Raw genomic sequence first — 57,671 nt, 5'->3', positions numbered from 1 at the left:
TACACTTACGATAACAGGGGAAACATTGTCAGTGGTTTTATCCACTTACAGAGCTTAACGTATAACGCTGAAAACCGTTTGGAAAAAGTAGAGATAGATGCCAACCGAACGGCTTATTACCAGTATGATAATGCAGGGCAAAGAGTAAAAAAAACCATTGTTGATACCAACAGTAATATCACCGAAGTAAGAAAATATATCGGTGAATGGGAGGTGTACAGCAAGTCTGTAAGCAGTACTTTAACGCTTGAAAGAGAAACCTTACACATCAGTGATGATACAGGCAGAATAGCGTTAATAGACACACGTACTACCGGAACAGGTGCAGAGCCTGCGCAGTTATTGCGTTACCAATACTCTAATCATTTAGGCACAGCTACTTTAGAGTTAGACGGTGCAGGAGCGATCATAAGCTACGAGGAGTATTTTTCTTACGGTAGTACTTCATTTCAAAGTGGACGTTCTTTAGCCGAAGTATCGCTAAAGAAGTTCAGATATTGTAATTCAGAAAGGGACGAGGAATCCGGCTTATACAGTATGGGCAGGCGTTACTATATCCCCTGGCTCGCAAGGTGGAGCGCAGTTGATATGCTGCAAGGTGACATGCCCACATGGTCGCCTTACAATTATGGGTTCTGTAATCCTGTAAAATGGACGGATAAAAGTGGGATGCAGCCGGAGGAAAAAGATCCACCAAAATCTCTTATAGAGGGAGAAGCAGTAGCATACACAACTGTTATAAACACTTACGACCATAACAACATACTTATTGAAATACAGAGTGAAACAAAATTCGTTCCTATAGAGGAGTTACCTCCTGACTCTATTCGGGGAGAATACATAAGGAATATTTATCTCCCTGACCCGAACAAAACCACTATAAAAGATGGTAACCTAAAAGTATCAAACATTGGATACCAAACCAATGAATTTATTCCATATAACTTTTCTTCGGATGAAAAATTAATGGAATATCCGTCCTCACAAGGAGAAAGTTTCTTAGAAAGTGCATGGAACAGCACTCTTGCCAGGGCAATGGTTCCAGATAAGATTTCTTTTTCAATTGGAGCAGATTTTGCATACGGTGGAGGAGGAGGAGTACATCCAACAAATATTACGATTCTTACACGAGGTAAGGATCCCGGAGTGTATATAACACCTTCCTACAATTTTACGGCAGGTATTACAGCTAAGGCTGAAGGTAGCATAAACTTCAGTACCGGATACTATACAGGTAATCCCAGAGATATACAGGCCAGTATGCTGTTAGGCGTAAATCATGCTGTTAATATAAGTGTAAAAGCGTTGGCAGGAATTTCTTTTGGTGTATCATATTCAAACACTGACGATGATTATAAGTTTATCAATAAGAATGTAGGTATTGGAGTTGGGGTGGGATTCTCATTAGAATATCAACGCCAAATTACACCAACTTATGGGCCGTTTTTGCAATGGAAAAATAAATAAATAGATAGATTATGCCTTATGAATTTAAACCACCTTTAGCAATAAAAATCTTATTGGGTTTACTAGTAGTGATATTGTTTTTTGGCACTCACATAGTTCTTTCGATTAGGGGAAGTAAGAACAAGAAATCTTTTTATGAACAATCATTTGCAAGCCTGATTATAAAATCAAACATTTATCAGGGAAGGTCAGTTGAATTCCATCTTGAGAATGGTTTGAAGGTTTACTTTCTTCCTCCTGTAGGTGATAAGATAATGATAGGAGACTCTATAAGGAAAGATGTAAATACTTACATTTATGACGTGTATAGGAAAGATGCAAATGGAGAATATAAGTTTTGGGCTACATATAACAAAGACAGAATATACTAGGTGGTAATGTCTCCAAATTGTTGTTTTAAAAAAGGTATGGTAAAAGCAAAGAATTTAAGAGGACAGCTATACCAGCATAAGGACGGCAGCAGCATGCAGCAAACCAATGAGTATGACTTTAAAGGCAATCCGCTTGAAACGCAGCAACAATTACTGGATGATGCTACCCTTACCGATGCCGACTGGAGCGGTACACCACCGGCATTAAGTACGGAAGTGTTTACAAGTTCTTTGACTTACGATGCGCTGAACAGACCAATAACCACCACCGATGCAGGCGGTAATGTGCAGGCTTATACCTACGATAAAGGCGGCTTATTAAAAAGTGTTGAGCTGAACAGTACTATTTATGTACAGGACATACATTACGATGCCAAAGGGCAACGACAAGCAATATGGTACGGCAACGGTACGAAAACAAGCTATACGTATGACCCTGATACTTTCAGGTTAAGAAGATTATTAACCGTTAATGTCGATAGCCTCAGCCCGCATTACAACGAGGTTTTACAGGATTTACATTACTGGTACGACCCGGTGGGTAACATCACCCGGATACAGGACGATGCACAGCAAACCCTATTCTTTAATAACAGTGTGGTAGCGCCCACACAGAAATTTACGTACGATGCCTTGTACAGATTAATAGAAGCCCGAGGCAGAGAATTAATTGGTACAGCTACCTTTGGCGCATCAGACAACTGGAACGACAGTGCGTGGCAAACGTCTCACAAAGGCAATGGTAATGCCGTACAGAACTATACACAGCACTATACGTATGACGAGGTCGGTAATATTTTAGAGTTACAGCACGTTGCCACAGCAGGAAGCTATACCAGAACCTACGATGTTGATACAGTAAGTAACCGTTTACTAAGTACAACAGTTGGTGTAAACACTTACAGTTATACGCATGACACCAGAGGTAACATGCTCTCCATGCCGCACCTGCAAAACATGGCATGGAATGCCAGCAACGAACTACACTCCATAACACAAGGCACGACAGTAGCGAATTACCAATACAGCGGTGGACAACGTGTAAGGAAATGGGTAGATAAAGGCAGCAATATTGAAGAAGAACGCATTTACCTGGGCGGCTATGAAATATACAGGAAGTATATAAGCGGTGTGCTTGATATTGAACGCACTACCGTACACGTAAGTGACGATACCGGACGTATAGCCATGCTGGAAGAACGTACACAAGGTACAGACCCAAGCCCGGCTTCTTTGGAAAGGTATAACTATTCTAATCACTTGCAATCTGCCACCTTAGAATTAGATGGTGATGCGGAGATTATTAGTTACGAGGAGTACCACCCTTATGGTACAACGAGCTACCAAGCCTCTAATGCATCAATCAATGCGGTAGCGAAGCGTTACAGATATACAGGCAAGGAAAGGGACGAAGAAAGCGGTTTGTATTATCATGGAGCAAGGTATTACATACCGTGGCTCGCGAGGTGGACGGCTTGCGACCCATTGGAAAGCAAATATGCGGGTTTAAGTCCTTACAATTATTGTGTAAATAATCCAGTCAAATATATTGATGATGACGGGAGGGAAATTGTAATTGCTAGATTGGGAGAATCAGCCAATGTTTCTTTACAACAACTTGTAGATTTAATGAACACGGCAATTGGCGGTGTAAAAGTATTTGGTGTAAACAACATTATGGGTAATAATGAAACAATTAAAGTAGGTGAATATGCAAATCTTAATTTAAATACTCAACAGAAAGCATTTGTAGATTTAATTAATGAAATGTCAAAATCAAGTAGGAAATACTATTTGAATCTAGATAATCATTACGGTGATACAAAAAATATTAGTGAGCCAGCAGATGTATATAACCAAACATTTTATGTACAATCAATGAATGAGATAAAAAATAATGGCAAATATAATCTGCTGTATGTTTTATTTCATGAATTTGGAGAACAAAAGCAATTTCAAGAGCTAATGTTAAAAGAGCTACATACTAATTACCCTAAAGAAAAAAGTAGGCGTGAAAACAAGCAACAGCTTATGCTTGATGATTGGTACAACGTTAGTCATGAAAATACGTTAAATAAAGCATTAGAAATTTTTGGCTATAGGTATTATACTCAGTCAAGTACGGAACACAGTGATTTTGTACAAATTGATTTGTTTAACGGGAAAAGTAAATATTTAACAACTGTAACTCTTTATTCAGAAAACGGAGTTTGGAATAAGGTAGAAGGAGAAGGGAAAGATATGTATGGGAATAAGTTGAGTAACTATGAAAACCTTAATCCAAATTGGAGAAACAATCTTACGGTTGAGCAAAATAATCAATTACGAAAAAATTTTTTTAATGAATTACGTCAGAAATAAAATAATATTTACTCTATGTTTTGTAGTGTATAGCTCAAGTGCTTTTGCACAACAAATGTCGTTAGAACGTTTAAAGGTAAAGTTTTGGGACACAATAACTATATATGCATCATATTTCAATCCTTTAGTACTTAACAATAGTAAAATTCCTTGTGAACAAATTAAAATACAATGTAATGGTTTGGAGGTAATAAAAAATGAGGATTGCTTATTCCATATTAGAGTTATTGACCCTAACTATGAACAAACTTTATATGTAATTAACAAGAAGAATGGTTTATTAATTGACTCTTATTTTGTGAATGTAAGTTATGATATTCCTTTGCCAAACGTCTCATTCAAAAGAATTTCCACAAGTTTTGGCTCTACAAATTATCACTTTGACTCTCTTCACGCATATTCGGCTTTTCCTAATGACGATATTGCTTATAAATACCAAGATATATACAATAACGAATACTACATTAAAGCATTTGTTATTAAGTTTTACTTCAACCGTAGATTAATCAAGTCATTTGTAAATATTGGTAACGTTTTCAAAGAAGAAATCCGAGAATATGGAAAACATTTTGTTATACGTTCTAAAGAATGGAACAAACAAAATAACATCCATAACTATTTTACAATCTGTGATATTATCGCAGAAGATGATTTGGGTAATGTATTTAGGTTGGACGATTTTGTAATAGTAATATAGCTGACAAATACTCCTTAGCATCATCTTCTGTAAAAACTACACTCGATCTGACATGTTACGAATGGGTTTTCTTAGCCATGGTCTCTTGGAATAATCTGATAGTCAGAAGTTATTTATCTGCTGTACAGTCAGTTCTAATCCTAACTAAACCACAAAAATGTCAGATCAAATCTCGACTTTTACAATTTAATCCTTAACGTTACAAGTAAACCCGCCCTTAATCAAAGGCGGGTTTCTTGTGGTTGCACTCCTATTCAATAGAATATCTTACGGTGTATAGATAATCTCAATTATAAACGAACCGCTCACAATAAATGTACTTGGTGGTATAATCTGCGTCTGGGTTTTGTCTTTTGTTTCTATGATCTTGCTGTAACTGCCGGATGGCTCTGCTGGCTTGATAAGCTCTATCGGCAATCTGTGGGTGAAGCAAAACCCGCAACGGTCGCCCAGGTAGCTTTTAGCGGTTTCCGGCATGGCCGTCAGATAGGCTTCCTGTTCGCTGGTCAAGTCAAAATGATCGGCTACATACGCCGCAAAATCACTCTCCACCGCTGCCGCTTCCAGAGCAAGGTTAGGGTCTGTTGAAGCATAGAGACTAGTTAAGAAATCGGCAACACCCTGTGGTGTAAAAGGGTATAAAGACATGGTAAATTCTCAATTTAGGCTATTGTAAATTTATTAAAAAAACCTTAACTTTCCTAACAAACCTATAGCCAACAACCATTTACACACACTTTTAAAATTCAGGTTATGGCACAAAGTGTACAGTATAACAATCTACTTTTCCGATTGATAGGCTCATTAGTAGCAGCAGGATTTATCGTACTTCATGGTACGGGGCTTACGTTATTTCAGGCAATGCGCAAACCTGCATTCTACATTGCCATGATAGCCAGTTTTATTATAGCTCTTTGTCTAAGTTCCACGGTACATCTCATTACCAAGCAACTTGACAAACGGTATAGTTGGTGGTTGAGCTTACCATACAGAGCCTTGCTCCAGTTTCTGTTTGGTCTGTGCCTGCCGGCTATCTTAGCATTTCTGTTAGCGGGATTGTATTTTACCATTATGGGTGCAGACATATTTGAGACCGGATATGTACTGGTAGATTTTCCTGTTATTATTGCCATACTGGCCTTGTTCAATTTTTATTATGTTGTACACAATATGTGGCTAACTGCCCGACAGTATGTACCCCTACGTCTGCAACATCAAATAGCTGATACCCAAGAACCATTGAGTATTTACGAGAATGTACAAGAAACCATAGTAGAGGAACCGATACATGAAAAAAAGTCAGATACTAAAAGTGACCAAGCTGTACTCTTGCTGATCAGCAGCGGAAACAAAAATCTGTTTATGGACGTCAACAATGAGGCCGGTATCATCTACAGGATATCCGGTAACAACTGGATATATACCAATACCGGTAAGACCTACCTTGTCAAACAATCCATTAAAGAAATTCTGACAACCTACTGCAACAGCGATTTCTTTCAGATCAGCAGACAAACTGTCATCCACCGAAATATTATTGAGGGTTACGAACAGGGCACGAAGTCCGGTACACTTTTGATTCTGATAAAACCTGATTTACAGGTAAGATTTATAGACACATCCGTTTTGAATGTCAGTCAGGATAAAGTTGCCGACTTCAAAAAATGGATGGAAAACACACCTAAAACGGACAGATAGCAACTAATTATTATCCGTTTCGTGATTTACGAAAGGGTTTCGTGCCCGAATTTGGGGCATTCATGAATCACGAATGGCTGATTTCATGCGAAATTGGCATTTCATCCACTATTTTATCGGTTTCGTGATTTTTAAAATCATTTCCCTTGGAAACCGCTATCCGGTAAAAGTATTTTTACACAGTTACCAAAAGTCATTTTCTTATGCGTACACGAAATATACTTGTCGAAGTTATTGCTGCTTTATTGATAGCCATGTTTGCGTATGCGAGCTTTATGCAGTTGCTCCACCACCATGTGTTTACAGGGGATATCAACAATCAGGTGTTCCCGAACTCTACGACACCCTATCTGGTATGGCTGATCCCAATGATGGGACTGCTGACGGCAGCATTACTGATATCAAAACGTACAAGAAAAGCCGGGTTCTATATGTCAGCCGGGCTACTGACTATATATACAGGCTATATCATATTGGTGCTTATGAAAGCATTCCGCTACACCCCCTGTTCGTGTGCCGGAGTGGTAGAAGGCTTTACGTGGTGGGAGCACTTCTATTTTAACCTGGCTTTTCTTGTTTTGTCCTTTGCAGGCATAGGACTCCAAAGAAAAATCAGTAATGACAACAAACAACCGGATTGGAACTATGATAATGCAATCCATAAAAATATTACGCGCGTGTAAACGGGGAAGCCGAAAACCGATATAGAGTAGGCAATCTTTAGTTAAACAATAAAAAGAAATGTTATGAAAAAATTTAAAATGCTACTTATTCCAGCAGCCTTAGCAATTGCTATCGGAGGTGCTTTTGCTACGACACTGGACATGGATCCATGTGAAACAGAAGCAAAATATGAAGATCCAGGATTACAGACACCTCTAACCGGTAGCGAGGTAGAGGATTGGAATTGTGTTCAAGCTACTTCTCAACACTGCTTCTATGTGCAGGATCCTAATACTGCTGAATCAATTCCTTGCCGGTCAGGAACAAGATTAGAAATAGACTAACTAATCTTTAAGGATGAATTGGTAGTTGAAATGGTTAGTAAAATACTAACCATTTCATATTATCCAGGTTTACTATTGGTTTAGATATTCCTTAATGAGTGTGACAAGTTCAGAGTAAGGGAGTTGTAATCCATTTGCTTGTAATATTCTACTTTCAGGATCTATAAACAAAAAGCTTGGTGCACCGGTCATTTTATTCGCTATTACAAAAGGATGCTTAGAGCCTAAACCATTGGTGTAAAGATTGACCACATTAGTTCCATCGGAAGTATATTGACCTGATTTTATGCTTCTTTCCCAAACAGCCCTGTCTTTATCAGCAGAAATGGAAAGAAATATTATATCCTTATTACCTTCAAATGCTTTAATGACTTTTGAAAATGTATTGGTATAATATGAGGCACATGCAGAGCAACCTGTGAACCAATAATCAATAAAGACATGCTTACCTTTAAAATCTGATAGGTGAATTTCCTTTCCCTGTTCATTTAATAAAGTAAAATTATATGCTAAGTTCCCCCTATTACTAAATCGCTTCATTTCCCTTAGCAAGTCTCTGTATTTATCTGTTTCAAAGCTACTTATTGCACTGTCCAATTGCTTTTCCACGTCCGATTTCAGATAGTTGTACCTGCCAAGCAAATAATAGGTAATGAGCCTCTCTGAGAGTAATCCAGTATATTTATTACCGACATAATCAAAATAGGATATGTCAGAAATTAACCCCAATGTAAGATCAATTTTATATTTGGTCTCTACTAGTTCTATAAAGCGAGGAGAGTTAATAATTGCAACATCTGAATGCTCATTTATCATTTCCTCAAAGTAGGACTCATAATGAGAATATAGACTTCGAAGAAAACCATCATCAAATACCGAATTTTCTGCTTTTTTGTAGTTATCATTATTGTTAAGATCTTGTATCTGGCTGTTCAATACTCTCAACCGACTTCTAATCATCCGATATTGGTCTTCAAGAAATTTGGAAACAACCGTCACCTGTACAAGCTGAAGTTCAATTGGTTTTAATCTGGTTGAATATTGTTGTATTAGCTTCCTTACATTCCAATACTGCCTTTCTTTATTTATTATTGCAAATACTACTCTTGACTCCTGATTGTTTAATTGTTTGTTTTTAAGCATCTTGAAGTAGTCAGATTGGATATGTTCCAATGTTCGACGCAATTCATTGAACAAATTCAATTTTTCACTTCCTTGACCGGAATAATGAATTAGACCAGCCTCGTTTATATTGATTTGAATGTTATCCCCTGGTAATAAAAAGCAGTTCAAGAAATCCCCCAACGGTTCGTAATTGTTCAGATCATTCGTTTCAGTGGTATATAGACAAAAGAAAACGATCTCCGAGGGAGCTTCTATAATAAACTCAAATAAGTTACCGTTGACAGCGGTCTTAATCTCCTTGGATGGCAGTGAGGAGTAGGCGGATCCCCCAGGACTAAAATCACCTTCCCAATATTGGAGTACAACCGTATCCGTATGATTATGCGTTTCAATTTGTCCGCTAATAGATATAGTATTGCCGTTTGTTATGCCTGATTGACCAAATACCTTTAAACAGATGGATAGCAATAATAGTGTGATGGTGATGGGTTTCATTATAGGTTTTGTTTTGTTTTCATTATAAATCAAAAGGTCGTATTGGAGCGGTCATTCTGAGGAATACCGGACAGTGCTATTTCGTCCGATGGAATTGGAAATATATACAATCTGGAATTTGGTTTCAATTCGTATTGAATTCCGTTCATTTCCCGCTGTAAGGTGATCGCCCTACCTTCTTTATTGAGTCTTCGCAAGTCTGACCAGCGCAGACCCTTTAACGCAAGCTCTTTGCGCCTTTCTTCCAACACCCATGTCAGCACTTCTTCCTTCGAGGTGGAGGACATAGGTGTAAATTCACCTGTTTCATACCTGTTTAAAAGCAACAGATTCAAATCATCTAATGCATCTGTGAGATTGTTCTTCCGGACATTGCATTCCGCTCGGATCAGTAGCATCTCACCTGTCGTTAAACCAGTAAATGGAGTTGTAAGGTCAATATGAATCCTTTTAAACCTTCCGTCAGGAAGAAAATAAATAACATTTCGCAGATCCTTACTATCATAGGAGCTTAGCAGACCTTCACTCACTTTAAAAGACGAAAATCCATAAAAAAAGAATGATGTTAAAAGTTGGCAACGTGAATGAAAGATAACTTCTTGATTTGTGTTTGAGAATGGCCTGTTAGTGGATTTGTCGAGGGTATTGAAGTCGATCAGGTCATCGTGGTACATCAGGCAACTGTCGGCGTACAACTCTGCCGAGGCGTATTCGCGCATACTGAGGTGCACTCTGGCCAGCAAGCCAAGTACGGCCGTTTTGGATGGGCGTGCGATAAAGACTGAAGGAAACTCCTGGTTTATTATCGCAGAGGACTTCTGGAGGTCAGAGATCAGATGCCCATAGCTGTCCGCCACAGAAGCACGCACGGTGACTGAATTAATATCGGCTTGCAGTTTTAATGGTACTCCCATATCTGAATCTGCGCTGGATGCATCGTAAGGTGGACTAAAGAGCTGTAACAGGTTATAGAAGGCCAATGACCGGAAAAACAATGCAGAAGCCTTTACATCACGATACTCATCCCTATTCTTATCCGTAACTTCGATCTCATCCAGCTTTTCTAATACCACATTGGCAATATGCACCTGCTGATATGGGATATTCCAGTCTTGTATACCGGTGCTGCCTTCAAAAATATCCTCCGCCCATATATAGGCATTGCGTTCTTTGGATGAAACAACAGTTTGCCAAAAATCGTACGACAACTGATAGTCGTCACAGGACAGCTCCCCGATATTTGGTGTGACATTCATGACAACGATATTATCAAGCAATGCCCTCAGATCTTCTAATGTATTGGGGATCTCTACAGTGCTTCGCGGTTTGGCATCCAAAAATTCTGACTTATCGCATCCGTGTAACAATACCGCACACAATATGACCAATAAAATTTGATTGTATTTTTTCATCGTAATAGTTCCTTTTTAAATCGTTTACAAATCCACTCTAATGCCCATTGCCACACTTCGTGCAGGAGGTACTATTGATATGTAGTCGGGGTCTATCGACTTGTCATTTGCCCGCCAAATCATGCCAAGGTTATTAGCATACATATACAGGTGTACCCGTCGGATGGGGATGGCAAGTTTACTAAACAGCTTATTGTCAAAGCTGTACCCTAGCTGAATATCCTCCAAGCGGATGTGTGAGGCATCTTCGGTCATAATATCCATAGTGTTATAGAATACATCCCTGTTTGTATTTGAAAGTGGATAGATCATAGAAGGTACAGTAGTATGGTCTTCATCTCCGGACTGCTGCCATCTCAACGCAAAATCGGCATGACCGTTTGGAAAGTTTCCGTTGGCATTATAGACGTTGTGGTATTGGATCGTATTCCTCCTGAATACATAGCCAAATTTGCCACTGACATTAAGAGAGAGGGATACGCCCTTATAGGCAAAGGTGTTCATCAGGCTGCCAAAAGTGACTGGCTTAGTGGATCCCTGATATACCAGATTATCATAGTCGTTTGTACTAAAGAAAGCCACATAGTCTTTGCTGATCTCACCATCCAGGTATCCTCTCGGGTCACCATTTTCCGGATCTAGACCTGCCCACTGAAAGCTATACAGACCAAAAAGAGGATATCCCTCATTGGGCTGAAAAAAACCATCCGTTGCATAGCCTCCAACGGTATTGGGTTTCAGCTTGTATTCAGTCACTTTATCCTTTACAGTACTCAGGAGAATATTGCTCTTCCATTTGAACGCTTTATCAATATTGACCGAATTGAGGACAATATCCCAACCTCTGATATCAATATCAGCCGTATTCAGTGTGAGTGTACTGAACCCGCTTGAGGGTGCAAAAGGGCTTTCTGCGATGAGGTCTGAGCTGTGTTTTCGATAATGGTCTATACTACCCGAAATCCTCGAACCGAACAAGGCAAAATCCAAACCGGCATTGACCTGTCTATTCCTTTCCCATCGGAGCATTTCATTGGGAGGATTTAGCAGGTTGCTGTAAGGCAGATTACCAATCGTTCCGATCAATCTCGTCGAAATGGTCGTTACGGCAGCAACGTTATTGGCTACATTGCCGCTGTAACCGTTGGTCAGCCGTAATCTCAGATAAGGCATCCAGTCTACCGAATAGAAATTTTCCTTGCTGATATGCCAGCTACCGCCGATAGACCACAGGGGTACTCCTTTTTTGTTCGCACCTACACCAAACAGGTTGGATTCATCTTTTCTGACACTCCCGGAGATTGCGTATCTGTCTGCATAGGTATAGGTAGCATTGGCATACATAGACAGAAACCTGTCTATGATTTTATAATAATTATCCGAATTGGTTATTCGTATATTCTGACTTGGATTGTGGTACTGCCGATGCAATGAAACAAAATCCATCACTGCAAGTCGTGTGGTCTCCTTGTTGTATCCATAGCGACGGTTGATATTGATGTCCCTGTTCACATCTCGCAGTTCACTTCCTGCGATTGCCATTATTGCATGCCTGTCACCAAATAACCTGTTAAAGTTTAGCTGCCCCCTGACATTATGAGAGATGTATGCCCTTGACGTTTTATCTAATATGCCGCTTTGTGGTATAGGGTATGGTATAGCCGAAGCCGGATTATAAAACCTGTTGATCATATCTCTGGCAAAATAGGTGTCCACACTATAGTGATCCATGACATCGGATTGGCCTGTACCGTACTGATAGTTGGCCGTCGCATCGAGTCCCTCAGTGATATGCAGCTTTATTCCGGTACTGATCCTGTAGTCTGTGAGATGAGTGGCATTGTCTGCGAGTTGAAGCTCCTCCAATGGCCTGTAGTTCCAATCAAGTAAGCCCTGATCGTTGAGGGATTCTTTATAAGCCTGCCGTAAACCAACCGGGACAACCATTGGATGGCCTGCTTCATCTGCAAGTTTTAAATAAGGATACTGTACCAGACCGAGCAGGCCCTTGTTATTATTGTCTGTACGACTGCGCTGAAAGTAGATGCCTGCGGACAGATCGAGGCGGTTGGGAATGATTTGAAATGTATTCCCCGAGTTTAGAGTGATGCGGTTGTATCCGTTTCGTATCCTGTTGTCCTTATTGTCATCAAGCCCCAATGATAAGTAATACTGTTGTCTTTGGCTGCCTCCGCTAAAACTAAGCGCATGTTGCTGGTTCACTCCGTTTCGGTAAAAGTGTTTGTTCAGCTCATCTCTGGTATCTGTGGCAGAGAGCAGTTGCTTCTGTCGACCGGCCTCTTCTGCTGTCAGAATACCGTCACGCTCTTTTATCAATAACTCTATATAAGGAGAAAGCAATGGTCTTGTGGCCAGGGTTTCTCTTGCCCTGTAAAAATTATTATCAAATAGAAACTGCTCTATCTCCATATATTCCGTAGAACTTAACCTCGATAAATAGTACAGGTCTTCCTTATCACTTATATTGACGTTAGAGTTGAGCGATACTTTGAGCGGTTGATTGTACTGTCCTTTTTTCGTAGTGATGACGATGACACCATTGCCTGCAAATGCACCCCATATCGCTGTGGCCGCAGCATCCTTCAGGACAGTGATGCTTTCCACGTCGTTTGGGTTGATTGTGGACAGATCGCCGTCATACGGAAAATTGTCGATTACGACGAGTGGTGAAGTGTTCGCGTTAATGGTGCTTCTTCCCCGAATGGAAAAATCGGATTCATTGGAATTTAGCGGTTTGTTTTTGTTAAAGATCAAGCCGTTGGTCACGCCGTCCAGCCTGTCTATCAGATTGGTGCTTACCCTTCGGTTGAGCAATTCATTGTCTATATGGACGTATGATCCTGTTGCCTGGGTGATGGGAATCTCCTGATAACCTGTATGCACGACATTGACTGTCGAGATTTGGCTTAGCTCATGTTCTAGGGTCACATTAATGGGACTCTGCACAGCAAGTATCTCAACCTGAGCATACCCCAATAAACGGAATACCAGAATGGCATTATCCGGTACATTGGTCAACTGAAATCTACCCGCAGTATTAGTCTGGGTCTGCTGTGTGTTGTTCCCTTTTATGGATACGGTTACATTAGCGAGTGGATTACCGAGCGTATCGATGACATTACCACTAACACTACGTTGCTGTTGATCTTCTTCGGCTTCTATACTTATGCTTCCTGTCTGACGCTGTGCATTTTTAGGCACGATGACTATAATCTTTCCCTTCACCTCATAAGTAAAGGGCTGATTGCTAAACAGGGATGGCAGTATCTCCGGTATTTCTTTGCCTTTGATATCCAGAGTGACCGGCCTGGCTGTTTTGACAAACTGCTCCCTGATAATAAAAGAGTAATCTGATTTTCTTTCCAGTTCCACCAGCACCGTTTTGAAGGCTTCGTTTTTTGCGCTGATGTCAATCTTTTGCGCTAATACACCTGCCGCAGCCTGGATAGTGAAAATAAAAGTAAGTATGAGCGTCAGTTTCATAGCCAGCAAATAAGTTGCAGGTGGTTTGCCGTCGGTGCGCTTCAGATGTGCAGATTTTACTGCACGCACGTTGGCATGAATAATATAATTCATTATATTTGATTGCTTGGTTTAATAAATTCTGTTACCTAGTCCGTAATGGTACTTATGTCGGGCAACGGCCGTCCCAAGAGCTAGTTGGGACGGCTTCTTTAAATTGCCGGACTAAACACCTGAAACAAAAATTCTAATTTCTTATCTTAATTTTCCTTCCCTCCTTTCTTAGCTTCATACCATAATTAAGTTCCAATGCTTCGAGTATCTCGGATAGTCTGGCATTGCGTTTCAATACGCCAAATACAGGCTCACCCTTTGGCATACCCGCCGTATCAAATTCGATGTCGTACCAGCGTTCTATCTGCCTGATTACGGTTATCAGATCCGCATCGTTCAGTGAAATCTGTCCGTTGCGCCATGCGATATAATCCTGTATATCTACCTGTCGTACATTGATAGTTTTATTGGTAGTCAAAGCCTGTTGTCCGGGTTTCATGACGACCGGGCTATTGTTGCGTTCTGTATTGATACGTATGCTTCCACTGACCAAGGTGGTGGCTGTAGCTGGTTCGTCATGGTATGCATTGACGTTGAACGATGTACCCAATACCTGTACCAGCTGGTCGTTGCTTTCCACGATAAAAGGCTGCTCTGCATTGTGCGCAACTTCAAAGTAGGCTTCGCCGCTCAACTGCACTCTGCGTTCGTCCCCCTTGAAGCTCATTGGATAATCCAGTCTGGATGCGGCATTGAGCCAGACTTTAGAGCCATCAGGTAAAGTCACACGGTATTGCCCGCCATTAGGTGTGGTAAGTGCGGCATATTCCACATTGTCCACACCTGTATCATCCAGCAGCGTACCATCATCATAGGTGAGTTTATCGCCTGTAATAATACCCTCCCTGTCTTCGCTCAAAGCAATAGTACGCCCATCGGCCAGAGTCAGGGTGGCACGGTTAGAGCCGGGTAATACATCGTCGCCATACACAGAGGTCAATGTAACCTGTGGTTTGTCCTTTGTAGTACTATACCAATAGATACCTGCTGATAGAAATACAAGAATAGCCGCTGCAACAGATGCGATGCGTAAATAAACTGATGAACGCCGTATTCTGACTGGTTGCTGGTCTTTAAGGAGCCGGATACGCCCAAACACGCGGTCAAGCGACACTTTGTCTGCCACTGTATCACTGTCCGAACGGTCTTGAAATACTTCTCCAATATAGCTTTCTATCAGGTCTTTGTCCTGTCCGCTTTGGATGTGCCTGATCAGGTTAACAACCTCATCCTCCGAACATTGGTTGTCACGGTATTTTTCCAGAAGCGATATAAGTTGTTCCTTTTTCATCGAGGCTTTTATAGTAGTACACTTTACGGGCTACTGTCATTACCTCCGTATGGAATTATTTTTCAGAAATTACATTTGCAGGTCAAAAGCGCTGCAAATGACGGCAACCATAACCGGGTTGGTCAGTTTGAGTTGTGTTTTTATAGATTTGGTCGCTTTCACGATATGCGCATTTATAGCTGCAACACTGCATCCCAGTTTTTCCGCTGCCTCCTGATAGCTGTGTCCTTCGATCTTGCAGAAGATAAAGACTTCTTTTCTTTTGGGCGGTAAGGCATCTATGGCTTTCCGGATAGCTTCGCTGCTTTCGGCATATTGCATGTCAGCTTCGACAGGGTTGTAACCTTCGGCAGACCGGGCAGCCAGATAAGCCGATACCTGGACTTCCAGTGTAGCCCTGCGCATATAATTATATACCTTATTCTTTGCTATTACGAACAGGTATGATTTAAAAGATCTGTCCGGGTCGATCTCCATACGGCTTTGCCATACTTTGATAAATACGTCCTGTAAAATATCTTCCGAAGTGTCTCTGTCCTTGAGCAGCTTCAATATACTGCCGAATACCGGTGAACTGTATAGGTTATACACCTGCTCAAAGGCACGTTCATCCCCCTCCCGCAGCTTTAGCAGCAGTTCCTTTTCATCAGACGGTATGGGGACATTCCTGCTCATGGCTGTATTATATATTATCGGCTTCTATGTCCAGTGATCCCGATATAGGGGTAGAGGGATCTGTTGGGTCATACAAGCCGTTGGCTTTGACCCTGATGTCCAGCCGCTTGCTGATACCGGGATTGGCAGGGGGCGTATAGTCTACGGGCAGCCTGTTTTTGACCGTGATATAGGCGCAATCCGCCAGAAATGCGGCATACCTGGCAGACATGCCGGATATATAGTTCTGCTGTGTCAGGGTCAGCGTGAAATTATCATCTAGCCAATCGCTGAAATCATCCCTGATCTGCACGGCTTCGGCTTCCAGTTCTATATCGGAGAGGGCGTAAAGCTCTGTGAGCTTCGTATCGATCCCTCCGGGGCTTAGTGGTGGTTTTGTTCCAGACATAACACAAAGGGTTGATTAGTAAAAGCTAAAATAAAGAATAATTTAAAATATATTAGAATAATTTTTTATTTTTCAGGGAGTTTAAGCTATTATGCTGCCGGCTGTGAACCCTGTGACTACATACCGCGACACCCAGTTCAGGGTGATTGGTGCCCTTACGGCAGCCCATTTCATGTCCGTATTTGGCGATGAACAGCCTTTAGGGGAGATACTGCTGTCTTTCAACTACTGGGTAGCGCTGGCCTGCGGAACGCTGATCGCCTTCGGTGTCATGTCGGTCGTGCGCTGTGCCACCCTATGGCTCGACAAGCGGTATGACTGGCTGGCACAGCCGTTACTGCGTGTACTATTGCAAGCCCTGTTCGGCTGGGTCATCCCTTCCTTTACCGCCTTTTTACTGGCAGCCCTTTATTTTGCGGCATTCGGGTTCAACATCCTGAACTCCCTCTATCTGCGCATTGACTTTCCGGTCATTGTATTGCTGATACTGCTGTTCAATGTGTATTACTTCTGCTACTACCTGTTTCAGCGCAAGCACCAGGAACAGGACAAGACCGAAACGGCTGCTGCCGACAAATCCGTGTTCATTGTCCATACTACAGCCCGAAGCATACCTATCCGGGTAGAGGAAATCTGCTATATCTGTATCATAGAGGGCAGTACCTTCCTGCGCACCTTCGGTATGCCCGCCATTCAGGATGCCTATGCAGTACCAGAAACGCTCAAAGACATGGAGGCATTACTGGACAGCCGCTTATTCTTCCGCATCAACCGGCAGATGATCGTCAGCTTCCATGCCGTAGCCGCCTTTCGTCCCGGCAAAGGCCAGAGCCTGGAAATCACCTTGCAGCCGCCCCTCCACGAGGGCAAAGCCAAAGACATGCCTGACCATCTCCAACGTCTGCTAACGGTCAGCGAAGAACGTGTAACGCCATTCAAAAAATGGATGGACAGATAGCCTTTTCCGGCCAAATGCTGCCTTTCAGAGACAAACGGTTTCAATAAATACTTTTCCTGTTCTAATTTCTGATTTGTCGCCGTGCCATGTAGTACGGCCCGTAGCTGTAAAAGGTGTATTTACCCCTTAAATTTCACCTCCGGTTTAAGGGCATTCACCTTCCAATATACGGCATTCAGCCACAAACCACCTATCAGGAGCCACAAACCCCTTGCGGTTAGGCTATACTTGCATCAGCCGGACAACCACCATGAAAACGCCGGATAACTAAAACAACAGTCGTATGAAACTAATCACCATCGAAGAAGAAGCCTGGAACCGGCTCAATGAGCGGATCAGGGCAATCAGCGAACACATCCTGAAACAGAAAGACCGGAGCTATATAGCCAGAGGCCGCAGGTTGGACAGGGACAGGTAAATGCAGGCAATAGTGCCATAACCCCATAAAATCTAACGATATGAACATTGACAAAATGGAATTTGTATCATGGATGCAAAGGATTATTGACCGGCTTGACATGCTCGAAGGCCATATAGGCGATCTGGAAAAGAAGCGAACCAGCATCGACGGCGAAGAGCTGCTGGACAACCAGGACTTGCTGCAAATGCTCAAAATCAGCCACCGCTCCCTTCAGCGGTACCGCTCATCAGGCAGGCTGCCCTACTATACCATCAGCGGCAAGCTGTATTACAGGCTGTCGGATGTACACCAGTTTATTCGAAACTGCTTCAATGCACCTCTGCAACGCACTAAGGACAACCCATGACAAGCAGCGCCTTTCAAAGACGGCTGCCGCCGGAGCGTACCCGCAGCAGTTACTTTCGGACAACAATAATTTAATTCAAAAACAGCAGAATCATGAGTGAACAGACAACACAACAACCACAGCAACAGTACCCCGAACAGCTTTCGGATGTGCTGCTGGTCATGAATAAAGAGAAAAAGAAGATCCAGGCCGTCACGGGCGTGGACAAGGACGGCAACCTGACCACCGTCGCGCCCACAAAGAAAAACCTGAGTGATTTCATGCGGGTGGACAAGAGCGGAGACCTTTTTTCCAACTTCTTTGCCAATTTCTTCAGGCAGCTCAAAGATCCTGCCCGCTTCTCCTTCTTCAAAGTACCAGCATCGGAGGCTATTGATACCGCCAAAGAAATGCAGAAACAGGTAGATGCACCTACCAAAGAGGGCAAAGCGATTATGGCAAAGCATGAGGTAAAAGAGCCAAAGGAACAGCAAAATAAAAAAAATATGGAAGCAAAACAGACAGCGCCTGATACTACACAGGCGACATCGGAAACAAACGAGTACCGTTTCAAACCGGAGCAGATTGACTGGGAAACCATGAACAATCTGGGATTGAGCAAGGAAAGGCTCGAAAAAGCAGGCGTAATGGACACCCTGTTAAGAGGGTTTAAAACCAATATACTGATGCCCATCAGCCTCAACCTCGGCACAGCCGTTACCCGCATGGATGCAAGGCTTTCCCTGCAATCTGGTGAAAATGGGAATGCAGTAGTCGCTATTCATGGCATCCGTAAAGAGCCGAACCTTAACACACCTTTCTTTGGTCATGAATTTACCAAAGAGGATAAAGATAATTTGCTCAAAACCGGGAACATGGGGCGTGTGGTAGATTTGACCAACCCCAAAACAGGCGAAAAAATACCGTCCATTATCAGCGTGGACAAACTGACCAACGAGCTGATCGCCCTGCGTACAGATTTTATCAAAATACCCGAAGAGATAAAAGGCGTAAAACTCAATGCAGTACAAAAGCAAACTTTGCTGGATGGCAAGCCGCTCCATTTAGAGGGCATGATCTCCAAAAAAGGCGAACCGTTCAGCGCCCACGTACAGTTCAATGCGGATAAAAGGTATGTTGAGTTCCTGTTTGACCGGAGCAATGCGAACAGACAAACCCAAAGCCAGCAGACGGGCCAGCAGCAGGCACAGCCACCGTATGAAGCACCACGCACATTCAGGGGCAAAGAACTGACCGGCCAGCAATATGAAAAGTATAATGCAGGCTTAACGGTTTATATGGATGGCTTGATTGATAAGAAAGGTGAAAAATATCAGGGCTACATCACCTTTAATAAGGAAACCGGAAAGGAGCAATTTTCATTCACTAACCCAAACAAGCTGAAAGATAAGATACAGCCTACCGAAGCGCACAAAACACAGACTGCGGTCAATTCAGAGGGTAAGACCAACGAAGCGACCAAAAACAGTCCTGAGCCATTGCAAAAAGGCCAGCAAAGACCTAAAAATGAAAAGCAGCAGGCACAGCAAGAAAAACCTAAAGCTCCGGCAAAATCAAGAAGCAGAAAAATGAGTTAGCCATGAAAACAATCTTAGCAGAAAAACCAAGCGTAGCAAGAGAAATTGCCGCCTTGTTGGGAGCCACCGATAAAAAGGACGGCTTCCTGACAGGCAACGGCTATTATGTGACCTGGGCATTCGGCCATCTGATCGGATTGGGAATGCCCGAAGATTACGGGATTGCGGGATTTGACAAATCGTCACTACCCATACTGCCGGATCCGTTTATACTGACCGTCCGCAAGGTCAGAAAAGATAAGGGCTATACTACCGATCCGGGCGCACTGAAGCAGCTAAAAGTCATCAAAGAGCTGTTTGATAAAAGCGACAGCATTATCGTGGCTACCGATGCCGGACGTGAGGGTGAACTTATCTTCAGGTATATTTACGAGTACCTAAAATGCCAAAAACCTTTTCAGCGTTTATGGATCAGCTCGCTAACCGAAAAAGCCATCAAGCAGGGTTTTGACAACCTCAAAGACGGCTCCGCATTTGACGGTTTGTTTCAGGCAGCGCAAGGTAGAAGCCGTGCCGACTGGCTCGCAGGCATCAATGCCACACAAGCATTGAGCATTGCCGCAGGGCGTGGCGTGTACTCGCTCGGCAGAGTGCAGACGCCCACACTGGCTCTGGTCTGCAAACGGTATTTGGAAAACAGGAATTTTACCGTCAAAAAATACTTTCAGATCCAACTGAAACACCGCAGGGAATTTGTGGATTTCAAAAGCCTGTCCACCAACAAATGGGATGACCGGAAGCAGGCTGAAAATGCCTTACGGTCTGTACAACGTCAAAACACCGCAACGGTCATCGCTGTGGACAGCAAAACTGTGACGGAGCAACCACCTTTGTTATTTGACCTCACAGGCTTGCAGAAAGCAGCCAACAAAACGCTCAGTCTGTCCGCCGAGGAAACGCTGAATATTGCGCAAAGCCTATACGAAAAGAAGTTTATATCCTACCCCCGCACCGGCAGCAAATACATACCCGAAGATATGTGGGCTGACATCCCCGACCTCGTCAGGACCATACAGGACGATGAGCGTTTCAGGCAAGCCGCATCCGGGCTGAAATGGGGGCGTTTCAATAAGCGCATAGTGAATGATGTAAAGGTAACAGACCACCACGGACTGCTCATTACGGACAAGATGCCTTCTGCCCTCAGCGCAGATGAAACCAAAGTGTATAATATGATCGCTTTCCGTCTGCTCGAAGCCCTTTCACAGCCCTGTGTCAAAGAAATGACCGATGTAGTCTTACAGGCTTCCCACTATGAGTTTACAGCCAAAGGGTGTAAGGTCATGGAACCCGGCTGGCGTTCCGTTAAAGGCAGCTTTACCGGTGAGGATGCAGAGCCTTTGGAAGAACTGCCCCAACTGCATAAAGGCGATGAGCTTAAAATAAAGGAAGCCTCCGTTCTGGAAAAGAAAACCAAACCGCCCGTACTCTATAACGAAGCCGGCTTGCTGTCAGCAATGGAGACCGCAGGAAAGGACATCGAAAATGAGGACGAACGCAAAGTCCTGCAACATATCGGCATAGGAACCCCCGCTACCAGGGCTGCCATCATCGAAACCCTGTTTAAAAGGGATTATATCAGGCGTGAAAAGAAATCCCTGATCCCAACCGAAAAAGGGTTGCAGGTCTATGAGCTGGTCAAAGACCGCAAAATTGCCGATGTGACTTTGACCGCCGAATGGGAACTGGCCTTGCAGAAGATAGAAAACAACGAAGCCGATGCAGGGGATTTTCATAAGGATATGGAAAGCTATGCTACATCCATTACACAGGAATTGTTGAGCATGGCGATTGCCAGAGAAAAGCATCCAGAATTGACCTGCCCCAAATGCAAAAGCCAGCAATTGCTCATCCGTGACAAGCTTGTCAAATGCCCTGATGAGGCTTGTAGCTGGTTGCAGTTCTGCAATGTGTGCGGTGTACAGCTGAGCATGGCCGATATAACAAGCCTTGTTAGCAAAGGTAGAACTCCACTTATCAAAGACATGAAAAGCAAGGCCGGAAAGAAATTTGATGCCTGTATCGTGCTGAATGAACAGGCCGAAAGCACCTTTGAATTTGAAAAGAAGAACAGAAAATGATTATTGCAAGCAAACATAGCGGCGATAATCGCCGTCATTTTAAGATATTGTAAACAATCATCATAAAAATATATTCATGTCGAAATATTTACTTATTTTCGACACGATTAAAAAACCATGTCGAATGATACGACATTAATATTGCACATATATGATTAAATCAAAACATCTATAATTAATTTATTTTAATAAAGACATACCTTATAAGGAACTACAGATATACCATTACTGTAACACCAACCATTTTAAGGTAAGCTGTCAACCTGCCATATCAACCATCAGCTGATTGATATTTTAAGCTGACAGATAAGATTGAGAAAGCTCTCTTCCGGGAGCTTTCTTTTTTTTAGCCTTTTGACGCCTCTAATGACTCTTTTCTGAACGTTTTCAATAGTTTCTCTAGGTCAAGCGAAGCCTTACGCGCTCTTGTACCTGCGGCTTTGTTACCTTTTTCTGCCTGTAATTGCGCATCGGCTTTCAATGCCGCATACGTTTCGTCAATCTTTTCGATCAATGCTTTCATTTTAGTAGTGGATTAATTTGTATGTGTACAAACATACATTTTCTGATCCGGATAAGATAAAAATACGCCAAACACTCCCTCCTAAAGCCAAACCCGGCCACATGCAGAAGCCAGCCATTTCTGTCTGATACATTAGCTGTCACAAAAAAATGAGCTAAAAAAATTGAACCGTGGTGGCTGACAAAGGGAAACAATATGATTTAATCTACGCTGATCCTCCGTGGCATTTTAATGTCCGGAGCAAAAAAGGGACAGGCCGGAGTGCTGAAAAGCACTATCAAACCCAAAGTATAGCATTTCTAAAAGGTATGAATATCGGAGCCTTGTGCAAACAAGATTGCACACTGTTGATGTGGGCAACCTTTCCCTGTCTCGAACAGGCTCTGGAACTCGGTAAAGCATGGGGATTTACATTCAAAACGGTAGCCTTTACCTGGGTAAAAACGAATAAGAACAATGACAGAATTTTTGTTGGAATGGGCTATTACACACGGGCTAATGCAGAGATAGTCCTGCTGTTTACGAAGGGAAAGCCACTCAAAAGGATTGCAAAAAACATTCCACAGGTACTTTTGGCGCCCCGTGGACAACATTCAGAAAAACCGGAAGAAATCAGAAAACGGATTGTCCGTCTTTTTGGCGATGTAGCGAGAGTGGAACTGTTTGCAAGGCAAACCTCATCTGTCGGCAACCGGAATATTTTTGACGGTTGGGACGTGTTTGGTAACGAAGTCGATAATTCTATAATTATACCTGAATAACAGCTATTGCGACAAATCCTGCCTTTCAAAGCCACACCCGGACGGTCATCCAATGTCATTCACTTTAGTTTTTAATTTCAGGCTTTAAGCAAAATTCTAAACTAAAATCATTATGAGTACACCACAAAAAGTACTGTCATATTTCAGATTACGACTACAAGAACTTCTCAATTCGAGCTTTCCCGAAAAAGCCCATGACCAGAATTTCATTGACCAAAGGTCGTCATGGGCAGCCAATGCTTACGAGGGGGCTTTCCTTTCAGGAAACACTGTTGAGCAGTGCAATGAAATAGCCAACTCTATTCTCTTTGAAAACCTGCACTTTTCAAAGTTTGATACGATTTTTCAGGTGGTCTGCAATGAGTTTGATACCCTGATGGCAGACGAAGAGCTGTGGCCGTTTGCACTTAAAATGTTTCCTGTCTGTGAACCTGTTTTTTCCCGATATGAACTAACCGATGATTTCGCTTACACCTACGAGTATGATGCTCTTTATACCGAATTAACCGGAACCATCGCAATATGGATTGAGGAAAATGGGCTTCAGTAAAAGGCAACATCTCCTGCACAATATCGAAGCCCTGCGGATTGCTTTCCGGCTGGAAAAGGAGAAACGGCAAGCGACCGCAGAAGAAAAACTGCTAATGATGCGTTACAGCGGATTTGGCGGTCTTAAATTCGTATTGAACCCCATTGCCAATGAAACAGACATCAACCATTGGCGGAAAACAGAGTACGACCTTTTTCCGGTTACACAGCAACTCCACCAACTATTAAAGGAAAATTCTACCGACGAAAAGGAATACCGCCGATATGTGGACAGTATGAAAAGTTCGGTGCTGACCGCTTTTTATACACCACCGCAGGTTATTGATGCCATTTCTGAAACCTTGCGTGAAAGCGGTCTGAACATTGACAAATTCCTCGAACCCTCCGCAGGTATCGGTTCTTTTGTTCAGTCTTTTGCAGAGAGCCAAACGAAAATTACTGCTTACGAAAAGGACTTGCTGACAGGAAAGATTTTAAAACAACTCTATCCACAAAGCAATATCCGCATAAGTGGATTTGAAGAAATTTCCGAAAAGGAACAAGGTACTTATGATGTCATCGCCAGTAATATCCCCTTCGGCGATACCTCCGTGTTTGACCTTTCGTATTCCCGAAGCAAAGACCCTGCTAAAGTACAGGCAGCCCGAAGCATCCACAATTATTTCTTTTTGAAAGGAAATGATATGCTTCGTGAGGGCGGTTTGCAGGTATTCATTACCTCACAGGGTATTTTAAACAGCCCTAAGAATGAGCCAATACGCAGGGCTTTAATGGAAAATAACGATTTGGTATCAGTAATTCGTTTACCCAACAACCTGTTTACGGAGTATGCAGGTACGGAGGTAGGAAGCGACCTGATAATCCTGCAAAAGAATTCTGCAAAGCAAAGTCTGACCGGAAGGGAAGATTTGTTTTGTCAAAGCAATAAAACCGGATATGGCACACCCGGCAATGCGATATTCAATGATGGTGCAAGAATTATTCATACGCATTGGAAAGTAGATACCGACCCTTACGGGCAACCTGCAATAATCTATACGCACGAGGGTGGCGTTGATGGCATTGCAAAAGGCCTTAAACAAATGCTTTCCGATGATTTTGGAAAACATCTGAATTTGGATTTGTATAAAGGCGAACGGAACGATGAGCCTGTCGTACAAATTCCGGTTGAGCCAAAGGCAACACCTACGGTTGTTGAACCTCTTATCACTCAGCAAAAGCCGCAACCTGCACCAACTCCGGTAATTCATCAGGAAAGCCCACAGGAGCAAAAACAGCTAAGCATTTTCGACCTGTTTGAAAATGCTGGCGAACCTGTAATGACGGTTGATCCACCCAAAAGAACCACGCAAGCCAAAGGACATACCGCTAAGAAAAGACAAGGTGCAGCAGGCCGTCAAACCAACTTGTTCGGTAGCGCAAGGCAACAGCCTTATACACCTCCTGTATCAAACGGTACGGTCAACAGAGCTTCACAACCGAACGGTACAAGACAGGAAGTAACCGGTGATTTGTTTTCGCAAACAGACGGTATTGCCCAAGTTGAAAATCCCGCGATTACCAACACCATTCCTGAACCTGCACCGTATAGCGGTAAAATCCAACCGTTTCACCGAAACAATTGTCTTGTGCTAGATAACGACTGGGTGGGTCATATGCAAGAAGCAGATACAAAAGACGGTACGGCTGTTTTCCACGCACTTAATTTATCTTCCGCACAGCGGACAAGAGCCGAAGCATACATTGCTGTTCGTGATGTTTACCACGAGCTATACTTGAAAGAAGCTGAACTACAAACCGAACACAAAACAGAAAGAGAAAACCTTAACCGCTTATACGATGCCTTTGTAAAAAGATACGGAAACCTAAACAGCGCCGATAACATTAAGCTAATAAAAACAGACAGTGCCGGAAAGGAAATACCATACCTGGAACGTGTGGTCGGTGGCGTGATACACAAAGCGGATATTTTCAGCCGTCCTGTAAGTTTCTCAACCGCAACCATAACAACAGACAATCCCGAAGAAGCTTTAGCGGCTTCGCTGAACAAATACGGAAGCGTGGATTTGGATTATATGTCCAAAATCAGCGGTATGCCTGACGATGCCCTGAAAGAAGCCCTGTACGGGCGAATTTTCTACAATCCTTTACAAAAGGATTACGAAATAGCCGAACGCTGGATTGCGGGTAACGTAGTAGAAAAAGCACAAGAGGTGCAAACCTATCTCAAAAACAATCCCGATGATGCCCAAGCCAAACAAAGCCTTGCGGTTTTAGAGGAAGCCCGACCAAGACGTATTGAGTTTGAGGAACTCGATTTTAATTTGGGCGAACGCTGGATACCCACAGGTATTTATGCCCGTTTTGCTTCGCACCTGTTCGATACGGAAGTGAATATCCATTACTCCGAAAGCTCAGACGACTTTTCAGTATCCTGTAAACAAAAGAATGTTCATATATGGGACAAATATGCGGTAAAGTCGCAGAGCCGGACATTTGACGGTATTGCCCTGCTTAAACACGCCCTCGTAAATACCGTACCTGATATAACCAGGAAAATAATCGTTGACGACAAGGAAGTAAAGGTGCGTGATATGGAAGCCATACAAATGGCAAACACCAGGATTGACGAAATCCGTACCGCCTTTACCGATTGGCTTCATGCCCAAAACAATGAGTTTATAAACAGGCTGACCGACCAATACAACGACACCTTTAACTGTTTTGTCCGTCCGAACTACGACGGCTCACATCAGGATTTCCCGGGACTAAACCGAAAGGCATTGGGCATTCAGGATTTATATTCTAGTCAAAAGGACACCGTTTGGATGATAAAGCTGAACAATGGCGCTATCTGCGACCACGAAGTAGGTGCCGGGAAAACATTGGTTATGTGTACGGCTGCACAGGAAATGAAACGTTTGGGCTTAGCCCACAAACCGATGATTATAGGATTGAAGAGCAATGTTCACGAAATTGCCGAAGCCTATCGCACTGCTTATCCACATGCTAAAATTCTGTTTCCGGGCAAAGAAGATTTTACACCACAAAAACGCCTGCGGATTTTCGGTGATATTAAAAATAATGATTGGGACTGTGTGATATTGACACATGACCAGTTCGGTATGATACCGCAATCGCCCGAAATCCAAAAAGAAATCCTCGAAATAGAACTGGACAGCGTAGAACGAAATCTTGATGCTATGCAGGAACGAGGTGCTGAAGTAACAAGAGGTATGCTTGCCGGAGCTGTCAAACGAAAAGAAAACCTCCAAGTCAAACTCAAAACCCTGCAACACGATATTGATAACCGCAAAGATGATATTGTGGATTTTAAGATGATGGGCATTGACCATTTATTCATTGATGAAAGCCACCAGTTCAAAAACCTGATGTTCAATACACGCCATAGCCGTGTTGCAGGATTGGGTAATGTGGACGGCAGCCAAAAAGCCTTAAACCTGTTGTTTGCTATCCGCACCATTCAGGAACACACCAACGCAGATATGGGCGCAACCTTTCTTTCGGGAACGACAATCAGCAACTCTCTTACGGAACTTTACTTATTGTTCAAATACCTACGGCCACGGGCATTGGAAAAACAAGGTATCAACTGTTTCGATGCTTGGGCGGCTATCTATGCCCGAAAAACAACCGATTATGAATTTTCTGTAGCCAATAATATCGTGGCAAAAGAGCGTTTCCGCTACTTTATCAAAGTGCCGGAGCTTGCACAGTTCTACTCTGAAATTACAGATTACAGAACGGCAAAGGATATAGGCATTGACCGTCCTAACAAGAATGAGGTACTTTACAATATTCCGCCTACACCTAACCAAGCTGTCTTTATCCAAAAGTTGATGGACTTCGCAAAGTCCGGTAATGCCACCTTACTAGGAAGACCTCCATTATCTCCATCAGAAGAAAAAGCAAAGATGCTCATCGCAACGGATTATGCCCGTAAGATGTCTTTGGATATGCGGATGATAGACCCAAGTTATGGTGACCACCCCGATAACAAGGCTTCACATTGTGCCAATAATATTGCCAATTATTACAACAAATTCAATGCACAAAAAGGAACGCAGTTCGTGTTCTCGGATTTGGGAACATACAAGCCGGGCGAATGGAATGTATATGCTGAAATAAAACGCAAGCTCGTGGAAGAACACGGCATACCTGCGAATGAAATCCGGTTTATTCAGGAAGCCAAAACCGATAATCAGCGTAAAGAGCTTATCAAAGATATGAACGAGGGCAAAATACGTGTGCTCTTCGGCTCCACGAGTATGCTCGGAACGGGTGTGAATGCACAGAAAAGAGCCGTTGCAGTTCATCACTTAGATACGCCGTGGCGACCGTCCGACCTTGCCCAGCGTGACGGTCGGGCTATCCGCAAAGGCAATGAAATTGCTAAACACTTTGCAGATAATAAAGTAGATGTGATTATCTATGCCGTTGAAAAATCATTGGATAGTTATAAGTTCAATTTGCTGTTCAACAAACAACTTTTCATCGATCAATTAAAATCCAACAATCTCGGTAAGCGAACGATTGATGAGGGCAGTATGGACGAAAAATCGGGAATGAACTTTTCGGAGTATGTGGCTATCCTGTCGGGTAATACCGACCTGCTGGATAAAGCGAAAATAGAAAAACAGATAGCAGGGCTGGAAAGCGAAAAACAGGCGTTCAACCGTTCTAAATCAAGTGCCAGATACAAATTGGAAGATTACAAAGAAGAACTTAACAAAGCTCAATCCCGATTTGACCGTATGAGCCTTGATTGGGAAAATTTACAGCAACGCCTGCAAAAACGGCAAGACGGCACGGTTATAAACGCTGTTCAGTTGGACGGCCTGCCACCAAACGCAAACGTCAAACAGATTGGAGAAAAGCTCAACGAGCTTGCGGACAAAGCCCGTACCGGAGGGCAGTATGAAGAAATCGGAAGCCTTTACGGTTTTCAGCTTTTGGTAAAAACGGAAGTATCAGAAAAAGAAGGAATGGATATACGGGTAAACCGATTTATGGTACAAGGCGAAGGAAATATCAAATATTCCTATAACAACGGTATCATCGCTAAAGACCCCGAAACTGCATCATTGAACTTTTTAAGGGCACTGGAAAAACTGCCCGGCTATATAGATCAAGAGCAAAAGAAGATTACGGAAATTCAAAAAGACCTCCCTGTACTTCATGACGTGGTTAATGGAATCTGGGCTAAGGAAAGCCGGTTGAGCGAACTCAAAATAGAATTGGCTGCTGTGGAGCGGAAGATACAGCTATCTATTACACCGGAACAAAATGAAGAACCTGCGAAACAGGTTGAGAAAAAGCAGGAAGCTCCCCAAAATTCTGAAAGTATTGTAAGGACAAAAGGTGTCCATCTCCCGCGTGGTATATTATAACCAAAGGGGGCTGAACCTCCCTTTGGTTTTATAAAATGAAATATGACGCATTAAGGTTAATTATTCTATTTATTGGATGATATGTTTATACAAAACAACCTTTGTTTTGTATAAACATATATTTTTGTATATTTGAATGATATTTTACGCATTATAAGCAAAAACAGACGTTATGAATGATTTGTCACACATTTCATCTCTGAGCGATGCAGCCATCATCAGGGCGATAGGCGAATTTATAAAGGCTAAGCGGATAGACAGCAATCTCACCCAAGACGAAGTGGCGGAACAGGCAGCGGTAAGCAGGTCTACCTTAAGCCTGATGGAACGGGGCGAAAACACGGCACTTATCAATCTGCTGAAGGTGCTGAGGGTACTTGATGCGCTTTATGTACTTAACCTGTTTACGGTTACAGAACCTATAAGCCCGTTACAGCTGGCAAAAGAAGACGAGAAAAAACGCAAAAGGGCTTCACGAAACAATAAACCAAACGACAAAGCATATACAGAATGGTAAAAACAGCTTTTGTAAAATTATGGGGTAAACGGATAGGTGCTCTTGCCTGGGATGAAAAACAAGAACTTGGTTTTTTTGAATATGATAAAAAGTTTAGCGAGGGCAACCTCAATGTAGCCCCTGTAAAGATGCCTTTAGGCAACCGTATATATGCTTTCCCGGAGCTGAGAGGATCCGGTACTTTCAAAGGATTGCCCGGATTGCTGGCAGACGCGCTCCCCGACAAATATGGTAATGAGCTGATCAATATATGGCTTGCACGGAACGGCCGTGCGGAAAATTCGATGAACCCGGTTGAGCTGCTGTGCTTTATCGGCAACAGAGGAATGGGCGCACTGGAATTTGAGCCATCTACCCTGACAACTAAAAGCAGCGGAAAATCACTGGAGCTTTCGGATCTGATAGAGACTACGATGAAGCTGCTGGACAACAGGAAACAGTTTGAAGCGCATACCGATCACGACATGCAGGATGTTCTGCTGGACATCCTGAAAATGGGTACCTCAGCAGGCGGAGCCAGACCCAAGGCCATCATCGCCTACAATGAAGCTACAGGGATGATCAGGTCGGGACAGACACTTCAAAAACAGGGATACGAGCATTGGCTGATAAAGTTTGACGGTGTAAACGATACACAGTTTGGCGCCACTCATGGATATGGGCGTGTCGAAATGGCTTACTACAAAATGGCAGTCGATACAGGCATTGAGATGATGGAAAGCCGCCTGATCGAAGAAGAAGGACGGGCGCATTTTATGACCAGGCGCTTTGACCGGCGCAATGGTAATGAAAAGCTGCATGTGCAGACATTCTGCGCCATACAGCATTATGATTTCAACCAAACCTCCAGCTACAGCTACGAACAATTGTTCCAAACCATGCGGCAGCTGAAACTAAGCTATGCCGAAGCAGAACAGATGTATCGAAGGATGGTGTTCAATGTATTTGCCCGCAACTGTGACGACCATACCAAGAATTTTGCTTTCCTGATGGAGGCGGATGGAAGGTGGAAGTTGGCGCCGGCCTACGATATATGCCATGCCTACCGCCCGGACAGTGAATGGGTAAGCCGACACAACCTGAGCATCAACGGAAAAAGAAAGGATTTTGTAAAAGAAGATCTGCTGGACATCGCTAAACAGAACTCCATCCGAAATCCAGAAGGCATCATTGCCGAAGTGCTGGATACGGTATCCAAATGGATGGATTACGCACAGTCCTGTAATGTAGAAGAACGGCTGGCTGAGGCAATTGATGCCACTCTTATAAAAGCAATATAAAAGCAAAGGATTACCTGCAAGCAGGTAATCCCTACACAATATTCAATTAAGGGAATGCTTTACAGATAAAACAGATAGCTACTCCTGTATCAGATGCTGCAAGTCCGGGTCGTTCTTTATACGTTCCATTTCACTCTCGACAATATGCAGAATGTCTGATTTTATCCGCCTGTAATTGGCTTCAATCTCCTGCTTCATGTTATCTGTTCCGTTCTGATCAACAAAGGATAAGATTTCCGGTATCTTCTGATACGCTTTGGTTTCTGCCGAAACCTTTTCATTATCAACCACAATTTCGGCGTGAAATATCTTTTGCTCGATACGCTCATCAAAGTTATCGGAAACAGAACCAACGAACATACCTTGTGTTAAGGTTGAAATTTTAGACGCCGGGATAAGGCTGTCTAACTGTGTAGATATGGAAGTAGATTTATCGTTGCGGTTTATCGTCATACTTTGGCGTTTCTGCAATACTTTACCAAAACGTTCCGAAAGGCTCTTTGCCGTCTCGCCAACTACCTGACCACTGAAAATATTACCAACGGTATTTTGGATAACCTTGCTTTCCTTGTCGCCATAATCACGGGTTAATTGTGAAAAATCCTGAAACCCCAGGCAAACAGCAACCTTATTGCTACGTGCCGTTGCGATAAGGTTGTCCAGTCCCCGAAAATATATCGTCGGCAACTCGTCAATTATAACGGAACTCTTTAATTGTCCTTTTTTATTAATGAGCTTGACAATCCTTGAATTATACAAGCCCAATGCTGCCGAGTAAATATTTTGCCGGTCGGGGTTATTTCCGACACACAGTATCTTAGGCTCTTGTGGGTTGTTGATGTCCAGTGAAAAATCATCCCCTGTCATTACCCAATACAATTGCGGGCTGATCATTCTTGACAGGGGAATTTTAGCCGATGCAATCTGTCCTTGTAACTGGTCTTGTGCGCCGCCTTGCCAGGCATCCATAAAAGGCGACAAATAATTTTCTAAATCGGGATATGAAGTCAAAATCGTGAATACGTCTGCGTATTTTTTATTCAGCAATTCTATGGCATGGGGAAACGTGCAATACTTACCGTCCTCATAGATTTTCAGATACCAAATTATTGCTGCCAATAATATAATTGGGCTTTCCACGAAGAAATCTCCTTGCTTCTGTATCCAGCTGCGGTTAAGGTTTAGCATGATGGTGTAAGCCGCTTCGTAGGCATCGGATATGTCTGTCATAAAAGCCGGGTTAAGCGGATTGCACCGATGGCTCCGGCGTGGGTCATCAAAGTTGATGACATAAAACTTTGGCTGCACTTTGTATTTATGCATGTACTTCAGTAAATGGTTGTAGGCAATGGTGGAAAGATCATCAAACTTAAAATCATAGATGTACATACTGAAACCTTTCTCAATTTGCTGCTTGATATAATTGTTTACAATAGCATAGCTTTTACCGGAACCTGGAGTTCCAAGTACAATCGTTGCCCTGAATGGGTTTACAATATTTATCCAACCATCATTCCATTTACCTTTGTAATAAAACTTTGTGGACAGATTGACCGAGTATTCATTTTCCAACAACTTTGTTTCCTGCCGGAAGCTTTCGTTTTCATTATTGAATACGTCGTCCATCAGATTATTGCGAAGCAGTCTGCTCATCCATACGCCTGCAACCATTAAAGCGATATAGCCTAAACCCGTGGTTAGGATATACAGAAATGTAGCGGTGTTGAGCGGTAGCTTTAGTAAAGGAAAATTCAGAAAGAACAGGACAAAACCAATGGCTAAAGCAATATAGATTTTAGGCCAGGTTATCTTTTCATTCTTTACGCCCTTAGTTCCCAGACAGCTTAATGCCAATAAGACCAGCGCAAAAATTTTGGTGTAAAGCGTGTGTGTAAAAAGCCCTGCGGTGCGGTTAAAATTGGTGAGTATCTTACCGATAATCTCTAATGTCCATCCACGTTCGGCAAAGAACCCGAAGCAAAACCAATAGAAGTGCATCAACACAATAAGGATGCTTACCGCTCTCATAAAAGCCATAATCTTGGCTAAGCCTCTTAAATCGTCTTCTCCCTGCATCTTTAAAAATTTTAGTGATGCCAGCCAATTTAAAAGTAGCGTACTACGGCTTAACCAAAGCGGTGTCGGACGGCTTTTAGTGGCAGTATTTGGCATCGGGTTGGCTCATTGATACAGAAACAAAAGTTTATTGCTGTCTTCCCGGACTTTTGCGTTTTCCCTTTTTCTTCATGCGGTTGGCAAACGCCTGTTCCTCGTAATCCTCGCCTTGTGCTTCGGGCAACAAACCGCCCAATCCGTCTATCCATCCGAAATCATCGGAAGGTTGCGCTGCATTCAGGAAATCAAACAACTTATGGGTTTCTTCTTTTTCTTCCGCATCGCCTTTGCCTGTGGGTTGCAATGGAGCTTTGATTCTGGTATTTTCAGTATCCTGACGTTGCTCAACAGCCTGCTCTTTCCACCAATCGTTGAATACATTGGCAGAAAGATTTTTGTCTAACTGTGAACCGTTCCAAACGCTGCGGCTTTCGTGGTCTATAAACGTCATCCCGTAAATGCGCCCCTCATCAGTGCGCCGTACCACGGTATTGATGCCCTGCTCCATGAGTTGCTTTTTAAAACCGGCTTCACTGGTTGCGGTGTGCATGGCAGCTTCAATAGTATTTTTAAGTATGGCTCTTGCGGGGTCTTTTTTCATTTGCTCCTTAGCCTGTGCAAAGTGCTTTTGCAATTCCTCCAGTCCTGCGTGTTTGCCAAAGCGTGAAGCCTTAAAAGGGTTGCTGGCTTTTTCTCCCTGTTCGTTCAGGGCAAAATATACCAGCCCGTTCTTTGGCTGTCCGTGCAACTCGCCTTTGACTTCCTCTGCCGTAATATTAAAAAGCGAAAGCAAGGCATTATATGCTCCGAGGCTTGGGTGTTGGTAATATTTGGGCAGGTGTCGCACCACCGATGCAACCTGGCTCTTAACTTCTCCGGCTCTGTAATCCACCGGACGGAATACCTGCTCGTTTCCTGTGCGCTGTTTTTCGGTGGCGGGTATCAGGTTGTACTTTTGTTCCAACGCCCTGCAAGCATCCATTGAGCGCAGCTTCTCAAACGTATCAGGTATTTTTACACCGTAACGGTCAACGTTGGTAGATACAATATGAATATGGGTACGTTCAATGTCGGTGTGCTTAAAAACGATATACGGCTGCTGCCCATAGCCCATGCGTTCCATATAATCTTTGGCAATCTGCCTGAAATTTTCATCCGTTACCTTATCGGCAGGGTCGGGATTGAGTGATATATGCAGTACGGGTTTTTCCGTTCTTTTATTGGCTGTGAGGTAAGGCTCAAAAGAGCGGTACAACTGTGCTACCGTATAGATTCCGTCCGGTGTTTCTATAATCCTTTGGGTGTCTAAAATCTGTCCGTTCTCGTTATCAACTTTAAGCTGGTTGTAGGCAAGTGCGCCTGTCATATTTGCCCCATGACCAATTTTTGCTATCATTTTTCACTGTCTATATCTAGGTGTTTGGCTTCAAACTCCTTTGTTAATTCCATAATATCACGACACAACTTTGCCAATTCTACCGTCTGTTTTTCCAATTTAAAGAGGTAGGCGGCGGCTTTCTTCTCCGAAAAATGGCGGTACAATATTTTTACAACCTGATTATAATTGACACCAATCGCCCTGAACTGACCAAAGAAAGCAGTCAGCCGGGTGTAATAATCCATTGCAGCCATATCCACTTTTACACTTTTAATCGTCTTCTGAAAGAGTAAGGAAGTAACAAACTGTGCTTTGTTATCCGCTCCCGATGCTTCAAAAAGCGAAAGGAATTTGGCATTTTCCTCGTCTGTAAGACGAAAAACATAACGATGTATGGCTGGGTTAGCTTTTGGATTGCGCCCGCCTTTGTTATGTTTCTTTTTCTCTTGTCCATTCATCACAAATCCATTTTAACCGAGCTTCAGCGAGCTCATCTTTAGATAATATCCAATAAAACCCCGACTTCGGAGGGTGTTTTCCGGTTCCCTGCAAGGGCAAGTGGTTTTGAGGCACGGAATGCGTTCCGAGTGCCTCAAAACACAACTTGCTCTGTTCCCGTGAACAGAATATCCGCCCTACTGGTCGGATTGGATAAAGCAGAAAAAAACGGCTTTGAGCCGTTCCTCCTGTTGCCTGTACCATGTAATGATCTGTCCATTCACATCTTGCATTCTTGCTATTACAAAGTAAGCGCAGCTTCTCCAAAGCATTGCAGTCCGACGCAATGCCAAACGTTGCCATAGAACGCCAATACAAGACAGGTTGAATAAAGCAGGTATATATCTGCATTCTTTTGGGTAGGCATTTGCGATTGCCCGTATATGTACATATCTGCGTAGCTACGGAAATATACAGGCAAGTAATCAGGCAAATAACGGTGTAAGCGAATGGGTAAGCCTGTATGAAATGATGTCAGCAGTCATGCAAGCAAATGAAAAAGTACAGTTGCATCCACCCGCAGACGGCTAAAATCACAGGCATATGGATATGTGCTTTTAAGCAGCTGCATACAAAAGCCTGCAAACAGAAATGTGCGGATGTGCTTTAGCACCGGTGCGCATAAATGGATAAGCAACTATAAGCGTATAGCGATACATAAATAGGTAGATAATTAAAAACAGTTATGCACATGAACACGAACAAACAACCATTGTTTATCGCCTTTTCCTCCCAAAAGGGAGGCGTAGGCAAAAGCACCTTTACCACGCTGGTGGCAAGTCTGCTTCATTATCGGCTCGGCTATAATGTTGCCGTTTTCGACTGCGATTTTCCGCAACATAGCCTTATACAGATGAGGGCAAGGGATATGGGCAGCATTATGAGCAATGAAGTGTACAAAAAACTCGCTCATAAGCAATTTACGACCATCAACAAAAAAGCCTATCCCGTTATGCAACACCGGGCAGACGGCGTACTGGATGAGGTAGCGCAATTCCTTCAATCGGCTACGGTTTCGGTGGATGTGGTATTTTTCGACCTGCCTGGTACGGTCAATTCCGCAGGGATATTGAAAACGCTGGCAGGGATGCACCACATCTTTACGCCCATTACCGCAGACCGTGTAGTGATGGAAAGCACGCTGATTTTTACACAAGTCCTGAACGATGTTGTCAGGAAGCGGGGAGCAACGGCTATCCAAAGCATCAGCCTATTTTGGAATCAGGTTGACGGCAGGGAAAAATCCACGCTGTACGGCGTTTATGAGGACTTGATTAAGAAGTTGGGCATTCACTTGATGCGCACCCGCATCACGGATAGCAAGCGTTTCCGCAAAGAGGGCGAGGCCGATGCAAAGACGGTCTTCCGCTCCACCTTACTCCCTGCCGATGAGCGTTTGATGAAAGCCTGCCGTTTGGATTTGTTTATGGATGAATTTTTAAGAACCGTGAAATTGTAAGCCCTATGGAAAATCAAAATAAGAAGAACAACAAACCGGATATAGACGAAGAGTTTTTAATGAACATTATCGCCGATGGCGTGAAAAAGGACGGCTTAAACATACCGCCCGCTCCCCCAAAAAAACAGGAACCGGAAAAAGAGCAGGAAAAGCCTGTGAGCAAGGAGAGGAGCCGTTCTAAAAAAGCCAGTGAAGCGCATTATGAGCAGCTATTTTTCAAAAGAGCGGAAACCAATGCCCGTTACGGAAAATCGGTGTACATACGTCCCGATTTTCACGAAAGACTATCTCGCATTGTACAGGTAATAGGTGAAGATAAGATAACGATATATGCCTATCTAGATAACCTGCTGGAATACCACTTTCAGGAATTTGGCGAAGAAATTACCAAGAGTTTCAATGATAAGTATAAACCGATCATATAATCATAGTCATGGAAAAGAATAATAAAAAGCAGACGGGAAAACGCAGTTACGGAAGCCTGTTTTTAAAAAAGCATTCGATGAGCCGCAGGGGTGAAAAAGCTATCTACGTCCGCAAAGAATACCACGAAAGGTTATCCCGTATTGTACAGGTTATTGGCGGTGGTGATATACCGTTGTATGCTTATCTCGACAATATACTCAAACACCACTTTGAGTTGTTTAGCGAGGATATTGTGGAAGATTTTTATAAAAGAAACAAACCCATTTTATAAGCTATGGAAATTATAATCATCATCTGTCTGCTCATTGTCATTGTGCTGCTGGCCAGGGACAAAATCGTCATAAAAAAAGTGGTGAAGCCCAAAACCTTGCAACCTGCGGAAAAGCCCGATTTGCCGGAGATCATGGGCAAACCAAAACCCATAGCACGACACATCGTGCCAACTGATGCCCCTGAAAGCCGGACACGGGAACAAGACGATATACCGGATACTTTTGACACAGAAACCCGCACAATGGTTTTTGCGAAGGAGGTTCCGCAGGAGGAATTGGATGACGTTTTCGGGAGCATACCTGATTTCGATTTTGAAAAGGAGGAAGAAGAATGGAAAGCACAGGTATTACCGGACAGCGATAATGGGTTTGCCACAGGGGTTACCTACGAAGAACTGGCCACCGTGGGGGCATTGCTTAAGCAGGATATACTGAAGCCCGCCTCACAACAAAAAGCGGTGGATATCGTTCAACAGATACAGGGAACCGAATTATTCAGTCTGTTGGAAAGCTCTATGGAAGGGGCTTCGCAGAAGATAGCAACGTTGTTGGATCAAAGCCTCTCCACCAAAGCGGATGTCAGTTCTTCCGATCTGCGGAAAAGTGATGTGGAGGGTTTCGACATTGGGAAGTTTGTCTGATAAGACAGCTTCCCTTTGTTTTTGTAGACGTATTCAAAAATACTATTCGTGATGAAAAATCTAATGAAAACGGCTGGCGAGATAGCCGAAAAAATGAAAGAAAAGGGATATGAGTATTTTAACATCAAGCGTGGTGCAACCGGAACCGATTTCAAGACGGCTCTTGGCTCTTACTTGCATTATGCAGGTTTCAACAAAGCAGAACCTGTATTTCCGATTTATGCAGGTTCGGGAGTAGCGGCCACATCCCCTGATAATCCCTACACATGGGCAACATTCAGGATTGTGGAAGATGTCAAAAATGGTTTACGGATTGATGCAATGGGGATTTCAATGTATGAGTGCCATGACGGAGCATTAAGGGCTTCTTTGGAACTAAAGATTAAATCGCCGGATGATATACCATCGAGACAAAAGGCCGCAAAGCTGATTGAAGATAAATGGGAAATGAAATCCAGGGAGAACCAAAAGAAACCAAACACTTCAATAAAGGTAAAACCACTCCGTCCCAAAGGCAGGAAAATATGAACAGTCGAAGCATCCCTCAGTTCTTACGGTTTGCGAAAAAGTGATGTGAGGGGCGACATTTGGGAGTTTGTGTAGACAAACTCCCAAATGTTTTATTTGGACAATGTGATCTTCCCTATCACTTTAAGTGTATTATCGAGTCTTATTAATTTGTATTCTGAACTCTCTAAATCTTCTATAAGAACATCTAAGTCTATCTTTTCATCCTTTTCGTTATGAAGGGGTTTGTCTATAGAAGTAAAAATTATTGTTTGCTTTTCTTTTATTCCTGAAGAAACTTTAAACAGCTCTTTTAAGCTACTTAAATTTGTCCTGTGTTGTCCTGGTTCATCAAAAATTATTATACCAGGGTGATTTACACCTTTATTTAGTAAACTTAATGTGTAAGCCCATATATTTCTAACAAAGTCAGATGCAGAGGAATTTATTCGGATAGATTGGGGCAAAAAGATACCCTCTCGTTTGTTAATATATATCGGTAAATATTTAAAGGGTTCTTTTCTGTTTATTGAAATTTGGTATTTTTCATTACTTTCATAACCGAATCTAAAAAGAAAATCTTTATATTGATTCTCGAAATCTACCAATTTATTTTCATCTTCCTTCTCGGATTCGCCTAAATTTCCGATTCTAATATTATTATTATGATACTTATTAGCTAAAGCTTCCAATTCCATCTTCAATTCTTCAATGGATTCTTTAAGTAACTGTAGACTTTCTATTTCTCTTTCAAGTTGAAGCTTTTTTACCACTTCTGATTCGGAAAATGCTCTATCATCTGCAATCAGATCTTTTGATAAGGATTTTATTAAAATCTCTTTTTGTCGCAAAGAATTTTTAAAATATAGCAAAAGAGCTTCTTTTTCATTAACTGTTTCCGTCAAACTCCCAATAGAAGACTCTATTATTTTCTTTTGACTACGCAGAAAATTTGTATTTTCTTCCAATGTAAGTTGAGGAATCTTTATATTTTTTGTAGAAATAAGATTTGTTGTTACTTCTTGAGAACAAGTTGGACATTGATTAGCTCCACGCTCATTGATAATATTTTCACTGAAAACCTTTTGTAAATTGATGTGATCCTTAATCTCGGATTCGACAACACTTAATTGGCTATTTAAACTAGAAAATTGCTGTTTTTCTATCCGTAGTTTATTTTCAAATTTTTCAACGTAATCTTTTAATTTGAAATATTCCTCCTTTTGTTTATTAAACTCTAAAACAGCCACTTCCCTGTTTTCCTTTATAGTAGATATTGGTCTATTTTCCAGTTCATTTACCATCTCTTTTTTCTGTAATAAAAACTGGTTGAAACTGATTTTTTCGTCTTCAGAAGTAGAAAATAAAATATTGATTTTGTCTATTTCAGCTTTATCGGTTGTAAGTTCGCTAGGAATATTTGTAATAATAGAATTTGTCTGCCTTTCTAAATAAGAGAATGATTTAATTTTCCTTCTCCATTCTTCGGTCAGTGAATTTTTTTCTTTGTTTAGTATGTCTTTTTGTGTAGAAAGTTCTAATTCGTTTAACCCAAGTATGAACTCAATAATTTTTTCCTTAGCCTTTGTGATTCCAAAAAAAGGCATTGTAGCAAAAAAATCAGACCAACCTTTTGTTTGTTCTATAAATAGTGCTGAGAAAATTGTTTGTAGGTAAAGAGGGCTGTAATTACTGGTTCTGGAATTGTTACTTACCTGAGGTAACTGAATATTGATGAATTCACTTAACCAATTATAGAAACCATTAGCGTCTTCATTGTTACCTCTTGAATTAACAAAAAAGACCTCTTTTCGATTTTGGTTATTCTCATCATTAATGTGGTCAAATGATGAAGAATGAACGATAATATTGGATGTCTTTATTTCATCTGTGTTCGTTTTAATATATCTTTCTAAACAAACGATTTCCTTATTTCCGTTCTCAATTTCTAAAATGATTTTGGAAGAAATTACTCTATAGGTCACGCCTTCTTCTTCCTCATTTGATTTAATAGTGAATTCCTCTTTTAGCGCTTTGTCCAGAGCTTTTTCATTATGAGCACCCAGAAGTTCCTCCATTCCCAACGCATAATATATACACGTATTTATGGTTGTTTTACCTCTTGAGTTTGGCCCTGCAATGATATTTAATCCTTTATCAAATGAAAAATTGAAACCGTATAGATCAGCTATGTTTTCACTTTTATCAGTAAGGATTTCTGTTCTTAACTTATTTATTTTAAACATATCCTATATTAATTTCCAGTTTCTGTTTGCATTGTTCAATCTATTTTTAGGTATTTTCCCTAGTGCTTTTATTCTTTGCATTTCGTCTTGAAAAAGTTCAAACTGATTAATTGCGCTAATAATGTCGTTACCCTTTTCTGTTAGTTTTATTTCGAGTGTTTGGCTTACAATCACTCTTTCAATATATCCATTGATAAGACCTAAAGCTAAAACCTCGTCTATTCCATGCTCAAAAGTCCAAGGTGTCAAAGTGTTTCTATGTTGATTGGATAAATCCAACAACACTTGATAATTAGTGTCGTTGCGTAAGCTCCAAAAAACAATATGTATCAATTCTAAACTCGCCTTTTTTGCATAACCACAATTTCCAATAATTGCCAGTAATAGAACTACTTTATAATAACCATTATATCGAATAGATATGGATGTGGGTTTCTGATCTAATTGAATATTAATCATTCTTACTGAAATTTAAAGTACAGATACCTAACCATTCAATCACCTGATATTCAGACAAATCAAAATTTGTAAAACTTGGCAGAAGAGCCTCGAATTCGCTTTTCAATTGATTTTGAAGTTCCATCTTTAAATTTATTGCCTCGTTACTTTCATTGACATTTCTTGAATAGTCGTCTTCTACTTGATCAACAAATCTCTTCACTATATTCTTGAATTTAGAATAAAGTATCGGATAATCATTTTCGATTGTTCTAATGTTATCATTCATAGCAAGAAATTTTCTAATTTGTTTGGCTGTTACACTATTAGCTTTTGTTTTTTCAGGATATAAGACATTGTTCTTTCGATAAAGCTTCTCAAAAAAATCGCTATTCTCATTTTTAAAAGCCTCAATCTCTCTGTCTGTACGTTCCCTCTCTAAATTCTCGTTCCATTGTTTTAAATTTTCAAAATCAGACAAATCAACATATTCCGATATATATTGTTCAATATGTTTTATAGAACAACAGTCTATATCATCATTCCATGCTTTATCTGTAATAACAGAATTAAGTATTCCAATAAGAAATGGTGAACTATGTCTGTAGACAAACACACCACTTCCTGATAACCCTTTAGCCAAATAATGTCCGTCCTCTCCTCCCTGATCAAATGTTTCACCTAGTAACGTTATTTTGAAACAACCAATATCATCACTGACAGATAAAATTTTTCCTGTAAAAGGTCTATATTGATTTAAATTAATCCCTTGATAACCGCAAAACCTAATCTCATTTTCACCCAAAACACCACGACCTAACTTATATTGATAGAGTAATTTTTCCTCACAATCGAAGTTTATTTCGATTAAGGCGAAATCATGTTCGATATTAAATTCTGTTACGTTAACAGACGTTATTTTTTTGAAGTCAGAATTATAGTCGTCTTGCTTTTCTATAATTATTTGGTTAGCATCTGGTATACTAGTACCCAAACAATGGGCTGAAGTCAACACGTAGAATGTTTCTTTACCAGGTAGTAAAACACCACTACCAGTATGCCCATTACTTTTTATTCGGACACAATATTTTTCTGCCTGATTATATGTCATTTGTCCTAAAACCAAATTTTTTGCACTACATTCCAATTCCCAATTTCTAAATCAGAATCGCTAATGAAATTTCCATTCCTCTGCTTTAAATCTTCAATTTTATAGTTAAAAAAAATATTTATCGTCTTGTTGTCTCTTGAAGGATTAAAGACTATTCGTGCAATAGTTTCTCTTGAAGGATGTTTATGTCGAGACGTACCGCCATTGGTCGATATTAGAAAATTGTTTGATTCTATACAACTAAGCTGTTCTTGTGAAGTATTATTTAAACTTCCGTGATGGGAAATTTTGACATAATCAACTTTTAGCGGATCTGATTTAGTAAAGCCGTTCAATCTTAAATTTTCTACTATTACTTCCGGACGAGAATCTGCCAACAATAAGATGGAAATATCGAAACATTTAAGAAGAAACGCTATTGATGAAGAATTGAAAATATCGTCATTAATTCGTTTGTCTGGAGAAAATGGAATTCTACTCAAATTTTCTAATGGTTTGGAATAGACGTCTTGCTGAGAAGAAATGTTTACATTACTTTTTTCATGCTTCACTATAGTAGATCCAAACCATTGTCGATATAATTCATGGTTGATTTGTGGAGTTGGAGATAAAATAACAAATTCGATTCCTGATCTAATGATTAATTTTTTGCCTGTGGATACTTCTAGAAGCTTCACGTTTGGCTTTTTTGTAAGAATTAACCGCTTTAAATTGTCTCCCTGCTTTGTACTTATCTGTTCCTCATTATTAACCTCTACAAGTTCAGGATGGTTCATCCAAATTTCATCAATTGAAATATGATCAATTAAGCTACTTTTAAATAAGCTAATCAAACCAGCTATATGGTCTGAATCGATATGGGTGAGTACAAGTAAATCAATACGATTAACATCCTTCAGTTCTGCTTTCAAAGTGTACTTAAAAGTTTTAGCAGTGCCTCCATCAACGAGGATAATAAACTCATTATGATCAACATCAAATGTTTTTATAAGAATACAATCACCATGAAATGCAGGTAGTAAGGCAAATTCCGTTTTATCTCTTTTCATTCCATCAAATAGATTCCCAATTTTTTTAATTTGAGTACCAATATAGGGATTATTTTTCTTTAAAAGCCACTCACTGCCAACAAATTCCTGTAAAAGCCACATCATTAATACGCTTTGTTTTCCGTGACACTTTTGTTCCGAAAGCCCGCAGGGTGCGGGATAACGGAAACAAAACAATTGAGTTTAATCATGAAAAAACAAAGCAAAAAAGTGTTGCTGACAGGCGGTGCGCTGATGTCGGCAATGGGTGCGTTCGCACAGGGTAACGGCTCAGCCGGTATCACCGAAGCCACACAGATGGTAACATCTTACTTCGATCCTGCCACCCAGTTAATCTATGCCATAGGCGCTGTGGTCGGACTCATAGGAGGCGTTAAGGTGTACAACAAATTCAGCAGCGGTGATCCCGACACATCGAAGACTGCGGCTTCATGGTTTGGAGCCTGTATCTTCCTGATTGTAGCTGCCACTATTCTTCGTTCATTCTTCCTTTAATCCCGTGCCTTATGAGTAAGTACAATATCAATAAAGGCATCGGGCGTACGGTCGAGTTCAAAGGATTGAAAGCTCAGTACCTGTTCATTTTTGGAGGGGGCTTGCTGGGTATGCTCATTCTGGTGATGATACTATACATGGCAGGCGTAAACTCTTATGTATGCCTGTTCATCGGAGTGGGCGGCGATTCACTGATTGTGTGGCAGACATTCTCCCTGAACCAGAAGTACGGCGAATATGGATTGATGAAAGTAGGGGCAAAAAAAAGACACCCTCGCTACATCATTTGTCGCAAGTCTGTACACAGGTATTTAAAATTCACGCCTAAATCCAAAACCGTATGAGAAATGTAGGAAAGACAGCCACATTGGAAAATAAGTTTCCACTATTGGCAGTAGAGAACAACTGCATTCTTTCCAAAGATGCAGACATCACGGCTTGCTTTCGGGTACACCTTCCGGAACTGTTCACAGTAGCAACTACGGAGTATGAAGCCATTCACTCGGCTTGGCACAAGGCCATCAAGACATTGCCGGATTACACCATTGTTCACAAACAGGATTGGTACATCAAAGAAAACTATGCTCCCGATTTGACAGAAGAAGACCAGAGTTTTTTGTCAAAGTCCTATCAACGCCATTTCAATGAACGTCCGTTTTTAAACCACTACTGCTATCTGTTTCTGACCAAGACGACTAAAGAGCGAATGCGGATGCAGAGCAACTTTAGTTCACTATGTAAGGGTGTCCTTATCCCGAAAGAAATCAGAGATAAAGAAACCGTGCGCAGGTTTATGGAAGCGGTCGCACAGTTTGAGCGCATTATCAATGATAGCGGTTTTGTAAAACTGGAACGCCTGACCGAAAATGACATTATCGGCACGGGCGATACGAAAGGATTGCTGGAACAATACCTTACCCTGTCCAAAGAGAAAGGAACACCTATGCAGGATATAGCTTTGGGCAGTGAAGATGTGCGTATCGGAAACAAAAGGCTGTGCCTGCACACCCTGTCCGATACGGACGACTTGCCCAACACGGTATCGTCCAATACACGGTATGAAAAACTATCCACAGACCGTAGCGATTGCCTTTTGTCTTTTGCTGCTCCCGTGGGTCTGCTCCTTAGCTGTAACCATATCTATAACCAGTACCTGTTTTTAGACAACAGCGATGAGAACCTGCGCAAGTTTGAAAAGGCTGCACGTAATATGCACTCACTGGCACGTTACAGCCGAGCCAATCAGATTAACAAAGAATGGATAGAAAGGTATCTGAACGAAGCGCACAGCTTCGGACTGTCTTCAATCCGTGCGCATTTCAACGTCATGGCTTGGTCGGATGATCCGGACGAACTCAAACGGCTAAAGAACGATACGGGCAGTGCGCTGGCTTTAATGGAATGCAAGCCACGCCACAACACCGTGGATGTTGCCACACTGTATTGGGCTGCTATGCCGGGCAATGCGGGTGACTTTCCAAGTGAGGAAAGTTTTTACACGTTCATCGAACCTGCCCTGTGTTTCTTCACAGAAGAAACCAATTACCAAAGTTCGGTGTCGCCATTCGGCATCAAAATGGCAGACAGGCTCACTGGCAAGCCCATCCATTTGGATATTTCCGACCTACCCATGAAAAAGGGCGTTATCACGAACCGCAACAAATTTATACTTGGCCCCTCCGGTTCTGGTAAATCATTTTTCACTAACCACATGGTAAGGCAATACTACGAACAAGGCGCACACGTCCTGCTCGTGGACACCGGAAATTCCTATCAGGGATTATGTGAATTAATTAAGGGCAAGACCAGAGGTGAAGACGGTGTTTATTTCACTTACACTGAAAATAACCCCATTGCATTTAACCCGTTTTATACGGACGATGGTGTATTCGACATCGAGAAAAGGGAAAGTATAAAAACGCTCATCCTTACGCTGTGGAAGCGTGACGATGAACCGCCGACCCGTTCAGAGGAAGTGGCACTGTCCAATGCCGTAAGCGGCTATATTCAGCGTATTAAGCAAAACGCAGAATATCCGTCCTTCAATGGTTTCTACGACTATGTGCAAAGTGACTACCGCAATGTGTTGGAAGAAAAACAGGTAAGGGAAAAAGATTTTGACCTTGCCAATTTTCTGAACGTACTCGAACCCTATTACAAAGGCGGCGAATACGATTACCTGCTCAACTCCGACAAGCAACTCGACCTGCTTTCCAAACGCTTTATAGTCTTTGAAATTGATGCCATCAAAGACCATAAAATCCTATTTCCCATAGTCACCATCATTATTATGGAGGTTTTTATCAACAAAATGCGCAGGCTCAAAGGTGTACGTAAAATGATACTCATTGAGGAAGCATGGAAAGCCATCGCCAAAGAAGGTATGGCGGCGTATATAAAGTACCTGTTCAAGACAGTGAGAAAATTCTTTGGTGAGGCAATCGTGGTCACGCAGGAGGTGGACGACATCATCCAATCACCCGTGGTCAAGGAAAGTATCATCAACAACTCCGACTGCAAAATCCTCTTAGACCAACGCAAGTACATGAACAAGTTTGACGACATACAGGCGATGCTCGGACTAACGGAAAAGGAAAAGGCGCAAATCCTATCCATCAATCAGAACAACGACCCGTCAAGGCTTTACAAAGAGGTGTGGATTGGGCTTGGCGGTACGCACTCCGCCGTGTATGCGACAGAAGTGAGTTTGGAAGAATATTATTGTTACACCACCGAAGAAACCGAAAAGATGGAAGTCATGCAACTGGCTTCAGAACTGGGCGGCAATATGGAAATGGCAATCAAGCGTATTGCCGGACAAAGGCGTGATAACGCAAATAGTTATTAATCATTTTAAAAATAAGAAAACAATGAAAAACACAATTTTACTGGTGTGTACGGCTCTTATGCTTGCCGTTGCACCGTCCGCTAAGGCGCAATTTGTAGTAACTGACCCTTTAAATTTAGCGTCAGGCATTCTCAACAGTGCGAATGAAATCGTACAAACGTCCTCCACCGTTTCAAACGTTGTAAAAAATTTCAATGAGGTCAAAAAAGTTTATGAACAGGGAAAGGAATATTACGACAAGCTCAAAGCCGTCAACAACCTCGTGAAAGATGCCCGAAAAGTACAACAGACCGTTCTGCTTGTGGGTGAAGTATCCGAAATGTATGTTCAGAATTTCGGCAAAATGATGAACGACCCCCATTTCACCCCGCGGGAACTCTCGGCAATTGCCAACGGTTATGCCGTGCTCTTGAATGAAAGTACCGAACTGCTCAAAGAGCTGAAACAGATTGTTACCTCGACCTCGCTTTCTTTAAATGATAAGGAACGCATGGACATCATCGACAAGGTATACAAAGAGGTCAAGGATTATCACAGCCTTGTACGCTACTATACCAACAAGAATATCTCCGTAAGCATTCTGAGGGCGAAGAAACAGAACAACACCAAAAGGGTGATTGATCTCTATGGAACATCTGAACAAAAATATTGGTAGAAGCTATGGAATGGAATAATCTTCACGAACTCCTGCGATCGCTCTATGATGAGATGCTCCCACTGTCAGCCGATATGGCGGCAGTGGCTAAGGGCATCGCCGGATTGGGCGCACTGTTCTACGTAGCACTGAAAGTGTGGCAGGCTTTAAGCCGTGCCGAACCAATTGACGTATTCCCGTTGCTCCGTCCGTTTGCACTCGGGCTTTGCATTATGTTCTTCCCGACCATCGTATTGGGAACTATCAATGCGGTATTAAGCCCTGTGGTAAAAGGCACAAATGCCATGCTCGAAAACCAGGTGCTTGACCTAAACAAGTTACAGCAACAAAAAGACTTGTTGGAACGGGAGGCAATGCTCCGCAATCCAGAAACCGCCTACCTCGTCAATAATGAGGAATTCGATAAAAAGCTGGAGGAACTGGGCTGGTCGCCATCGGATTTGGTAACAATGTCAGGTATGTACATCGAAAAAGGCATGTACAGTATGGAACAATCTGTAAAGAACTGGTTTCGCAACCTGCTTGAAGTACTTTTTCAGGCTGCCGCTCTGGTCATAGATACCATTCGGACGTTTTTCCTTATCGTGTTGTCTATACTCGGGCCAATAGCCTTTGCTATTTCAGTATGGGATGGTTTCCAGTCCACACTAACGCAATGGCTGACCCGGTATATCAGCGTGTACTTATGGTTGCCCATTGCAGATATGTTCAGCTCTATGCTCGCCAAGATACAGACCCTCATTATCGAACGTGATATAGAAATGCTTGCCGATCCTTTATTTATTCCCGACACATCCAATTCTGTATATACCATCTTCATGATAATTGGCATCGTGGGCTACTTCACCATACCTACAGTGGCAAATTGGGTTATCCAATCTGGAGGTGCAAGCAACTTCATGCGCAACGTCAATCAGACAGCATCAAAAACAGGCAACATCGCCGGAGCCGGTACAGGAGCAGTGGCAGGCAATATAGGTGGCAGGTTAATGAACAAATAAAATCAGAAAGCAATGGAATTTAAAACACTAAGAAATATCGAAAACAGTTTTAGACAGATAAGACTGTACGCCATCGTATTTGCGGTACTCTGTACTGGTGTGGTAGGCTTTAGCGTATGGAAAGCATATCAGTTTGCGGAAGCACAACGTCAAAAGGTTTATGTGCTGGACAATGGCAAATCTCTTATGTTGGCACTCTCGCAAGATGCGAGCCTCAACAGACCTGTTGAGGCAAGGGAACACGTTAAGCGTTTCCATGAACTGTTCTTTACGCTCGCACCGGATAAAAACGCTATCGAAAGCAACATGAAAAGGGCTTTTAATCTTGCCGACAAATCGGCATTCGATTACTACAAAGACCTTTCGGAAAAAGGCTATTACAACCGTATCATTTCGGGCAATGTGCAACAGCGGATCGAAGTGGACAGCGTGGTCTGCAACTTCGATACCTATCCCTATGCCATTAGGACGTATGCAAAACAGTTTATCATCAGGTCAAGCAACGTGACAAGGCGCAGCCTTATAACCTCCTGCTACCTCGTCAACTCCGTTCGTTCAGACAACAATCCGCAAGGTTTCAATATCGAAAAATTTGCCGTGTTGGAAAACAGGGATGTTGAAGTCATAGACCGCTAAAATCAAGATTATGGAAGCAATATCAGATTTGGGCATGTTTGCCAAAATCCTTACCGCCAAAGGATATGACGGCTATTTCCAAACGCAGGGGGCGTATGCCGGAAAATTGAAAGACAGCATCAGCGAATACCTCGCCGACAACCCCAAAGGTGTAGCCAAACAGGACTTGTTGCTGACAGGCTACCTGCAATGGACAGGCGATAACAAACCCCGTGTAGAATGCTGTATGTGGGTGAAATACCTAAACGGCAAATTCTTCCTCAATAAAATGGAGGTTACGAGAAAAGACCAGTTCGGGCAATTACTGAAACAAGAGAAACTAACCAACCTGTCCGTAGTGACCGCCCCAAAAGCAAAAGAGGCAATCGCAATGGTGAGCGATGCACCTGGGCAAAAGGCGGTTCTCAGGCCAAAGCGGTTCAGTTTCTAAAACAGATTAACGCATGAAAAAGCTAAGAATAGAAATCAGTAATTGGTTTGACAAGCTCGATAGAAAGTGGCGGGCGATGCCAGTTAAAGAGCAACAGCGTAAAACGTTGTTGCTCTTTGCAGGCTATGCACTGCTGTCCTTCATCGTACTGCTCGAAGTGTGCTACGATGTAGCGCATTCCGATAATACCATGACCATTGAGCATATCGAAAACCCCATTAGGCAAAATAATTCCTCGGTATCAACGCAGGACAGTATAACAATCTTAAAAGATAAAAATCATGAATCCTGCATGAGTTGCCCTTAAAAAAGCATACGCTCAACTCATGCAAGCTTCATCACAATTTAAAAACAAATTATAGCGATGAAAAACAGTGAAAACAAAAAGGTGAGTTTTAGGGTCGAAGATGACGACCCGAAAAACGGAATGGATGCGACCCAAGACGGGGTGCAGAACAAAGCTGACAAGCTAAAGAAACCTATCATTTTTGCCCTTATGGGCGTGGTGTTTCTCGGCTGTATGTACCTAATCTTCAAACCGTCCTCCGATAAGAAAACGGTCGAGGATATTGGTCTGAACGATGCCGTACCGCAGGCAAGCGATGCAGGGCTTCAATCCGATAAGCAAAAGGCTTATGAACAGGAAATGCTCGAACAGAAAATGCAGGAAAAGCGCAATGCGCTCCTGTCACTATCCGACTATTGGAACGAGGACAGTACCGCCGATCCGGAAGCGGAGCAACCGGATGAGGAATACGAAGACAGCTACGCTGACGGCGGTGGTACACGCAGGAACAGCAACCCTGCTCTGAACAGTTACCGCCATGCGCAAAGTACGCTGACCTCGTTCTACGACAACAGCGATTACGAAACGCAGGAACTCGGCAAACAGATTGAGGAACTCAAAGAACAGTTGGCAGAAAAAGACATACCGCCTGTAACGACAATGGAAGACCAACTGGCTTTGATGGAAAAGTCATACGAAATGGCTTCCCGTTACCTGCCACAAACTCCTGCACAGCCAAACAGTACGGACACAATGGTTTCCGCAAAGAGTGCCTCACAAAAGGAGCATTTTGTGGCATTCACTCCTGTAAGGAAAAACACGGTTTCCGCATTGTACCGTGAACCGACCGACAGTGCTTTTTTGGCAAACTGGAACGAAACCCGAAACCGTGGCTTTTATACGGCAGGTGTTTCGGAACAGGTCATACAGCCCAAAAACAGCATCAAGGCAGTGGTACAGGAAACACAGGTCGTAACGGGTGAAAACGGTGTGCGTTTGCGCCTGTTGGAAATGGCAAAAACACCTGTCCGCTCCATTCCGGCAGGAACGGTACTAACGGCAAATGCCAAGTTTCAAGGTGGCAGGTTGCAGTTAAAAGTAACGTCCATCGAATATGAGGGCAACATTATTCCGGTCGATATAACCGTGTACGATGTGGACGGACAGCAAGGGCTATATGTGCCATATTCGCCCGAAATGAACGCCCTAAGTGAGATAGCCTCCAACATGAGCCAAACCTCCGGCACGTCCATTATGATGACACGCTCGGCAGGTCAACAGATGGCAGGCGACCTTTCCCGTGGTGTGGTGCAGGGTGTATCGGGATACTTCTCTAAGAAAGTGAGGACACCCAAAGTAATCGTCAAAGCCGGTCATCAAATTTTCCTTGTTTCAAAAAACTAATGTTCAACTAAAATAAAAACGAAAATGAAAGCAATATTTAAAAGCCTCTTGGCAATGGTCTGTTTGACAATATTTATCACAGGCGCAAATGCACAGCAAGTTGCATCCAATACCACAAAATTGAGTATGGGCAAGGTAGAGCCTTACGAAATGCAGGTGACGTACAGTAAAACCTCGCATCTGATATTTCCGTCCGCTATCCGCTACGTGGATTTGGGCAGTGAATACCTTATCGCAGGCAAAGCCGAAGATGCGGAAAACGTCTTGCGCATTAAGGCAAGCGTAAGGGATTTTGACGAGGAAACCAATTTTTCGGTTATTACGGACGATGGTCGTTTCTACAATTTCAACGTCTTTTACAGTGCTTATCCGCTGGCGTTGAATTATGATTTGCTGACGATGCAAAAGGCATCGGACAGGGAAAACGGCAACGATGTTCTGTTTGAGGAATTAGGGGGCAATTCTCCGTCACTGGCAGGCTTGCTCATGGAAACGATTTACAAGAAAAACAAACGGATTGTAAAGCATATCGGGTCGAAAAGCTATGGCATACAATTCCTGCTGAAAGGTATCTACGTGCATCATGGAAAATTCTATTTCCATACGGAACTGCGCAACAAAAGCAATGTGCCGTTCAATATTGATTTTGTGAATTTCAAGGTGGTGGACAAGAAAGTCGCCAAGCGTACCGTGGTACAGGAAAAGGCAATGCAACCACTGCGGATGTACAAAACGCTCGGCGAAATCACGGGCAATACGACCGACCAAAACGTGTTCCTGCTTGACCAATTTACCATCACGGACGACAAGGTACTCGTGATTGAAATCTTTGAAAAGAACGGTGGCAGACAACAGGTATTGCAGGTGGAAAATTCAGACCTCGTAAATGCCAAGTTGATAAACGATATGCACCTAAAGATTAATTAACCCAAAACGAAAGAACAATGATAAAATACATTTTTGCCGTGGTGCTTGCCATGTGGAGCATCACGGCGGTACAGTCACAGCGAATGCTCCCCAAGCAAAAGGGATTGGAAGTAAACGCAGGTATGCTGTCCAAAGAAGTGAGCGACAATTACTATCTGAATTTGACCCTTACCGTGAACGGAAAGAACGGCAATTACTGGATATGGGGTGCGGAATATGCCCATCAATTTTCCGGTTACAGGGATGTACAGATACCGCTCGAAACCTATACGGGCGAGGTGGGTTACAGTCTTCAGCTATTGGGCGATGCACGGAAGACCATCACACTGAATGCAGGGCTTACAGCCGTGGCAGGTTACGAAACCATCAACAGGAGCGAGGCAATACTACCGGACGGCTCAACCATCCTTGACAAAGACAATTTTGTCTATGGTTCAGGTGGACGGCTCACACTTGAAACGTACCTGTCCGACCGTTTTGTCCTGCTCCTGCAAGGGCGGACAAAAGTGCTTTGGGGTACGGATTTGAAACAGTTTCGTCCATCGACAGGGATTGGACTAAGGTTTAATTTTTAAAATGATTTGCAATGAAAACATTAATCAGAAAATACAGGCTTCATTTACAGGCATCGTTCATGCTCTTGGCGATGTTGGTCTGCTCCGTGGTGCTGACCTCGTGCGAAAAAGACGAACTCGACATCAAACAGAATTACCCTTTTGAGGTACAGGTGATGCCTGTACCCAAAGAGGTGACGAACGGGCAGACCGTTGAAATACGGATTACCGTTCAACGGTCGGGCAATTTCAGCGATGCGAAATATTTTATCCGCTATTTCCAGTTTGACGGTCAGGGAGCATTGCGCTATTACAACGAACCACCGTATAAGCCCAATGACCTGTACCTGTTGCCACAGACACAGTTTAGGTTGTATTACACTTCGCAATCGACCGTATCACAGTCGTTTGATATTTGGATTTCGGACAACTTCGGGAATGAAAAACAGATAAGTTTCCAGTTTAACAACAGGGAGTTACAATAATTTATACCCCGATAAGCTCATTATAAAACATCATGAAGAAAGCGGTACAGGTTCAATCATCTGTACCGTTTTTTTTTATACAAACTACCCTGCATTGTCTAAGCGAGACAAAGAGTACCTGCGAATGCCACTGAATAAGGTCAGCTGACGTTTCAGAGTAGCTTTAAATAAAGATTGCTAAACGGATAACCTTATTTAAAACTTTAAAAAGGAGGAACAAGTGATGGAAAACGATAAGCAAAAGAAAGCTCCGGAAATTGACAAAAATATCAGGGAAATAATTGAACAAAGAGAGCGTGAAAAAGAAGAAAAATTTGTAAATTTAATCACTGAGATTATCGTAGCCGTAACCCTAAAAGAATACTATGAAAAGAGCGATAAGATACCTGAGATTTAGCCAGATCGGACAAAGTAACGGTTCCATTGAAAGGCAGGAACTTTATACTGACCAATGGCTGAAATTTAATAATGTCGAATTGGTGGATACTTTTATCGACAGAGGCAAGAGCGCACGTACATTTGACCGACCCGATTTCATTAAGCTGAAAGAGTTTATAACCAAGCACCATAGGACAGTAGACTATCTCTTGGTTGACCAACTTGACCGTTTCAGCCGTGATGCAGGGGAAGCAATGAGTATGGTCAAACTCCTGCAACAGAAATACAGTATACAGGTCGTAAGCGTAACGGAAGGCATTGTCTTCGATTATGATACGCCCGGTAGTTTCTTCCGCGCTGGATTGCAGTTGTTGCTTGCCGAAGAGGATAATATCAATCGAAGTATTAAGGTCAAAGGCGGTATCTATACCGCAAAAGCCAAAGAGGGAAGATATGTTTACAAGAACGCACCGTTCGGGTACAGAAAAGAAGGAGAACGCAAGGAACGACGGTTGGTCATAGAGGAAACAGAAGCCAAGATAGTGCGCTTCATCTATGATGCTTATTTAAGAGATACGCCGCTCTATCTGATAAAGGAGCAAGCGCAACGGCTTGGATTTCCGAGAAATGGAAATATGGCGGTCGAACGGGTGCTGAAAAACCCCACTTACGCCGGATTGCTGAGAGTGGAAGCCTACAAGAATTACGCCGGAGGTCTGTTCGATGGCATCCATGAACCTGTTATTGATAAGAATACATGGATGATGGTACAGGAGAAAATCAAACGACCAATAAAAACCAGAACAGTCATCGATGACGAAATCCCGTTGCGCGGAATATTGAAATGCCATTGCGGAAACCCGCTGTCGGGCGCACCATCAAGAGGTAAATCAGGTAAGTATTTCTACTACTATAAGTGCAAACACTCCAAGCATAACAATATCAGTGCTATAAAGGCCCATAACCAGTTTTTGGAAGTTTGTGAGCTCATGAGTCTGCCTGTCGAAAAAGTCAGAAAAATCAGGACAGATGTCAAAAGCTCTATTGATATGGAGATGGCCAACAATCGCAAGAAGGTGATTGAAAAGATTAGTCAATTAAAGGAAGCCGAAGAAAAGCTGTTTGCAGTCGAGGAAAAATGGATAAAAAACGAGATTAACAAGGATACCTATGACCGTTGGTATTCAATATACAATAATGAGATAGTGAACCTCAAAGGTGCGATTGAACGATTGAGCAACGACAAGAGCAAGGCATTCAGCATCATGGAGAAAAACCTCAACCTCTTAACTGATATGCGATACGTATATACTGCATCCGATACTTTGCAAAAGAGGGAATTTGTAAACATGGTGTTCGACAGCAATTTGTACTATGAACAAGGCATCTATCGAACACCCACAATGCTCAGTTTGGTGTCGCATAACCATCTGAAAATGAAAGAAAAAGGATTGTTGATTTACGAAAAAAAAGCGGGGCTTCTTGATGAAGCCCCGCTCAGCGGAGAGGGCGGGATTCGAACCCGCGGTACCGTTTCCAGTACGACAGTTTAGCAAACTGTTCCTTTCGGCCACTCAGGCACCTCTCCGTGTTTCGACAGTGCAAACATAAAGCAAAAATTTCACTCTACAAAGCTGTTTTCACTTATTTTTAACAATTTTTTATTACAAAACAGCAACCTGCTGAATGTCAATAAATTTGTTAATTATCTTTTTTCTTACTTAAATCATAATCGATTCGAACGTGGTAAATGCTCTTGAGCATGGCCTTGAAAATCTTCGACACTTCGGTGATATCGCGCATGGTAATATCGGCGTTTGCGAACTGTCTGGCCATCAATTTATGATCGATAATCTTATCCACCAGGTTATTGATCGACTCTTCTGTAGGCTCTTTTAAGGCGCGGGAAGAAGCTTCCACGGAGTCGGCCATCATCAATACGGCAGTTTCTTTGGAGAAAGGTACTGGGCCAGGGTATTTAAAGCTAGACTCGTCAATAAGTTTATCCGGATTATCCTTTACCGCCAAGTTGTAGAAGTAATCTACTTTGGTCGTTCCGTGGTGGGTTCGGATAAAGTCGATCACTACTTCCGGCATCTGATGCTTACGTGCCATTTCAATCCCTTTCAGCACGTGGCTGATAATGATCTGGGCACTTTGTTCCGGAGTTAATTCCTCATGCGGATTATCGTTGGTCTTTTGGTTTTCGATAAAATACAAAGGGTTAATCATCTTCCCGATATCGTGATACAGCGCACCGGCACGCACCAATAGGGGATTACCACCGATCTTATAAATAGCAGCTTCCGCCAGGTTTGCGACCTGCAGCGAGTGCTGGAATGTGCCAGGAGCTTTTAAGGATAACTCACGCAGTAAACGGGAGTTACTATTGGTCAATTCCATCAAGGTTAAGTCTGAAACTATTCCGAATAGTTTTTCAAATGCGTAAATCAATGGATAGGCGAGTAGCGTCAATCCTACGGATACGGCGAACGGCAATAGATCCTGCCAATAGATGGTGGAAAAAGAGCCGTTACGCGTCAATACCAATCCTACATAGGCGAGGTTATAAGTCGCCAGGATAATCACACTGGATACGAGGAATTGCTCGCGTTTCACGAGGGTTTTGATGCTATAAATGGCCACCATACCCGAAGTAAATTGCAGGAAGACAAAGTCAAAACTATTGGGCACAAAAAGCCCCGCCACCAAGACCATCAGGATGTGGATATTTAAGGCGATACGCGTGTCAAATAACAGGCGGAATATGATCGGCACACTACAGTACGGAATATAATACAGGCTTGGGATCTTCATTTTGATCGCCCAGCTCAGTACGCCCAGCATCACTAGGATAACCAGGAAGATAATAAACAAGAGACGGTTATTGTTGAAGATATCGCGCCGGAAATAGAACAGAAACACCATGAGCAGCGACATCGCCAAGGAGATGAGGATGAAATGGCCAAAGATCACCATGTTCTGCTCGCCAGAGATCTTCGATTCATCTTCAAAAACCTTCCGCAGGGATTCCAGTTTCTGGTAGGTTTCATTATTTATCGTCTTCCCTTGCTCAGCAATAAGTTCATCCTTCTGTACCATACCGCGCGTCGTTGAGATATTAGCCAGCGCATTTTGCTCCACTTTATTGGTTTGGCTTTCGTTGAACACGAAGTTAATGGTTACATAGCTTTTCAATACTTCGGCAAACCAGGCCTTATGTTGAATCAGGTTGTTCTTTTCGAGGGCTTCCCGCAGGTACTTATTGGCCGATTCAATCGTATAGCAGTCGACGGTATTCTTCTGTTGGGCTACATTATCATGCACCAGTACAAAGTTGTACTGCATGGCAGTATCGTCATTTTTTACAGAGTCATTGCCTTTCACCTGAAAGCGGTTGTTCAGCGATATAATGCCTCGCTCGTAAATATAGCTCAGCAGGGCATTGCCCACCTCTCGGTATTTAACGATATCCACCGTGCTGCTGTCCAGTTGGCTGGTCTGCCACTTCTCATTCAGATCGGTGTTAAACTGGTCGATTTGCTCTTTGCTGGCAACATCGTTCAGGTTATAGATAGGCTGCACGGTACGCAAAATGTACTGCTTATCGCGGGCCAACTCCTCTGGAGTTTTTAATATAGCAAAGTTATAGGGCGAGGTTAAGTTCTCGTGGTTCCAAGGTTTTCCCTTTTCATATTCGTATTGGAAGCGGGGTTGCTTGGGTAAAAAGATACAGATCAGGATAATGGTGATCACCACCATACCATATTTCCATAGCGTAGAATTGTTTTGTAATTTATCTTTGGGGTAATTTATTTTGAGTTTTGCCACAGTCTTTATGTCTTCCTTATCAAACAAATGTAAATATTTTAAAGTAAAACCCGCTTATTTGCCGCTTGGTTTCTGAAAAGTGAAGGCTTGTTCGTTAATAGCCACGAATACTTGTTATCTTTGCATTAAAAAATTACAACATGTCTGCAAAAAAACATTTAATTGCACCGTCTATTTTGGCAGCTGACTTTGCCAATCTACAACAAGATATCCAAATGGTAAACCAGAGCGAGGCTGACTGGTTCCATATTGATATCATGGACGGCGTATTTGTTCCTAACATTTCTTTCGGTTTCCCGGTAATGCAAGCGATTGCCAAGCACGCCAAAAAACCTTTGGATGTACACTTGATGATCGTCGATCCGGATCGTTATCTGAAAACCTGTAAAGACAATGGTGCAGCCATTATTACAGTTCACTACGAAGCTTGTACCCATTTACACCGCACCTTGGCCGCTATTAAAGAATTAGGCTGTAAGGCAGGGGTGGCCTTAAACCCTCATACACCGGTATCCTTATTAAAAGATGTGATTCAAGATATCGACTTAGTGTGTTTAATGTCTGTTAACCCAGGATTTGGGGGGCAGAAATTT

The 57,671-nt window shown here is 42.5% G+C and carries 53 protein-coding genes, 1 tRNA gene and 2 pseudogenes (2 of these 56 cut by a window edge); 38 read left to right on the top strand and 18 right to left on the bottom strand.

From position 1 onward, the window contains the following. The 4 genes in view from GQF63_RS17220 to GQF63_RS17210 are tightly spaced (at most 36 nt apart) and all read left to right on the top strand, a layout consistent with a single transcriptional unit that may run on beyond the window. Positions 1-1,467, top strand: partial view of an RHS repeat protein gene (locus GQF63_RS17220; RefSeq protein ID WP_160370486.1) — the 3' portion only. 921 nt of this gene lie to the left of the window's left edge; 1,467 of the gene's 2,388 nt are visible here — the last part of the coding sequence; its start codon lies beyond the left edge, outside the window; the stop codon is at positions 1,465-1,467. Positions 1,468-1,478: 11 nt separating this feature from the next. After that, entirely contained in the window at positions 1,479-1,838 is a 360-nt protein-coding gene (locus tag GQF63_RS19720) for a hypothetical protein (RefSeq protein WP_212592631.1), read from the top strand. 36 nt (positions 1,839-1,874) lie between these two features. After that, positions 1,875-4,199 (top strand): RHS repeat domain-containing protein, encoded by a 2,325-nt coding sequence (locus GQF63_RS17215; protein WP_160370485.1) that lies wholly within the window; start codon positions 1,875-1,877, stop codon positions 4,197-4,199. Continuing rightward, the gene (locus tag GQF63_RS17210) at positions 4,180-4,896 is read left to right on the top strand and encodes a hypothetical protein (protein ID WP_160370484.1); all 717 of its coding nucleotides are present in this window, start codon (positions 4,180-4,182) and stop codon (positions 4,894-4,896) included. The genes GQF63_RS17215 and GQF63_RS17210 overlap by 20 nt, the downstream gene beginning before the upstream one ends. 267 nt (positions 4,897-5,163) lie before the next feature. Here the strand turns inward: GQF63_RS17210 and GQF63_RS17205 are convergent, their stop codons facing one another. Then, positions 5,164-5,544, bottom strand: coding sequence for a hypothetical protein (locus tag GQF63_RS17205; RefSeq protein WP_160370483.1), 381 nt, complete (start codon positions 5,542-5,544; stop codon positions 5,164-5,166). Between the two features lie 213 nt (positions 5,545-5,757). Here GQF63_RS17205 and GQF63_RS17200 point away from each other — a divergent pair, with 213 nt between their 5' ends. From GQF63_RS17200 to GQF63_RS17190, 3 genes are all read left to right on the top strand, one after another. Continuing rightward, on the top strand, positions 5,758-6,594 hold the full coding sequence (locus tag GQF63_RS17200; protein ID WP_160370482.1) for a LytTR family DNA-binding domain-containing protein: 837 nt from the start codon (positions 5,758-5,760) through the stop codon (positions 6,592-6,594). Positions 6,595-6,797: 203 nt separating this feature from the next. Continuing rightward, positions 6,798-7,277, top strand: a complete 480-nt coding sequence (locus tag GQF63_RS17195; RefSeq protein WP_160370481.1) for a MauE/DoxX family redox-associated membrane protein — start codon at positions 6,798-6,800, stop codon at positions 7,275-7,277. 63 nt (positions 7,278-7,340) lie between these two features. Then, on the top strand, positions 7,341-7,601 hold the full coding sequence (locus tag GQF63_RS17190) for a DUF6520 family protein (protein WP_160370480.1): 261 nt from the start codon (positions 7,341-7,343) through the stop codon (positions 7,599-7,601). A 72-nt stretch (positions 7,602-7,673) separates the two neighbouring features. Here GQF63_RS17190 and GQF63_RS17185 read toward each other — a convergent pair whose 3' ends face one another. The 6 genes from GQF63_RS17185 to GQF63_RS17160 form a co-directional block, all read right to left on the bottom strand. Then, positions 7,674-9,221, bottom strand: coding sequence for a TlpA family protein disulfide reductase (locus GQF63_RS17185; RefSeq protein ID WP_160370479.1), 1,548 nt, complete (start codon positions 9,219-9,221; stop codon positions 7,674-7,676). A 29-nt stretch (positions 9,222-9,250) separates the two neighbouring features. Next, on the bottom strand, positions 9,251-10,633 hold the full coding sequence (locus GQF63_RS17180) for a RagB/SusD family nutrient uptake outer membrane protein (protein ID WP_160370478.1): 1,383 nt from the start codon (positions 10,631-10,633) through the stop codon (positions 9,251-9,253). Positions 10,634-10,657: 24 nt separating this feature from the next. Beyond that, positions 10,658-14,230, bottom strand: coding sequence for a SusC/RagA family TonB-linked outer membrane protein (locus GQF63_RS17175; protein WP_160370477.1), 3,573 nt, complete (start codon positions 14,228-14,230; stop codon positions 10,658-10,660). 133 nt (positions 14,231-14,363) lie between these two features. Further along, positions 14,364-15,521, bottom strand: a complete 1,158-nt coding sequence (locus GQF63_RS17170; protein WP_160370476.1) for a FecR family protein — start codon at positions 15,519-15,521, stop codon at positions 14,364-14,366. A 69-nt stretch (positions 15,522-15,590) separates the two neighbouring features. Further along, a complete protein-coding gene (locus GQF63_RS17165; protein WP_160370475.1) occupies positions 15,591-16,196 on the bottom strand; it encodes an RNA polymerase sigma factor in 606 nt (201 codons plus the stop codon). Positions 16,197-16,203: 7 nt separating this feature from the next. Then, a complete protein-coding gene (locus GQF63_RS17160) occupies positions 16,204-16,584 on the bottom strand; it encodes a hypothetical protein (RefSeq protein WP_160370474.1) in 381 nt (126 codons plus the stop codon). A 91-nt stretch (positions 16,585-16,675) separates the two neighbouring features. Here GQF63_RS17160 and GQF63_RS17155 point away from each other — a divergent pair, with 91 nt between their 5' ends. The 5 genes from GQF63_RS17155 to GQF63_RS17140 all read left to right on the top strand — a co-directional run bounded on the left by GQF63_RS17155 (position 16,676) and on the right by GQF63_RS17140 (position 21,967). Further along, a complete protein-coding gene (locus GQF63_RS17155) occupies positions 16,676-17,542 on the top strand; it encodes a LytR/AlgR family response regulator transcription factor (protein ID WP_212592630.1) in 867 nt (288 codons plus the stop codon). A 283-nt stretch (positions 17,543-17,825) separates the two neighbouring features. After that, positions 17,826-17,960, top strand: a complete 135-nt coding sequence (locus GQF63_RS19895) for a hypothetical protein (protein WP_281346849.1) — start codon at positions 17,826-17,828, stop codon at positions 17,958-17,960. 40 nt (positions 17,961-18,000) lie between these two features. After that, a complete protein-coding gene (locus tag GQF63_RS17150) occupies positions 18,001-18,309 on the top strand; it encodes a helix-turn-helix domain-containing protein (protein WP_160370472.1) in 309 nt (102 codons plus the stop codon). Positions 18,310-18,401: 92 nt separating this feature from the next. Beyond that, positions 18,402-19,886, top strand: coding sequence for a DUF3945 domain-containing protein (locus tag GQF63_RS17145; protein ID WP_160370471.1), 1,485 nt, complete (start codon positions 18,402-18,404; stop codon positions 19,884-19,886). A 2-nt stretch (positions 19,887-19,888) separates the two neighbouring features. Further along, positions 19,889-21,967 (top strand): type IA DNA topoisomerase, encoded by a 2,079-nt coding sequence (locus GQF63_RS17140; RefSeq protein ID WP_160370470.1) that lies wholly within the window; start codon positions 19,889-19,891, stop codon positions 21,965-21,967. A 346-nt stretch (positions 21,968-22,313) separates the two neighbouring features. Here the strand turns inward: GQF63_RS17140 and GQF63_RS17135 are convergent, their stop codons facing one another. Next, positions 22,314-22,490 carry a histone H1 gene (locus GQF63_RS17135; protein WP_160370469.1) on the bottom strand — a complete coding sequence of 59 codons (177 nt, stop codon included), beginning with the start codon at positions 22,488-22,490 and terminating at the stop codon, positions 22,314-22,316. A 173-nt stretch (positions 22,491-22,663) separates the two neighbouring features. On the opposite strand from GQF63_RS17135, the gene GQF63_RS17130 reads away from it, so the two are divergent. From GQF63_RS17130 to GQF63_RS17110, 5 genes are all read left to right on the top strand, one after another. Further along, a complete protein-coding gene (locus tag GQF63_RS17130; protein WP_170292238.1) occupies positions 22,664-23,251 on the top strand; it encodes an MT-A70 family methyltransferase in 588 nt (195 codons plus the stop codon). A gap of 112 nt (positions 23,252-23,363) precedes the next feature. Then, entirely contained in the window at positions 23,364-23,801 is a 438-nt protein-coding gene (locus GQF63_RS17125) for a DUF1896 domain-containing protein (protein WP_160370467.1), read from the top strand. Continuing rightward, positions 23,788-29,211, top strand: coding sequence for an N-6 DNA methylase (locus GQF63_RS17120; RefSeq protein WP_160370466.1), 5,424 nt, complete (start codon positions 23,788-23,790; stop codon positions 29,209-29,211). Before GQF63_RS17125 ends, GQF63_RS17120 begins: the two co-directional genes overlap by 14 nt. Positions 29,212-29,383: 172 nt before the next feature. Beyond that, entirely contained in the window at positions 29,384-29,728 is a 345-nt protein-coding gene (locus GQF63_RS17115; RefSeq protein ID WP_160370465.1) for a helix-turn-helix domain-containing protein, read from the top strand. Beyond that, complete coding sequence (locus tag GQF63_RS17110; RefSeq protein WP_160370464.1) at positions 29,722-31,008, top strand: type II toxin-antitoxin system HipA family toxin; 1,287 nt, start codon at positions 29,722-29,724, stop codon at positions 31,006-31,008. The genes GQF63_RS17115 and GQF63_RS17110 overlap by 7 nt, the downstream gene beginning before the upstream one ends. Positions 31,009-31,086: 78 nt before the next feature. On the opposite strand, the gene mobC is transcribed toward GQF63_RS17110, so the two are convergent. The 4 genes from mobC to GQF63_RS17090 all read right to left on the bottom strand — a co-directional run bounded on the left by mobC (position 31,087) and on the right by GQF63_RS17090 (position 35,350). Continuing rightward, the gene (gene mobC, locus GQF63_RS17105; protein WP_160370463.1) at positions 31,087-33,084 is read right to left on the bottom strand and encodes a conjugal transfer protein MobC; all 1,998 of its coding nucleotides are present in this window, start codon (positions 33,082-33,084) and stop codon (positions 31,087-31,089) included. Positions 33,085-33,211: 127 nt separating this feature from the next. Further along, a complete protein-coding gene (gene mobB / locus GQF63_RS17100) occupies positions 33,212-34,519 on the bottom strand; it encodes a conjugal transfer protein MobB (RefSeq protein WP_160370462.1) in 1,308 nt (435 codons plus the stop codon). Then, positions 34,516-34,959: a conjugal transfer protein MobA gene (gene mobA / locus GQF63_RS17095; RefSeq protein WP_160370461.1), complete on the bottom strand. Its 444-nt coding sequence runs from the start codon at positions 34,957-34,959 to the stop codon at positions 34,516-34,518. The genes mobB and mobA overlap by 4 nt, the downstream gene beginning before the upstream one ends. Further along, positions 34,931-35,350 carry a hypothetical protein gene (locus tag GQF63_RS17090; RefSeq protein ID WP_160370460.1) on the bottom strand — a complete coding sequence of 140 codons (420 nt, stop codon included), beginning with the start codon at positions 35,348-35,350 and terminating at the stop codon, positions 34,931-34,933. The genes mobA and GQF63_RS17090 overlap by 29 nt, the downstream gene beginning before the upstream one ends. Positions 35,351-35,690: 340 nt before the next feature. On the opposite strand from GQF63_RS17090, the gene GQF63_RS17085 reads away from it, so the two are divergent. The 5 genes from GQF63_RS17085 (at position 35,691) to GQF63_RS17065 (ending at position 38,325) form a co-directional block, all read left to right on the top strand. Further along, positions 35,691-36,458: a ParA family protein gene (locus GQF63_RS17085; protein WP_160370459.1), complete on the top strand. Its 768-nt coding sequence runs from the start codon at positions 35,691-35,693 to the stop codon at positions 36,456-36,458. Between the two features lie 5 nt (positions 36,459-36,463). Next, positions 36,464-36,883 carry a DUF3408 domain-containing protein gene (locus GQF63_RS17080; protein WP_160370458.1) on the top strand — a complete coding sequence of 140 codons (420 nt, stop codon included), beginning with the start codon at positions 36,464-36,466 and terminating at the stop codon, positions 36,881-36,883. An 8-nt stretch (positions 36,884-36,891) separates the two neighbouring features. Then, a complete protein-coding gene (locus GQF63_RS17075; protein ID WP_160370457.1) occupies positions 36,892-37,155 on the top strand; it encodes a DUF3408 domain-containing protein in 264 nt (87 codons plus the stop codon). 78 nt (positions 37,156-37,233) lie between these two features. Further along, on the top strand, positions 37,234-37,797 hold the full coding sequence (locus tag GQF63_RS17070; protein ID WP_343031048.1) for a conjugal transfer protein TraD: 564 nt from the start codon (positions 37,234-37,236) through the stop codon (positions 37,795-37,797). A 51-nt stretch (positions 37,798-37,848) separates the two neighbouring features. After that, positions 37,849-38,325: a hypothetical protein gene (locus GQF63_RS17065; RefSeq protein WP_160370455.1), complete on the top strand. Its 477-nt coding sequence runs from the start codon at positions 37,849-37,851 to the stop codon at positions 38,323-38,325. 92 nt (positions 38,326-38,417) lie between these two features. Here the strand turns inward: GQF63_RS17065 and GQF63_RS17060 are convergent, their stop codons facing one another. Genes GQF63_RS17060 through GQF63_RS17045 form a run of 4 tightly spaced genes read right to left on the bottom strand, consistent with a single transcriptional unit; the run spans position 38,418 to position 43,253 of the window. Next, a complete protein-coding gene (locus GQF63_RS17060; protein WP_160370454.1) occupies positions 38,418-40,550 on the bottom strand; it encodes an AAA family ATPase in 2,133 nt (710 codons plus the stop codon). Positions 40,551-40,553: 3 nt separating this feature from the next. Then, on the bottom strand, positions 40,554-41,009 hold the full coding sequence (locus tag GQF63_RS17055) for a hypothetical protein (RefSeq protein ID WP_160370453.1): 456 nt from the start codon (positions 41,007-41,009) through the stop codon (positions 40,554-40,556). Then, complete coding sequence (locus GQF63_RS17050; RefSeq protein ID WP_212592629.1) at positions 41,002-42,099, bottom strand: S1 family serine peptidase; 1,098 nt, start codon at positions 42,097-42,099, stop codon at positions 41,002-41,004. The genes GQF63_RS17055 and GQF63_RS17050 overlap by 8 nt, the downstream gene beginning before the upstream one ends. A gap of 5 nt (positions 42,100-42,104) precedes the next feature. Then, complete coding sequence (locus GQF63_RS17045; RefSeq protein WP_160370451.1) at positions 42,105-43,253, bottom strand: ComEC/Rec2 family competence protein; 1,149 nt, start codon at positions 43,251-43,253, stop codon at positions 42,105-42,107. Positions 43,254-43,337: 84 nt separating this feature from the next. Between GQF63_RS17045 and GQF63_RS17040 the strand changes: the two genes are divergently transcribed. From GQF63_RS17040 to GQF63_RS19960, 15 genes and pseudogenes are all read left to right on the top strand, one after another. Further along, positions 43,338-43,643, top strand: a complete 306-nt coding sequence (locus GQF63_RS17040) for a DUF4134 domain-containing protein (RefSeq protein ID WP_160370450.1) — start codon at positions 43,338-43,340, stop codon at positions 43,641-43,643. A gap of 11 nt (positions 43,644-43,654) precedes the next feature. Beyond that, complete coding sequence (locus GQF63_RS17035) at positions 43,655-43,987, top strand: DUF4133 domain-containing protein (protein ID WP_160370449.1); 333 nt, start codon at positions 43,655-43,657, stop codon at positions 43,985-43,987. Further along, positions 43,984-46,491 carry a TraG family conjugative transposon ATPase gene (locus GQF63_RS17030; protein WP_160370448.1) on the top strand — a complete coding sequence of 836 codons (2,508 nt, stop codon included), beginning with the start codon at positions 43,984-43,986 and terminating at the stop codon, positions 46,489-46,491. Before GQF63_RS17035 ends, GQF63_RS17030 begins: the two co-directional genes overlap by 4 nt. A gap of 22 nt (positions 46,492-46,513) precedes the next feature. Continuing rightward, positions 46,514-47,146, top strand: coding sequence for a DUF4141 domain-containing protein (locus GQF63_RS17025; RefSeq protein WP_160370447.1), 633 nt, complete (start codon positions 46,514-46,516; stop codon positions 47,144-47,146). A 5-nt stretch (positions 47,147-47,151) separates the two neighbouring features. Continuing rightward, positions 47,152-48,147, top strand: a complete 996-nt coding sequence (gene traJ / locus GQF63_RS17020) for a conjugative transposon protein TraJ (RefSeq protein WP_160370446.1) — start codon at positions 47,152-47,154, stop codon at positions 48,145-48,147. A 12-nt stretch (positions 48,148-48,159) separates the two neighbouring features. Then, positions 48,160-48,783: a conjugative transposon protein TraK gene (gene traK / locus GQF63_RS17015; protein ID WP_160370445.1), complete on the top strand. Its 624-nt coding sequence runs from the start codon at positions 48,160-48,162 to the stop codon at positions 48,781-48,783. Positions 48,784-48,793: 10 nt separating this feature from the next. Further along, complete coding sequence (locus tag GQF63_RS17010; protein WP_160370444.1) at positions 48,794-49,213, top strand: hypothetical protein; 420 nt, start codon at positions 48,794-48,796, stop codon at positions 49,211-49,213. A 13-nt stretch (positions 49,214-49,226) separates the two neighbouring features. Then, entirely contained in the window at positions 49,227-49,520 is a 294-nt protein-coding gene (locus GQF63_RS17005; protein WP_160370443.1) for a nitrogen regulatory IIA protein, read from the top strand. 81 nt (positions 49,521-49,601) lie between these two features. Beyond that, a complete protein-coding gene (gene traM, locus GQF63_RS17000; protein WP_425500399.1) occupies positions 49,602-50,903 on the top strand; it encodes a conjugative transposon protein TraM in 1,302 nt (433 codons plus the stop codon). A gap of 24 nt (positions 50,904-50,927) precedes the next feature. Further along, positions 50,928-51,830 carry a conjugative transposon protein TraN gene (gene traN / locus GQF63_RS16995; protein WP_160370441.1) on the top strand — a complete coding sequence of 301 codons (903 nt, stop codon included), beginning with the start codon at positions 50,928-50,930 and terminating at the stop codon, positions 51,828-51,830. A gap of 17 nt (positions 51,831-51,847) precedes the next feature. After that, entirely contained in the window at positions 51,848-52,405 is a 558-nt protein-coding gene (locus GQF63_RS16990) for a conjugal transfer protein TraO (RefSeq protein ID WP_160370440.1), read from the top strand. A 59-nt stretch (positions 52,406-52,464) separates the two neighbouring features. Next, a complete protein-coding gene (locus tag GQF63_RS16985; RefSeq protein WP_425500400.1) occupies positions 52,465-52,869 on the top strand; it encodes a DUF3872 domain-containing protein in 405 nt (134 codons plus the stop codon). Positions 52,870-53,092: 223 nt separating this feature from the next. Next, entirely contained in the window at positions 53,093-53,266 is a 174-nt protein-coding gene (locus GQF63_RS19600; protein ID WP_170292237.1) for a hypothetical protein, read from the top strand. Then, a pseudogene (locus GQF63_RS19965) lies at positions 53,235-53,633 on the top strand (recombinase family protein); the annotation flags it as partial. The gene GQF63_RS19600 and the pseudogene GQF63_RS19965, both read left to right, overlap by 32 nt. Positions 53,634-53,789: 156 nt before the next feature. Next, positions 53,790-53,975 (top strand): annotated as a pseudogene (locus tag GQF63_RS19960) (hypothetical protein); the annotation flags it as partial. Positions 53,976-54,748: 773 nt separating this feature from the next. Here the strand turns inward: GQF63_RS19960 and GQF63_RS16970 are convergent. Together GQF63_RS16970 and GQF63_RS16965 are read right to left on the bottom strand one after the other, a co-directional pair. Then, positions 54,749-54,835: transfer RNA gene (locus GQF63_RS16970), tRNA-Ser, on the bottom strand. 113 nt (positions 54,836-54,948) lie between these two features. Continuing rightward, positions 54,949-57,078 carry an HDIG domain-containing metalloprotein gene (locus tag GQF63_RS16965; RefSeq protein WP_160370438.1) on the bottom strand — a complete coding sequence of 710 codons (2,130 nt, stop codon included), beginning with the start codon at positions 57,076-57,078 and terminating at the stop codon, positions 54,949-54,951. A gap of 140 nt (positions 57,079-57,218) precedes the next feature. Between GQF63_RS16965 and rpe the strand changes: the two genes are divergently transcribed. Continuing rightward, positions 57,219-57,671 carry the 5' portion of a ribulose-phosphate 3-epimerase gene (rpe, locus tag GQF63_RS16960; protein ID WP_160370437.1) on the top strand. 228 nt of this gene lie beyond the right edge of the window, so the window shows 453 of its 681 coding nt (coding positions 1-453); the start codon lies at positions 57,219-57,221; the stop codon falls past the right edge of the window.

Source organism: Sphingobacterium humi (genome assembly GCF_009768885.1).
Classification (GTDB): Bacteria; Bacteroidota; Bacteroidia; order Sphingobacteriales; family Sphingobacteriaceae; genus Sphingobacterium; species Sphingobacterium humi.
Note: the sequence above shows the minus strand (reverse complement) of the source record. Positions and strands in the feature narration are given on the sequence as shown.

Coding starts and splice junctions, on each gene's coding strand:
- GQF63_RS17215 (WP_160370485.1), top strand. CDS start 1,875: ATGGTAAAAGCAAAGAATTTAAGAGGACAGCTATACCAGCATAAGGAC.
- GQF63_RS17090 (WP_160370460.1), bottom strand. CDS start 35,350: ATGCAGATATATACCTGCTTTATTCAACCTGTCTTGTATTGGCGTTCT.
- GQF63_RS17080 (WP_160370458.1), top strand. CDS start 36,464: ATGGAAAATCAAAATAAGAAGAACAACAAACCGGATATAGACGAAGAG.
- GQF63_RS17110 (WP_160370464.1), top strand. CDS start 29,722: ATGGTAAAAACAGCTTTTGTAAAATTATGGGGTAAACGGATAGGTGCT.
- GQF63_RS19720 (WP_212592631.1), top strand. CDS start 1,479: ATGCCTTATGAATTTAAACCACCTTTAGCAATAAAAATCTTATTGGGT.
- traK (WP_160370445.1), top strand. CDS start 48,160: ATGGAATTTAAAACACTAAGAAATATCGAAAACAGTTTTAGACAGATA.
- GQF63_RS17205 (WP_160370483.1), bottom strand. CDS start 5,544: ATGTCTTTATACCCTTTTACACCACAGGGTGTTGCCGATTTCTTAACT.
- GQF63_RS17050 (WP_212592629.1), bottom strand. CDS start 42,099: ATGACATATAATCAGGCAGAAAAATATTGTGTCCGAATAAAAAGTAAT.
- GQF63_RS17025 (WP_160370447.1), top strand. CDS start 46,514: ATGAAAAACACAATTTTACTGGTGTGTACGGCTCTTATGCTTGCCGTT.
- GQF63_RS16985 (WP_425500400.1), top strand. CDS start 52,465: ATGCTCTTGGCGATGTTGGTCTGCTCCGTGGTGCTGACCTCGTGCGAA.
- GQF63_RS17155 (WP_212592630.1), top strand. CDS start 16,676: ATGCTGCCGGCTGTGAACCCTGTGACTACATACCGCGACACCCAGTTC.
- GQF63_RS17135 (WP_160370469.1), bottom strand. CDS start 22,490: ATGAAAGCATTGATCGAAAAGATTGACGAAACGTATGCGGCATTGAAA.
- traN (WP_160370441.1), top strand. CDS start 50,928: ATGAAAGCAATATTTAAAAGCCTCTTGGCAATGGTCTGTTTGACAATA.
- GQF63_RS17200 (WP_160370482.1), top strand. CDS start 5,758: ATGCGCAAACCTGCATTCTACATTGCCATGATAGCCAGTTTTATTATA.
- GQF63_RS17030 (WP_160370448.1), top strand. CDS start 43,984: ATGAGAAATGTAGGAAAGACAGCCACATTGGAAAATAAGTTTCCACTA.
- GQF63_RS16990 (WP_160370440.1), top strand. CDS start 51,848: ATGATAAAATACATTTTTGCCGTGGTGCTTGCCATGTGGAGCATCACG.
- GQF63_RS17065 (WP_160370455.1), top strand. CDS start 37,849: ATGAAAAATCTAATGAAAACGGCTGGCGAGATAGCCGAAAAAATGAAA.
- mobA (WP_160370461.1), bottom strand. CDS start 34,959: ATGAATGGACAAGAGAAAAAGAAACATAACAAAGGCGGGCGCAATCCA.
- GQF63_RS17060 (WP_160370454.1), bottom strand. CDS start 40,550: ATGTTTAAAATAAATAAGTTAAGAACAGAAATCCTTACTGATAAAAGT.
- GQF63_RS17075 (WP_160370457.1), top strand. CDS start 36,892: ATGGAAAAGAATAATAAAAAGCAGACGGGAAAACGCAGTTACGGAAGC.
- GQF63_RS17180 (WP_160370478.1), bottom strand. CDS start 10,633: ATGAAAAAATACAATCAAATTTTATTGGTCATATTGTGTGCGGTATTG.
- GQF63_RS17175 (WP_160370477.1), bottom strand. CDS start 14,230: ATGAATTATATTATTCATGCCAACGTGCGTGCAGTAAAATCTGCACAT.
- GQF63_RS17045 (WP_160370451.1), bottom strand. CDS start 43,253: ATGATGTGGCTTTTACAGGAATTTGTTGGCAGTGAGTGGCTTTTAAAG.
- GQF63_RS17165 (WP_160370475.1), bottom strand. CDS start 16,196: ATGAGCAGGAATGTCCCCATACCGTCTGATGAAAAGGAACTGCTGCTA.
- GQF63_RS17005 (WP_160370443.1), top strand. CDS start 49,227: ATGAAAAAGCTAAGAATAGAAATCAGTAATTGGTTTGACAAGCTCGAT.
- GQF63_RS17125 (WP_160370467.1), top strand. CDS start 23,364: ATGAGTACACCACAAAAAGTACTGTCATATTTCAGATTACGACTACAA.
- GQF63_RS17210 (WP_160370484.1), top strand. CDS start 4,180: ATGAATTACGTCAGAAATAAAATAATATTTACTCTATGTTTTGTAGTG.
- GQF63_RS17055 (WP_160370453.1), bottom strand. CDS start 41,009: ATGATTAATATTCAATTAGATCAGAAACCCACATCCATATCTATTCGA.
- GQF63_RS17150 (WP_160370472.1), top strand. CDS start 18,001: ATGAACATTGACAAAATGGAATTTGTATCATGGATGCAAAGGATTATT.
- GQF63_RS17085 (WP_160370459.1), top strand. CDS start 35,691: ATGAACACGAACAAACAACCATTGTTTATCGCCTTTTCCTCCCAAAAG.
- GQF63_RS17040 (WP_160370450.1), top strand. CDS start 43,338: ATGAAAAAACAAAGCAAAAAAGTGTTGCTGACAGGCGGTGCGCTGATG.
- GQF63_RS17120 (WP_160370466.1), top strand. CDS start 23,788: ATGGGCTTCAGTAAAAGGCAACATCTCCTGCACAATATCGAAGCCCTG.
- GQF63_RS17035 (WP_160370449.1), top strand. CDS start 43,655: ATGAGTAAGTACAATATCAATAAAGGCATCGGGCGTACGGTCGAGTTC.
- GQF63_RS17115 (WP_160370465.1), top strand. CDS start 29,384: ATGAATGATTTGTCACACATTTCATCTCTGAGCGATGCAGCCATCATC.
- traJ (WP_160370446.1), top strand. CDS start 47,152: ATGGAATGGAATAATCTTCACGAACTCCTGCGATCGCTCTATGATGAG.
- GQF63_RS17185 (WP_160370479.1), bottom strand. CDS start 9,221: ATGAAACCCATCACCATCACACTATTATTGCTATCCATCTGTTTAAAG.
- GQF63_RS17140 (WP_160370470.1), top strand. CDS start 19,889: ATGAAAACAATCTTAGCAGAAAAACCAAGCGTAGCAAGAGAAATTGCC.
- GQF63_RS19895 (WP_281346849.1), top strand. CDS start 17,826: ATGAAACTAATCACCATCGAAGAAGAAGCCTGGAACCGGCTCAATGAG.
- mobB (WP_160370462.1), bottom strand. CDS start 34,519: ATGATAGCAAAAATTGGTCATGGGGCAAATATGACAGGCGCACTTGCC.
- GQF63_RS17190 (WP_160370480.1), top strand. CDS start 7,341: ATGAAAAAATTTAAAATGCTACTTATTCCAGCAGCCTTAGCAATTGCT.
- mobC (WP_160370463.1), bottom strand. CDS start 33,084: ATGCAGGGAGAAGACGATTTAAGAGGCTTAGCCAAGATTATGGCTTTT.
- GQF63_RS17160 (WP_160370474.1), bottom strand. CDS start 16,584: ATGTCTGGAACAAAACCACCACTAAGCCCCGGAGGGATCGATACGAAG.
- GQF63_RS17010 (WP_160370444.1), top strand. CDS start 48,794: ATGGAAGCAATATCAGATTTGGGCATGTTTGCCAAAATCCTTACCGCC.
- GQF63_RS17145 (WP_160370471.1), top strand. CDS start 18,402: ATGAGTGAACAGACAACACAACAACCACAGCAACAGTACCCCGAACAG.
- GQF63_RS17195 (WP_160370481.1), top strand. CDS start 6,798: ATGCGTACACGAAATATACTTGTCGAAGTTATTGCTGCTTTATTGATA.
- GQF63_RS17170 (WP_160370476.1), bottom strand. CDS start 15,521: ATGAAAAAGGAACAACTTATATCGCTTCTGGAAAAATACCGTGACAAC.
- GQF63_RS19600 (WP_170292237.1), top strand. CDS start 53,093: ATGGAAAACGATAAGCAAAAGAAAGCTCCGGAAATTGACAAAAATATC.